This is a genomic window from Streptomyces sp. NPDC005752 (genome assembly GCF_040630715.1).
GTDB lineage: Bacteria > Actinomycetota > Actinomycetes > Streptomycetales > Streptomycetaceae > Streptomyces.
On record NZ_JBEXYB010000044.1, the window covers coordinates 1 to 57,534 of the forward strand.

Genomic DNA, 57,534 nt, shown 5'->3' on the forward strand with positions numbered 1-57,534 from the left:
TTCCGATCTCTTCCCCCGCCCTCCCGGGCGGGGGCAAGTGCGTACGACGGGCCGTAGGACCGTCGTACGCGATAGCTTGCTCCGCCAGGAGCCGTGGTGGGGTCACGCTGCTGTCCAGCGGGGGTGGCCACCGGGTCGTTGGTGTTCACCGGCTTGTCTCCGGGTCCTGCTGCTGGATTTCGCGGACGAGTTCCTCGATCCAGTCCATGGCCAGGACGGGGTGGTGCAGGGTCCAGGGCCGGTCGTGCTGTTCGCGTTGCACGATCCAGGTGGTGTCGGGGCCGGACTGGGCGCGGTGGAGGTGTCCGTGCTGGTGCAGGACGGTCAGCCAGGAGTCGACTTCGGCGGGCGTGGCCGGGTGAGTGCGCATCGGGTGCTCTCCGCTTCTGCTGTGGCGGGGTGTCTCGGAGACATGCGGAGCGGGTGACCGGCCGGGGTGACCGGCTTGGTCACCCACTCCGTGGATGTTCGGTCAGGGCCGGGAGGAGGTGACCGGCTGGCGGTGCTGCTCGCGCAGCTGGGCCATCAGCGCGGTCAGGGTGTCGCTGGACAGCGGGATCTGCTGACCTCGGATCGCCTGGGCGACCACCTTGCGGGTCAGTTTGTCCTCGGCCCTGACCGCCGACCGGGCGATCTTCAGCAGCTCCTCGGTGTCTGGGTCAGGACGCCGGTCATCAGTCGGCCGAGCGGCCCGGTCAGTGACCGGCGGCGAGGTGACCGGCGGGGCAATGACCGCCGCCGGGCTGCCCTGGCCATCACCGACCGGGGCCGCACTGTCGGGGCGGTCAGCGACCGTCCGCCCCTTGTCCGCCTGTCCCGGCAGGTCAGGGGCACGGTGGCTCCAGTTGCGGTGGTCGGTGACCGACTGGCCGCTGGTGGCCGGGGTCGAGTCTCCGGTCGCTGACCGGGTGGCGGTGTCCTCGTCGGTCGGGGACAGCGGCAGCCGGTCGGTCAGAGCGGTGACCGGCTGACCGGACTTGACCTGACCGGCCGCTGACCGCTGCTGACCGGCTCGGCCGGTCCGGGTGACCTCGATGTCACCCCGGTCGGTCTGACCGAGGTGACCGCGCTGACCGACGTTCTGCCGGTCAGTGTCCTTGACCGGGCCCCGGGCAATGAGGATGTAGAGGTGGACTGCTCCGGCCAGTGCGAGCGGGGCGATGGTGGAGAGCACCGCGACCACCGCGTCACCGAGCCGGAGGCCGGTGCCGGCGACCGTGTCCTGGTTGATGCGCACCGCGTGGAGTGCGTTGGCCCAGATGCTGGCGGCGGTGGCCGTGCCGAAGAGCGTCCAGACGTAGAGCCGGGCGCGCAGGGGTGCGTTGCGCAGGACCAGGAGGGCTCGGATGCCGTAGGCGATGAACCCGTCGATCACCAGGGGGAACAGGTAGGTAAGGAAGCCTCGGATATGGATGGCGACGGCCATCTGCTGCAGGGCGTCGTACGAGAGCGCGCATCCCGCGCCCCCGAGGGCCACGACAGCCGCGCGGTCCCACCCGGATATGTGCACCGTCTTCGGCGCGCTTGCGGTGTTCATGCCGCCGTCCCGAAGTCGTCGCGGATCAGGCGCTCGCCGCTGGTCTCGGGGGATGGGGTGTTCGTGGTGGGCTGGTTCAGGGTTCGGTTGCGCTCGGCCCGGCGGATCTCGCGGTATCGCTTTTTGGCGTGCTCCTCGGTGACCTTCAGAAGCCAGGCCAGGCGCTGCTCGCTCACCCCGTGGCGGTAGGCCGCGTACTCGACCGCGCGGCGCTCCGCATGGGTGAGGTGCACGTCGCGCCCGGCGATGGTGGCATTGACGCGGCTGTAGTCGAGGCGGCTGGCGAGCTTGTCGTGCAGCGGCCCGCGCTCCTCCTCCGTCAGGCCGCCACGGATCCCGTCGGTGTCACCCCCTTCGAGAGCGGCGTCCAGGCAGGTTCGGCGGACCGCGCACTGGCCGCACAGGGCCTTGGCGGTGGCGATCTTGGTGGTCTCGTCGGGTTCGGGGAAGAAGACTTCGGGGTCCACCGGGTTGTACTCGGTGCTCTGGCAGACGGCGTCGGCCTGCCAGGTCTGGTCGCCGAGCTGACGGTGGTGGGCGGGGCCGTTCATCGTGCTGGTCATGCGGGGTGCTCCGATCGCTCTCCGCGCGCAGGGGCGTCGGCGGAGAGGTGCGCTGGCGGTAGGTGCCCGGGGGACGGCGCTGCGAGGACGCGGTCCGGCGGGGTGGCCTGCGGTGGGTCAGGCGGCGGCGCTGTGGCGTCTGCGGTCGACGGCCTCGAACTCGACTCGGGTGGTCATCTGCGCGAGCCTGCTGGCGACGCGATCCCCGAGGTAGGAGCGCAGGTCCTTGATCGCCAGGTTGGTCGTGATCAGCGTGGGGAGTTCGTAGTTGTACCGCCGGTTGATCAGCCGGTACGTCACTTCCTCGACCCACTCGCTCGCCTTGGCCGCGCCGAGGTCGTCGATGATCAGCAGCGGGCAGCGGCTGACGGCTGCCAGCTGCCGCTCGCTGTCGACCCCGGGCCGGGGGCGGAGATCGGCGTAGAGGTCGGCAGCGGTGGTCGCGCGCCAGCGAACACCGACCCCACTCTTGACCAGCGCTCGGACTGCGCCGTACGCCTGGTGTGTCTTGCCCGCGCCGACGACCCCGGCCATCAGCAGGCTAGGTCCGGTGGTGACCTGTCGTCGGCCTCCTCGGCTGGGGGCGACGGCCGCGTCGGTGACCTTCCGGACCCACTCCAGGACCGTGGGGTGGTCGGCGACAGCCGCTTGATAGCGCGGAGGCATCCCGGCGAGCAGGGCGTCCAGCGGCGAGAAGGGCTCGGCGTCGTCCGGCAGCGCGGCATCGGCCGGGTCGATGTTGCGGGCGGCCAGGATCCTGGCCATGCGCTCCAGTGTGGCTTCGTTGCCGAGGAGCTGCGGTTCACGGTGACGGGTGTGCATCACAGCTCCTCGGCGTAGGCGGCAGACGCGTTGGCCGGGTTGGTCCACGCCTGGTGGGCGGGCACGTTAGGCCGGATTCCCGGCCGCGCCAGACCGCCGGGGCGAGCGTTCATCACCTCGTTGACCATGCTGGTCAGTACGCTCGGGTGCTTGGGGTTGGCCGTGAAATTCGCCAGCCCGGCTCGGATGTGCGTCGGTGCGATGCCCTCGTCCAGGAGCTTCTTGATGATCCGTCCGAGGTGCCCGATCACGTCGTTCGGGGGGCGCTGGTCGCACCCGGCGACGTACTCCCCGACGAGGTCCTTGGCGGAGATGCCGGCTGCGGGCGCGGTGCGCCCCGTAGGGAGAGAAGATCCAGGATCCAAGATCCTAGATCCAGGCGCCGAGCCTTCGGGCAGGCTTCGGGGAAGGTTCGGGGAGTCCTTGGGGAATGCCTCCTGACCTGGGGTTTCCGATCGGGAGCTGCCAGCGACGTCGACCAAGTGATCGGTGGCTGCCTGCCGGTCGGCCGGGGACACAATCGCGTGCCCGGAAGACGTCGAGGTGGCCTGGGCGGGCAGATCGAGGGGTCGGGGAGCGTTCGGCGAGGTCTCGGCGAGTCCTCCGGGAGTGGTGGGCGATCCCTCGGTCTGCTTGGTGCAGTTGCCCTTGCAGGGGCCGCACCGGCCGGCAGCCTGGTGCTGCGGGCACGAGGGCAGGCGGGACTGGCTCGGTTTGTCGATCTTCTGGTGCTCGGACCAGGTCACGATGTGGAGGTAGCGGCGGCCGTCGCAGCCGGTGTACCGGCAGATCAGGCCGGCGCTCGCGAGCTGGTGGAGATCGTCCTCGACGTGGACCGAGGTGTGCTCGGCGCGCAGGGGCCACAGGAGCCCAGCGATGATCGCGGCGTTGTCGCGGTGCCGTCCGTGGTCGTCAGCCTGCGTGAGGAGACCGAAGAAGGTCCGCTCGGCCTCGACGCTCACTTCGGCGAGCGACTCGGAGAAGAACGCCTCCGGCTTGATGGTGCGTATCCGGGCCATGTCAGCGGCTCCGACCGGTGGCGACCAGGTCGCTGCATGTGAGGGCGGCGCGCTGGATGTCGAAGGTGTGCGGCCGGGTCCAGTCCGCCTCCGGCCAGACCCGCAGGATCCAGCGGGCGGCGACCGTCGCCGTCGTCCGGCTCACCTCCAGGGCCTTTCCGCCCTCGTCCCGGATAGCGGCACGCGGGTGGGGCCGCGCCCGGCTCGGGTCGGTGAGGCTGACTCGGATCGTGGCCGCGCCCGGGATCATCTCTGCGAGCTGAGCAGCGAGGCGGTGCTGTCGTTGGGTATCCGGGCAGGCTGGGTTGACGCTCGGCGTGGCGAGCATGTGATACTCCGTTGTTCGTAGGAACGCGGTGCGGCGGTTCTCGTGCAAAAGCCCCGCCGCCCGCGAGATGTGGATCGGTACCCCTCGGGGTGTCGGCCCGGTGCTCGGGAGTTGGTAGCTCCCGGGCGCCGGTCTCATCCACCCCTGTGCACTCTGCGGTCTTCATGACCCGCGCGGGCTCGTCTCCTTCCCCTCCCGGCTGTTCCGTCGGCCAGTGATCTCCGCCTGTGGGCACCAGGACCATATGGCGACCCTCGGCCCAAGTCCAGCTTCTATAGACCAGCCCTCACCAGCAGCGGAACACTGCAATGGATGCTGACAACGCACAACGTACATTGCAGTTACGCCCTTCCGTCAACTGCAATGGCGAGGTACTGAACCTGACCGACCATGATCACCACTGAGGTGGATATGATGGCCGCCATGACGGAGATCTGGAGATGACCGAATCGCGCGAGCGCACCTTCTCGGAGTTGCTCGACTACCTGTTCCGAGAGGTGCACCCGAAGGGACGCGGCCCTTACACCTACGCGGAGGTCTCGCAGGGCATCCGTGACACCTCCGGCGTCACCATCTCCGCGAGCGCCATCCAGCAGCTTCGCACCGGCACCAACTCGAACCCGAAGATGCAGACCATCCGTGCCTTGGCCGGCTTCTTCGGCGTGAACCCGGGCTATTTCTTCGACGAGGAGGAGGCGGAGCGCCAGCGTGCCGAGATCCAATTGGTCGCCGCCATGCGCGACCAGGGGGTGCGCCGGGTCGCTCTGCGCGCGAACGGTCTCAGCGCTTCGAGCCTGAACATGGTGAACACCGTGATCGACCAGGCCCGAAGACTGGAAGGAATGCCCGACGAGTCGGAAGCGTCGGGACTGCTCGACGACAAGTAAGGGCTTGGCCGCACACAGAGCAGCGCGTGCCGCTCCCGTCGATCACGTCTCGGCAGGTTCAGAGCCGGTTTCCATCAGCACGATCACCCGGAGGAGGTCGCTGCGCATGGGCCGCAGGGCCATGATCCGCACGCCGACTTCTCGACCCCGATGGTGGGGAAGTCGAAGCTTGCGCAGGTCTCCGTCGGCGTGTTCGACCACCTCGCGGCGGTCCCACATCTGCCGTGCGGCCGGGGAACTCGTGAGAATGTCGCGCTCCAGCTGTCGCAGTGCTTCGTGGTCCGGATGGCGGGCGCGCTCGTAGCGGATCTGCCCTAGGTAGGAGCGAGCCCAGTCCTGCTCCCAGTTCACGAGCTGCTCGCGGGCCTCCGGACTCAGGAACGCCCACCGCATCTGATTCGCCTGGTGAGCCGCCCACGGAAACCAGTCCAGCAGCGGTTCGTTGTAGCCGATCACGTTCCAGGCGAGGTCCGTCACGAAGGCGGGATCGGGGGCCTGGCCGTCCAGAAACCGCTGCAGCACCTCGTCCATTTTCGCCGCCGCACCGGCCTCCGGAACCGCGGCGACCACCGGCGGATGGCCCACCGCCATCAGGTACAGGGCATCGCGCTCAGCGCGACTCAGCCCCAGCACCGACGAGAGTCGATCGAGAAAGTCAGCGGAGTATTTGGCCTCCATGCCCCGCTCCAGCGCCCCGTACCAGCGTTCACTCACCCCGGTCAGTCGAGCCACGTCACGCTGCGTCAGGCCCTTTGCCCTACGGCCCGGAGAGGTCAGCCCGGGGATCTCATCGGGATTCACCCTCCGCCGCCACGATTGCAGCAGCTCAGGCAGCGACTCGCCGCCACCTTCGCCACCCGCGACCCGCCCGCCCCGCACGTCCATAAGGGCGAGCCTAGGATGCGCTCACTGGGTGACATGCGCCATAGGGCGCCCAAACTCCCATCCGGGCGATCACGGTTCAGTCATTCAGCGTAGTCAGACATAACGGATAATCAAGTAATCAACTACTCAGAGTGCGAACCGCCTCGCGCCCGAATCACCGGCCTCCTACGTTTCCGGCCAACGGCGAGGAGTTGGCGACCGGGAAGGTTCACCCCCTCCGTCAGTGACCATCCGTAATCGGAACTGCCACTTCCAGGAAGCGTGAGTTCCTGCCTTCTCTTGGCATCCTCGGGGCTTCCGTTGACCCACAAGTTGACGCACCGCCGAGGCCGAAGGGGAGCACCGTGTCCTTGCCAGAAGTCGACACGCGTCGACTGCGCGCATCGTGCGAAGAGCAGATCAACCTCCTACGTCTGCCGCACCGATTCACCACCCGCCAATTGAGCGAGGCCATAGCCGAGCTTCGCGGGAAGCCCATCGTCCTGCAGCCGCTGAGCACGCTCGGCGCGGTCGATGCGCCGTGCGGAATGAGAATCGAGACCCCGGACGCCGATCTCCTCTTCTACGAGGAGGGCACGTCCGCCCACCACCAGCGGCACATCCTCACGCACGAGCTGTGCCATGTGTACTGCGACCATCCGGGAAGCGTGGAGGTCAACGCGGACACGGCTCGCTCCCTGGGGGTCAACCCGACGCTGGTGATGCGTATGTCCGGGCGGACGAATTACTCGACTGCTGACGAACGCGAGGCGGAGATGATGGCGACGGTCGTCCGCCAACGCATCTACCGCGAACGCGAGGCCCCTTCGCACCGCCCCGAGAGGGGCCCGGACAGCTGGGAAGCTCTCTTCGCCCAACCCATCAGGAGAGGCCGCTTCCGCGCATGACGAATGCTGTCTTCCTCGGGATGGCGTTGTTGCTCGCGTCGATAGCTGGCTACTGGGTGCTCGGACGCGGAACGCCCCGTCCGACCGGTACCTGGGCCATGGGCGCGCTTCTCGGCTCCTTCGCCCTGGCCTTCGCCTCCTATGCGCCGCTGTTCAGAAACGTCGCGGAGTCGATCGTGCCGCACGTCGGCCGGCTGCTGAGTAACTGCGCTTCTCTGGGTGCCGCCACAGCGGTTCTGGCCGTTTCCTTCCAGCTCAACCTCGAACCCTCCGAGGCGCGGCGGCGCATCAAGGTCCGTCTCGCCCTGCTCACCGCGTCGGTCGTCACCATGACCGCGCTGTTCGCCTACGAGCAGCTGACAGCTCGTTCTCCGCATGTCTACGCGCTCTATCTACTCCCCTACATTTCGTTCCTCGGGTTCTCCGTGGTCGACTTCCTGATGCAGGCCGTACGCCAGTCGAAGGCGACTCGGCGCGACAACATCCGGGGCGGGTTGCGGGTAGCCGCAGCAGGCTGCGTGTTCGCTCTCGTCTACGTCGTCTACAAGCTGACACGCATCGTCGGCCTCGGTCTGGGACTGGGCGACGAAACGCACGCGCAGTGCTCATCGCTCGTGACCTCGACGTGCGCCTTCAGCGTCACCTCCCCGGCACTCGCCGTCCTGCTGATCTGCCTCGGCCTCACGTGGCCCGCTGTCCTCTACCCGATCAACCAAGCCCGCCGTCGCCGCTGGGAAACCCGGTCCTTCGAGTCGCTCCGCCCCCTCTGGCAGGACCTGTCAGCCGCGATGCCGCAGATCGTCCTATCGTCGGCCGAGGACGTCGACAGCATCTCCGACGACTCCGACTTCCTGCTGCAGCGGCGCGTCATCGAGATCAGCGACGGCATCCTCGCCCTCCGGCCGTACCGGTCGCGCAGGGTGCAGGAGAGCGCGGCGTCGAACTTCCACACCGCTACCGAGCAGGGCGCCGCCGCTGTGGAGGCGGCTGTGGTTCGAGCTGCACTGGCAGACTCGAAGGCTGGCCGGTACGCGGACGAAGTCGCACCTCCGTCGGTAGACGCCGCCCGCGAGGATCTTCGGGCCGACACACAGTGGCTTCTCCTGGTGGCCGACGCCTACGCCCACGTCGGGCGTGTCGGCGTCGGCGGCCGGCCACGAACGATTGGAACCTGAAGACATGACCGACCCGACTCAGGACCCCCGCTTTCTCCAAGACCCCTACCCCACTTACGCGGCCATGCGCTCGGCATGCCCCGTACAGGCCGTCCCCAGCGGGTCCGGCGGGCGCCTCAGCTACCTGGTCACCGGATACGCCGAAGCCAGGGAAGCGCTCGCCGACGCCCGGCTCTCGAAGGACACCTCCGCGTTCTTCGCGGGCAAGGAATCAAAGCGGCGCCTCCACCCCGCAGTGGCGCACAACATGCTGTCGAGCGACCCGCCCGAGCACACCCGGCTGCGCAAGCTGGTCACCAAGGCGTTCACGACCGGGGCGGTCGCGGAACTGCGCCCGTTCATCGCCAGGGTCACCGACGACCTGCTGGACCAGTGGCCTGTCGGTGAGCCCTTCGACTTCGTGACAGGCTTGGCCGTCCCGCTACCCGTCATCGTGATCTGCGAACTGCTCGGAGTACCGGACGAAGACCGGCCCGACATCCAGCGCTGGTCCGGCGAACTGTTCGCGGCCGGACAGCCAGAGGTCATCGACGCGGCCTCGCACTCCCTGGCCGACTACATGACAGACCTCATCGCCGCCAAGCGCCGACGCCCCGGCACATCGCTCCTCGACCGCCTGATCTCGGCCCACGACGGCCACGACCGGCTCAGTGAGGAGGAACTGGTCTCCCTCGCGGTGCTCCTACTCGTGGCCGGCCACGAGACCACCACCAACTTCCTCGGCAACGCGACCCTCTCCCTGCTCCAGCACCCGGCCGAACTCGACGGCCTCCGCCAAAACCCGGACGACATCCCTACGGTGCTGGACGAGTTGCTTCGATTCGACTCCCCCGTCAGCACGGCCACCTTCCGGTACACCACGGAGGCCATCACGCTCGGCGGCACCGACATCCCGACAGGCGCACCGGTCCTGGTCGCCCTCGGAGCCGCCAACCGCGACCCAGAACGGTTCCCCTCACCGGACCAACTCGATGCGAACCGGGACGCTGCCGGCCATCTTGCCTTCGGGCACGGCATCCACCGCTGCGTCGGCGCTCCCCTGGCCAAGGCCGAGGCCGAAATCGCGCTGCGCGCGGTACTGACACGGTTCCCGGGCCTCCGGCTCGCCGTACCGCCCGACCAGCTTCAGTGGCGGCACGCCCGTCTTGTACGCGGTCTGGCCTCGCTTCCCGTCCTGAGCTAGTGCCGCGTCAGGCAACGTTTGCCTCTTCGGACGTCGACAGGTAGTCGGCCCGCACCCTGGTCCTGCCGGCTCTGCCGGGCAACCGGCGCGGGGACAACTTCACAATATGAGGAGCGGCCGACGACATAGCTGGGCCAAGGTCCGCCTCCGGGAAGACGAGGGCCCGCGCGCGCCCCGAAGGCCCCTTCGCTTCCGGTCCGTTGCGGATGTCCGTAGCGAAACCAACGGCTGTTCCGAGGGCAACCTTGTGGCCCCATGCGTGGTCATACCGGCGTGACCTCCCCCCTGATCCTGCGAGGCCGTGGCACCACGGCCCATTTCGAAGGCCGGTCCGTCCTGCTGGAGCAGAACGGCACCCACCGGCGCATTCCGGTGCGAGCGATCCAGGAGGTACGGGCGGCCGGGGCCAGGGGCGACACGGCCGAGATCGAGCTGACCAGCGCCGGGGGCGATCCCACCGTCTTCGTGGTGGCCCGGTCCTCCCCGGCGGCCGTGACGGCCTTCGTCTCGGCGGTGACCTCGGTGCTGCCCGAGCGGCGTGCCCCTCGCGACGGTATGGAGCTGGTGAGCGAGGAGACGTCTGCGGGTCCGGCGTGGCGGCTGTTCCTGACACGGCACTCCGGAGCGGTCGCGGCGGCCGTGTGCGCGGTGGTCCTCTGGGCCGCCCTCGTGGTTTACGTCGCGGCGACGGGAGAGCCGGGCCAGTGGCTCATGCCGCTCTTCGGGGCGCTGATCCTGCTTGGCGCGGGCCGCTATCTACAGCTGGCCGGCGGCATCATGCGTGACCACTGGTCCACCCGTCGTAACGGCATCACGGTCGCCGCGACCTCCGCAGGACGAAACAGCGCGCGCAAGGAGATCTGGCGGTTCACCGATGCGGAGGGCCGGGCACGCACCTACGTCGGCAGCGGGAAGATCGTCAGTCGCGACCCGCGCAGGATCGAGGTGCGCTACGACCCACGCCACCCCGACAAGCTGTACGCCCCGCAGCCGGTGCTCGTGTACGTGGTGGTCGGGGTCGTCGTGCCCCCCATGCTGGCGGGTCTCCTCGCCATGGGGCTGTGGCTCACACTCTGGCAGCTCGTCGACGTGCTCATGGGCTAACCCAGGCTGGGCCGCGAGGAGGCCCGGACCGTCGGCGGTGCGCTGGTGCCGTATCAGGCGACGTTCACCCTGTCGATGACGGCGCGTAGACGTCGGTCGTCGGCGTGGCGGTTCCGCCAGATGATGTAGCGGCGGATCATGCTGCCCTGCTCCTTGTGGCTGGCGTGGTCGGTGCCGTCGAGGGTGAAGTAGCGCAGGGCGGTGAACTGGGCCTCGATGCGGTTCAGCCAGGAGCTGTTGGTCGGGGTGTAGGCGAGCTCGACGTTGTTGGCTGCGGCCCAGTCGCCGACTCGGAAGTCCTTCTTCGTGGTCAGGTGCGGGGAGAAGTTGTCGAGCACGATCGCGATGCGGATCTTGGGCGGGTAGAGGCTGCGCAGGTAGCGGCAGAATTCCAGAAACCTGGTGCGGTTCTTCTTCGGCTTGATGTGGCCGTAGAGCTTGTCTTTGCCCAGGTCGTAGGCGGCGAACAGGTGCCTCACCCCGTGCGGGCGGGTGTAGGTCGCCCGGCGGCGGGGCCGGGGTTCCCGGTGGGGATCCTTGTGCCGTCCGCCGCGCTCGGCCCACTGCCGTCCGGGGTGGGGCTGGAGGTTGAGCGGGCCGAACTCGTCGAGGCACAAGATGACGTCGGGTTCGCCGTCGTCGGGTATGACCTCGCCGTCGGCGATCGCGTAGAGGTCGGCGTAGTCGGGGTCGCGGGAGGTCTTCCAGGTCTTTATGCGTTGAAAGGACACGCCCTCCTCGCGGAGCAGGACCCGCAGGCCCTCGTGGCTGATGTCGTCGACCACCCCCTCGGCGACCAGGAAGTCGGCCAGCTTGGCAAGGCTCCAGGTCGAGAACGGCAGGCCGTGCTCGGCCGGCTTGGACTTGGCGATCTTCTTGATCTCCCGGCGTTCCGGGAGGGTGAACGTCCTGGGCCGGCCGCCCTTGTACTTGGGGTAGAGCGCGTCGAAGCCGTCGGCGTTGAAGTTGTGGATCACGTCCCGGACCCGGTCCGGGCTGGTGAACGTCACCTCGGCGATCTTCGCCACGGGCATGCCCTGCGCGGACAGCAGCACCATCTGGGCCCGCCGCCAGGTCACCACCGAACCGGTGCCCCTGCGGATGATCCGCAGCAGGCGCCGCCCCTCGTCGTCGTCGATCTCCCAGACCCGCACACGTTCAGCCACGTGATCATTCTGGCCGCCCGATGCCGCCCGCCGCAGCAACCTGGCGACACATCACCACAGGGCGAACGTTGCCTGATGCGGCACTAGTTAGGACGTTTCTTCTGGGATCACTCCCGCAGGGGCTGGGTGTCAGTGCGGCATGTGAGAGTGCTGGGCATGACGATGCCAGAGGGCCCTGCGCGAGTGCTGCCTGAGATTGGACGCGACTTGTTCGACGTTCTCGTCATCAGGACCGACTTCAGCGACGACGAGGCGTGGAATGCGGTGGTTGGGGAGTTGCGCCGCCCGTGGGGGCCAGGCGGTGAGACTGCCGCAACAGTGCAGTTGGTCGAAGCGCCCGCTTGGTCAGGAGCAACGCCCGACGAGGTTCTTGCCGCCGTGGTGGATGAGGGCCTGATTGTCGTCTTCCTCGCTGACCGCGACACGATGAAGTCGCCGGAGCAGGCGTTGCTGGCTCTGTCGACACTCTGGGAGGACGTGAGTGGCCTCGACCCCGTCTATTACCAGGAACTCATCGAGTCGCCGGAGCCCCGTGAGTTTCGAGCCGTGCCCGCCGCGGTACACGGCGTCCAGGTTGACCTGGCGCTCGGCAACGTGGACTTCGCAGAGTACGCTGCGGCTGCTTCCGCAGAGCCTGATCAGGTACTGCGGCCCATCTGACGGCAACAGCGGTGGCCGTTTCCTCGGCAGAGGACGGGTTGGGCTCGTTCATCCCGCACCCCCTGACCGGGGCGCGAGCCGGTCAGGACTGCTCGGCGGCCACCTTCCGCAGCCAGCGGAGCGTCTGGCGCCGGTTGGCCAGCAGCACCACGTCGGCGCCGGCGCCGAACTCCTCGATCTTCGCCATCACGCGGGGTCGCATCTTGCGCCGATACGTGGCGACGTACTTGATCACGCCCCAGTGGATGCGGTTGTGCACTCCGTTGCCCTTGTGCCCGGCCCCGTGCCGGAGCTGCCGGGAGAAGATCCCGTACAGGGCCGCCACGGTCGACACGTCCATCAGGACCACCGTGTCGCAGGCTTCGAGCCGTACCTGCAGCGTCGAGTTGTAGTTGCCGTCGATCACCCACCGCGGCTGCGAGACCAGCTCGCGCTGCACGTCGGTGAACGTGTCCGTGGGCAACGCGTTCCACTCATCGTCGTAGAACGCGGCGTCCAGGTGCGTCACCGGGGCGTCGAGGATCCTGCCCAGCTCGCGGGCCACGTGGGACTTGCCACTGCCTCCGCAGCCGACGATGGCGACCTTCCTCATGGTGCTCCAGGGTAGAGAGGTTGAGGTGATCGGAGAGCCAACTCGCGGGCCGTGCTGTGTCTGGCCTCTCTCCTGCCTGTTCAGTTCGTCGCTCAGAGAGCCCCTACCGACGATGAGTGTCGCCACGCGCCCTGGCTCCCCTGGTGCTCGACGCGCGGTGCAGGGTGGGCTGCCCTGGTTGCCCAAGCGTTACACCTCAACCCTGTGCGCCAGTCCCTTCCTGCTGAGGGTGGGAGTGTTCGACGTTGGCGCGGATCACCTCGTCGCTGCCCCGCAATGCCTCTGTCATCCTTGCGAGCCAGGGCTCGGGGAGGCTGCCGCTGCCCAGCGCGCATGCACGGACGAGCCGTTGGGCCGCCTCGAGCTGGCGCGGCTCGGCGAGGCTGGTGAACCGGTGGTCAGCCAAACACTCACGGGCGGCGTAGCCGTCGGTCGCCGCGGCGGCCCGGCGGTGGAGCTCTGCAACCATCCGGTGCGCTGCGTCTTCCTGGTGCGGCTCCAGCAGGCCCAGGATCGTCAGGCCGAGGCGCGTATCGAAGACGGTCATGCCCTGGTCGGGTTGGTGCTCGACGTAGTCCTCGACCAGCGTGTCGAGGAGGGGTACGGCCGGGCCGCGAAGGGCCTTTCTGCACATCACGTCGAGGCAGCCGGTGACGGCGTTCTCCCAGCGTTCTCCGGGTGTGGTCATGGTGATGAGCGCTGCGGCGTCGGTGGGGGTGTGGCTGAGTGCGGCCAGGACGGCGACCTGGCGGCCGTCCAGCATGCGCTGCCCGATGCCCCGGTGTTCCTCGATGTGGGCCAGCGCCTCCGCCCAGCGGCTGGCCGTGGTCAGGGTGCGGGTGCCGTCGGCCAGGACTACCTTCCACAGCCAGGTGCGCACCTCGTGGCGGTCGCTGTCGGTGAGGGTGAGGTCGGCCGGGACGTGGACCCCCTCGAACTGAGCGCTGGTGCCTTTGGTGACGGCGTCGAAGAGGTGCAGCAGACGGTGGCGCCCGTCGTCGGCGGCGCCCGCGCGGATCTGGAGGCGGGCGAGGTTCACCACGGGTTCGAGGGCGCGGATCGCGGTCATGCCGGGCAGGGGGGTGGCGTGGAGGTAGGCGGCGGCGTGCTGGTGGCACATCTTCCGCGCGAGGTCGGGCAGCCCTAGGTCGGAGGCGATGAGGGCGGCCTGGTTGTAGACGGCCGAGGCGAGGCCCTGGTCAGCCTTTGCGGCTGCGGCGTCGGCGAGTTCGGCCAAGCCGTGCACGCGCCGGGGCAAGGGCAGGCACGCGGGTCGAAATCGGTAGATGAGCGGAAAGCGCTGGGCTATGGGTCCGTTCAGGTCCATGAGGTCCCCCGGGGATGAAGACGACGAGGAGCGGGGAAGGGCCGCGTGGTGCCCGCCGGCCGGTCGGCGGGCACCACGCAGGCGGATCAGCTACTGCCAGGTGACGCGGACGCGGTTCAGCGGGGTGTCGAGAACGAAGACACCGGGCTGCCCGACGGCGGGCGCGTCGAGCGGCAGGATCTCGAACGTGGCGTCCCGGCCGCGGTACTCGCGATCCCAGGCGCGGACGGCATCGGCGACCCGGGCGGCCAGCTCGTCGCCCCCGGGGCCGTGGCCGATGACACCGAACTCCCAGAGCTTGCCGCCCTCGGGGGTCTTCTCCGTGGAGGGCCGACGGGCGAGGTAGGTGACTGCGCCCTTCTCGACAGCGGCCGTGGCCGAGGGGTAGGGGTCCTCGGTGAGCACCGTGCCCTTGGCGGTCTGGGGGAAGAGCATCCGGATCAGCCCGGACGGCATGACGCAGGAGACGAACAGCTCCATCCACTCCGGGGACTCCCCGGCGCGGACCGTCATCCCCGTCCACACCTCGACGCGCGGCTGGTCAAGAACACCGGCGAGGGCATCGGCGTCGAGCGCCAGTCCGGCCGGGGCCTGGAGGCGCACGGCGCCGTCCGTGCTGAGCGGCACGGCGCGGCGGTCGTCGTCGGCGATGCCCCGGCGCAGCGGCATGAAGGTGTTCATCTCCGAGCCGACCGAATGCCACCGGCCTTCGCGCGCCACGTAGATGATGGAGCGCGAGACGCTGCCCGTGAGTCGCTGCGGGGTGACGAGTCGGCCGCCCTCGGCGAGCTGGTCGAGCCAGGCGTGGGGGATGCCGTGCGCGCCGACGGTGGCGATGATCCGGTCGTACGGGGCACCTTCGGCGTGGCCGAGGGCGCCGTCGCGCGTCAGGGCCTCGACGTTGGTGGCTCCAGCGGCGGCGAGGTGGGCTCGGGCGCCTTCGACCAGGTCGTCATCGACGTCGATGGTGGTGACGTGTCCGCTCGGGCCGACGAGGTGGCCGATCAGGGCGGCGTTGTAGCCGGTGCCGGCGCCGAGTTCGAGGATGTGCTCGCCCGGCTGGGCTTCGAGCTGGTCCAGCATGAGGGCGACGACGGCTGGCTGGGAGGCGCAGGAGATCGAGGTGCCCTCGGGGTCGTACTTCACGTTGACCGGGCTGTTGTCGTAGGCGTCGGCCAGCGAGGTGTCAGGGACGAACAGGTGCCGGGGCACGGTGCGCAGGGCGGCTTCGACCGCGGGGGTGCGGGCGTGGCCGTCGGCCTTGATCTGGTCGACCAGGGCGTTGCGGAGCTGTTCGGCGTTGGCCCCGGGGGCGGTGAGTGTGTCGGTGTTCACCGTGCTGACGCTATGGGCCGCAAAGCCTGATTCTGTTGCTGACGCGGTGTTTTCACTCGAACCCATGATTGCCTCTCGTGCGATGTTGAACAGGGTGTCCTGGTCGGCGGACGGCAGACCGGCACGGTTGGCGTGGAAGATGGCGTGGTGCGCGATGACGGCGCGCAGTCCGCGGGTCAGGTCGCCCTGGGCGGCAAGGTAGGCGAGCGTGGTGCCGACACGCTCGAAGGCGGCGACCCAGTCGCCGTGGCCGTCCAGCGGCCCGCGCTCGCGGCACAGGCTGCGGGCTTCGGTGGTCATCAGGGTCCGCATTGCCGAGGTAAGGCGCGGGGACCCGGGCGTGCCGGTACCGGGGCGCAGTGCGGAGACCTTCGCCCACACGTCGCCCTGCTCGAACCAGTCGAGACCCGAGGCACGCATCAGGCTGCTCATCAGCAGTATGGCGGTCTCGCGCCGCCCCAGGTGCCCGTCCTTGACGGGATAGGTGAGCAGGTGGCGGCTGTCCTCGTGGAAGAGGGCGTGCGCGGCTGCCATGGCGTCCGCACCGCCGAACGCCTCGGTCTCCGGCTCGTAGTTCCCGGCCGTGCAGGACTGCGCGGTGCCGTCGGCCCCCCACTCGTCCAGCAGAGTCAGCACGGTCGGTGACGGCTGGTCGGCAACGTACCGAAGGCGCCAGGGCTGCTTGTTCATGAACCACCAGCCGCTGAGCTGCCCGTCGGCCTCGGCGGCGAGCAGAACGGGGGCGAGGCGTTCCGTGACAGCCCGTCGCCCGGTGTCCCGGTCGGGGAAGGTGATGTTGTGCTGCTGCCAGCGATCGGGACACATCGAGAAGTCCTTCGGTCGGGTTCAGGCGGTGAGCAGGCAGGCGTCCCAGGCGGTGCGGGGCGGCTCCGCGCTGTCTGCGGTGGTCAGTCCCAGCGCGGTTCCGGCGGCACCGTCGAGGAGCCCGGCGCCCGCCGCGTCCTTCAGCAACAGGGCAGCGGCGTCGTCCGGGGCGGTGCCGGGCGGGACCAGCATGGTGAGAAGGGCGGGGATGATGGCGCGGAGCTGGCCGACGGTGGCCCGGTCGGCGTCGGCGGCGGCACGCGCCGCGATGTGTCAGACCGGCGAAGCCGTGGCACAGGCCGCTGTCCGTGGTGACGCGAAGCTGCACGCGGTCGCTCAGCGCGTCCAGCAGGGCGGCCTCGGCCTCGACCTGAAGGTCGCTGTCGCCGAGGGCGAGCGCGGCGAGCTGCTGTGCGCGGGCGAGGCCCGCGGTGCCGTAGCACCAGCTCGGCCGCCGTGGTGCCGCGGCCGCGGGCCGGCCGCTGCGCAGTTCCTCGCGGCTGATCCAGTACGGCCAAGCCGTGCCGCGCCCGGTGGGCGCCTTCCACTGCTCCAGCCAGGCAAGAATGGTGCGCATCGCCTGATGGTGGCCGGTGACGGTGGTGCCGTGGCGGGCGGCAAGCGCCAGCAGCGCGAGGACCGCGCCGACGCCGTGTGCCATGCCGTGGTTGGCGTGCCCACCGGGGAAGCGGTCGTCCGGCCTGCCGGACGGCCCGGTCGGTACCCACCAGCCCGGCAGGCGTTCGCCGCTGTCGGTGACCGGGTCGGTCAGGCGCACGCAGTAGTCGAGAACGGCCCGGGCCACCGGGCCCGCAGGGTCGCGGCGCAGCAGGTAGGCGCCGTACCCGCTCAAGCCCCGGATGGCGTCGAACTCGGCGAGTGCCGGAAGCTGCCCTGCTTCGATCCGGCGGTGCGCGGCGTCAAGGCGCCGCCGGGCGTCTGCCGTCACCTGCCGGTCCAGCACATCGAGGCCGCGCTGGTAGGAGTCCGGAAGCTGGTCGGCGGCGCACGCCACGGCATGGGCGAGCGCCGGGGCGCCGTAGAAGGGGTGGCTGTCCGGGCCGCTGGTGAAGGGCTCGCGGGTCGAGGCGGCCAGCCAGTCGTGGGCGCGCTGCCAGGGGGCAAGCCCGGCCGCGGCGCGTTCGATGTGCAACAGGGCGATGCCTGTCGGGCCGTAGGCGAGGTGCTGCCGGTTGGCGTCGTCAGTGGCCGCCGTCGGCGCCTGGTCGGGATGGGCGAGCCGGTCGGCGATGGCGGCGGCCACCGCGGCTGCTGTGTGGGTCACGGTCGCCTCCCGGCGCGGGCGGTGAAGGCCAGGGCGGCGGCGCGGGCCAGGTACAGGCAGACCTCTTCCTCAGGGAAGTCCACCGCGACATGCCGCACGAAGTGGACGTGCAGTACGCCGTCCACGGCGATGCCGTCGGCGTGCGGGCCGGACAGGTGCGGCCCGTACGCGGCGAGCGCAGCGGTGCGCTCGGCCCAGGCGTCCACGATCGCGGCGCCGCCGGGCGCTGACCGAAGGGCCGCCCAGTCACCGCGCGGGTCTGCCAGCCGCACGGCGTCGGTGAACTGCGAGCGCGGTACCGGGTTCGGCGAGGTCGGCTCGATGTGGTCGATCAGCCAGCGCGCGCCGGCGTCCGGGCTGCCGAGGAGGGCGGAGGCGATGGCGAAGAAGTGCGCGGCCACGAGCGTGCGCTGCGCGGGCCGGACAGGCTGGGCGAGCTGCGCCACCGTGGCCACAGAGTCCGCGCGGAACACGGTCTCGGCCGCGTCCCATGCCGGTCCGGAGCCCCACCGGCCCGTCTCGCGGTAGGAGGTGGGGTAGCGCAGGTCCGCCAGCAGCCCAGCGGTCCGCAGCTCGTCGGCCCAGGCGCTGACCGTGTGGGTGGTGTCGGCGAAGTCCTCCGGGTCCGGCAGTGCGATTCGCAGGCGGAGGTGCTGCTGGGGGTCGCGGAATCGGACGTACCACCAGCGAGGAGAGCCGAGGCGCCGCATCAGGTCGGGCACGTGCCGAGTCAGCAGGGCGTCTTGACGCCGAGGGTCGCCGTACAGGGCCACGAGGAGCACCGGGGAGGTGGCCGGGGTCTGGATCTGGGCTGGGGAGAACGTGCGGGCGGTGGTCGGCGTGGGTAGCGCAGGCCAGGCCGGAGGACGGACCGCTTTGAGGGGTACCGCGATCTCGTGGGCCCGGCCCCCGATCCAGCCGTCCGCCCCGGGCGGAGCGGCTTCCGTCAGCAGCGCCGTACCGGTGCGGTCGAGGTGTTGGCGCAGCAGGCTCCGGTGGCCGGGCTCATCGAGGTCGAGCGGCAGGCGCCGGTCGTCCTGGACGAGGTACACGTGCCGCGGCAGGCGCCGGTGCTCCCGCCAGCCGGACAGCGCCGCGTCCCAGTCCGAGCCGGGGCGGTGACGGTCGGGGAGGTCGCCGGCCTCCAGCCGCCATCGGGCCGCGACCAGCACGATGCGGCCGTACCGCAGGCGGGGGAGGAACGGCATTGCTGCGGCGGCACCCCAGTCGAACCGGGTGACCTGAGCGTTCTGCGCCCGGGACACCTCGGTGATCAACCGCGCCAGGGGCAGGGTGTGCTCGGCGAGGTTCAGCGCGTTCATGCCGCCGGCCTCGACGCGCACGCCGCGGCTCGGGGCCGCCAGGTACATCCGGCGCCCGTCGCACGCCACCGCCAGATCCGTCGGCGAGAGCACCGCGGCGTCGGGGGCTCGGTGCTCTTGCAGGCTGATCACCAGGGGCAGCACGCGCGGGGTTCGGGTGACGTGGGCGGTGTCGGGCAGCAGCGCGGGGAAGGAAAGCTGCGCCGCCACCGTGCCCTCGTCAGCCCTGGGCAGGTCAGCCAACTCCGCGCGCAGGCACTCGCGTTGTGTGGCCGGGAGGACGCCGAGGAAGCGTCCGGCGGTAACCCCGGCTCCGCGTGACACGCTGGTCAACTCCACGGTGAACCGCCCGCGGCGGACTTCGGCGAGGGTGGCCGCGTGCAGCCGGACGCCCACCTCCAAGTGGGGCGGTACCCGCGGTTCCTGCGGGCCTCGGTCCAGAGCGGCCACGATCTCGTCGGTCAGCACGACCTCGTCGCGGCCGTCGAGCGCCGCGGCCTGGGCGAGCCGGAGCAGCACATCGTCCCGCGGCGACAGGCGCCGGCGGCCTTCGCCGGTCGGCCTGCCCGGGTACCCGTCCGGGTAGCCGACGCCGCTGTCTGCGACAACTTCCATAAGCGGCACCATGGTGCCGACGCCGAACCGCTCGTAGAACCGCTGGTGGTACTCGTTCCAAGGCTCGGTTCCGTACGGGCGGGCGCAGAGACGGGTGAGGATCGTGGCGGCGCGCTCAACCTCGCGGGCGACCAGATCGGGGAGCACCACGGTGGCGTCCAGGCACAGGTCCAGGGCGAGCGGGTGACGGCGGAGGCCCGGCACCAGATCGCGCATCCGGGTTGCTACGGCGTCCCGGCCCTCTGCGGTGCCGCACTGCTCCAGCCCGGCGTGGACGGCGCGCAGCTCCCGGACGACGGGTGCCAGGAGACGAATGTCCTCGGTACGGACCCCGTCGAGCTGGGTGACGAGGTGACCGAGCGCGTCGGTCTCGGTCGCCGGCGCGTGGAGGTTGGTGATCAGCACGCGCCGCCGCACCAGGCCCGCGAGGAGCCGCTTGACGCGCTCCGGGGCCACCGCCGGGAACTCGGCCATCAGCTTCTCGGCGAGTTCCCCGATCCGGATCGGCGCGTCAGCCGCGCGGAGGATAAGCCGGACCGGCGCCGACAGCTCGACGGACACCTCGACCGCTCGCCGCTGACCGGTCGGCCCGTCGTCCTGGTAGGGAACGACGAGACTGCCGTCGCGCTCGAAGGTGGTGTTGTTGACGACGACCGACAGGAGCGGCAGCAGCTCTCCGCTTCTTTCTAACTGCTCGGTCAGCCTCCCCACCCACTCCGCACCGGCGCGGGCCACGACCAGGTGGTTCTGGCCCCAGCGGGAGTGGGGCTCGGCGTCGAAGGTGGCCGTGGTGACTCCGGCGAACAGTCCGAACGGTGTGGGCCGGTGCAGCGCGCGCAGGAGGTAGCGCGCCACCGACACTCCAACGCGGCGGACTTCGCGGGTAGAAGGGGAGTTAGCACCCTCCAGGACCTCGACTTCGGCGGCGAGAACCGGGCTGGCATGGCGGAGGGCCTGTGCGATGCCCGGGTCGTGCCAGATGCTGCGAATCCAGGCGAGGCGTCCCGTGGTGACCTCCTCCAACTCCTCGGCTCGGAAGGACCGGTCGTCGAAGTCAGGTAGGGGAAGCTGGGTCACCGACGGTCGAGCGGCTGCGCGCACCAGGGCGGTCGTGCCCGCCTTGAACGCTGGGGGTATAGCCACGTGACGTGTCCCTTCGTGCGTCTGGAGGGGCGGTCGGAGCCGACGCGCCGAGTAGCGCGACAGCACCGACCGCGGTTCATGACCTGATGGCCGGGTTCAGACGGTCAGGGTCAGTCAGTGAAGGTGACGCAGGCACCGCAGGAGCTGCCGCACCCGTCGTCGGTCAGAACGGTCAGCCCGGCCGCGTCGGACACCTCCAGGAGGGAGACGTTCAGGTCGAACCCGTCCGACTGGCCGCCGGCCGCCGGCTCCTGGACCTGGGTGGTGCTCTTGGTGACGATTCGCGTCATAACAACTCCAGGTGATTCGTTGGTGTGTAGGACAGGTGGTGCTTGCCAGCGCACTGAGGACCGTGGCGTAGCGACGGGGCTACGCCATGGGTTCAGCTTCTGGCCATCCCGGTCCGATGGTCGGGCCGGGAAGCTCTGGGGTGCCGCTCGAAGGTCCGGTCCTTTGCCCAGGACCGTCGAGCAGCCGTCTATGCGGCGGGCACAAGATCGTCCAGGCTGACGACCTCGTATTCCCGCAGTTCGCGTACGAGCTGAGAGGCGAGGAACCAGCCGATCTGGGGGTGGTTGTAGGGCAGGGGAGCGTCCGAGGCGGCGAGGGGCTGGATGCCGTCGGCGGTGTACTGGTACGGGGTGCCGATGACGCCGTAGAGCGGGAACCGCGTGGCCAGCAGGGCGACATGTCCCTTGCTCCTGAGCCGGGGGCACCGCCGGGCCGCCATCCGGGCGTGCTCCAGACACACCGGCGGCTGCGCGGTCTTCACCGGCCCGGTGTGGTCGTCGCTGTCATCGGCCGTCTCCACGAAGAGGATGCCGTCGCTGCGCTTCAGCGGGACCGTGCACACCTGGCAGCGCAGGAGCGCCATCGTAATGCGCTGGCGGAGCGGGTGCACCAGCCGCCACCTCGGACTCCCGGTGGGCTGTCCCGCGAAGCCGAGTGACATGGAGTACCGGGCCCACAGCACGCCGCGGAGATCTCGGTCGGGCCCTGCCTCGTCCTTGTACCCGAGCCGCGGGCGCCGGTCAGGACCGATGCGTACGTTCAGGTTGAGGAGGGAGTCCGCCTCTTCGTCTTCACGAGCGGTGATGTACGGAACGACCAGGTCGGCTGCGGTGATCGTCATGCCGCGCTTCCGACCGTGAGCGCGAGCGGCCGGTGGGGGGCGACGATACGGCCGTCGGGGAGGAGTTCTCCGGTGTCCTCGAAGACAAGCACTCCGTTGCACAGCAGGCTCCAGCCCTGCTCAGGGCGGGGCGCGACGGGTCGCGCGGCCTCCCTGTCGGGAGCCATGGCCGTGGGGCACGGCGGGTTGTGCGCACACATGGTACTCGTCCTCTCGGGTGGGAAGTTGGGCCCTCTTCGGCCAGCTACGGTGCCGTGGGGGAACACGGTTCGGGCACGGCCGAAGAGGGGGACTTGTGGCACCGGCCCATGAGGGCCGCTATGGCTGCTGCGCTGTAGCCGTAGAAGCGCCCCAGGGTGGTGGCAGTGCGGTCGCCCTCGAGCGTGAGTGGTCTCTCTCCCCCACTCGACAACGAAGCAGGGATCCGGGTGAGACGACCACTGCACGCGCAGGTCTCTTTAATCGCGGTCATGCCGCGCCCTGCGGGTCACCTGCAGGCACGATGCAAAGGTCGAGTCCCACCTCACGGAGCGGCAGGAATCGTGTTGCCTGGTTGGCGTATCCCTCGAACGTCAAAACGGCCCTCCGATCAGGCGGATTGGTAGACGGTGACGAGCACTGCGAACACGGTGACGACGAGGAGAACCTGAGCGCCGGCCTGTCTCCAGCCCCAGCCCTTCGCATCCATCCACCGCAACGGTCGCCTTCAAGTCGGACCGGACAGCTCCTCGGGGATCACGAGGTGAATGAATGCCTGGTACCGCTCACCCAGCTCCTTGATCACAGCGCGATACTCGTCGTCATCGGAGCTGATGTTGTGCCGGTCGAGGACGATCACGCCGTCCGCGAAGCCGCCTCGGATCAGTCGCTCGACCTCCCCCCAGCCAGGGCGCTTCCAGGGCGGCGTGTAGACGCCACAGCCGGCACCCGAGCCGGGGAGGCACGTCGTGGTCACGGGAACGGCTACGTCGTGAAACCTCGCTCCCATTGCGTAGCCACGCTGCTCAGCCTCGGTCTGGAGGGTGTTCCAGTCCTCATCCGGCCTGGCACTCCTGCTAAGCACCAAGCTGTACGCCAACACCCGGAGACGGCGATCACCGGAGCGGCGGTCGCACCTTTCGGTCGCCTCGCGACGGAACTGCTGACGGAGCCGGACGAGCTCGCCGCTGCGCGCCGGACGCTCCAGCGGGGCGGGTTTGCGGTGCCACTCCTGGGTTCGAGCAGTGTCGGTGTCCGTTCGGTCCCGGGATCCCATCAGGCTGATCCGTGGGCTGGAGACGGCGATCATGTCGCCCAGGCTTCTACGTGTCTTCATGGTTGCCTTCCCCTAGATCGAGCTCAGCCCGCGCAGGGCTCATCCGACGGTTGCGCAATGCGTTCGGTCCGACCGACCACTACGTTCGCTACTGACGTGAATCAGGTCCGTGCCAGGCGCCGTTCGGATACCGTGTGATCAGCTCGTACCGACGATGAAAGCGGTACGGAACCTCGGTGGGCAGGCCCTGGATGGAGCCTCACACGCTGGCTCCGCAGGCCCCATGGAGAGCCGCCCCTGTCGCTGACATCGACCGCGGGTGAACGGAAGTCCACGGTGGAGGAGGAAGCGTGGGGCAGCAGCCGAACGAGCTGACTCCGGACGCCGGCCCATGGCACCGCTGGGGTTACGAGCTACGCCAGTTCCGCGAAGCCCGTCTGCTGTCGCAGCAGGCTCTGGCTCGCCGGGCGTTGATCGACCGTTCACATCTCGGGCGCTTCGAGCGCGCTGAACGTCCCGTCCCGAAACATGCGGCCATCGCTCTCGACGACGTCCTCGATGCCGCCGGTGCATTGGTTCGTGGCTGGGACAGCGCGGAGCGCGAGGCCCCCCAGGACTGCTCTGTCCCGGTGTCCAGAGCCGGGACAGCGACTCATGGGGCCAGGACACGGGGTCATGGGGCCAGCGCCCCGGAGACCCTGGCCATGAACGCGGTCGTGCGGGCAGGCTCGCTTGGAGACGACACGGACACGGTCGTCGTCCCCGCCCGCATCCACGGAAGGATCCTCTTCGTGCCCGTGCCCCGCCGCGTTGTTCTCGCATCAGGGATCGCCAGCCTGGCTGCGACAGCCATGCCGGCCGCGAGGCCGGCGGCTGCCACCGAACTCGCCGACATGGGGTCTCCCTTCGAGCACTTCGCGCAACTCCGCCGGGTCATGATCCAGACCGACAACCTCATCGGCCCCCGGCACGTGTTGCCCGCCCTGCAACAACACCTCGTCTCCCTTGCCACAAGACGTCGATCCGCTCGTGGCACCGACGCCATCGAGCTTCTCGCCTTGGAGACGCGATACGAAGAGCTGGCAGGCTGGTTCGCCCAGGACATCGGCGACGAGCGCACCGCCCACGGCCACACCGCGAAAGCACTGGACGCTTCCCACATCACCGGCGACACCGATCTCACCGCGTACATCCTCGGCCGTAAGGCACAGCTCGCGGTCGACACCGGTCATCCTGCCGACGCTCTCGGCCTCGCCGCAGCCGCCCGACGCACCGCCCGACCCGGGAGCCGCCTCGAAGTCATCGCCGTTCTGCACGAGGCCCACGCGCGTGCCGTACTCGGTGAAGGCAGCGAAGCCCACAGGGCTTACGACACCGCGCTTGCTCTCCTCGGTTGCGCGGGCTCCGACGGTGTCTGGGGTTCCTGGCTCGATGCGGCGTACATCAGCACCGCCCGAGCTCGCTCCCTCGCCGTGCTCGGCGAGTATGAGCAGGCCGCGGCAGGCTTCGACAGCGCCCTCGCAATGCTCCCGTCTGCATATCGCCGGGACCGCGGTGTCTACCTAGCTCGCGCTGCACGTGCCCATGCGGGCACAGGCAACGTGACCCTCGCTGCCCGAATCGGTGGGCAGGCCGTCGGGATCGCCGCCGAGACCGGATCTGCCCGCATCTTCGGACAGCTCGACCGGCTCGACCAGGCACTGGCCCCCGCAACCGGCGAGGACGGCGTCGCCGAGTTCCGCGCCTCACTCGACCGTATCGTTCTGCATCCCGCCTGACTCACCCGCGTACACCGCCTGGAGATACCGTGCCCCGCCCGTACGTCCTGTTGTCCGCAGCTGTATCGATCGACGGTCACCTCGACACCCGCCCGGGCGAGGACCGGCTCCTGCTCTCCAACAAGGAGGACTTCGAACGCGTCGACTCCGTACGAGCCAGTGTCGACGCGATCCTTGTCGGCGCCGGCACACTCCGCGCCGACAACCCCCGCCTCCTCGTCAACTCGGCGGAACGCAGGGCGTCCCGGGTCGCCGCCGGTGAGCCGGAGTACCCGCTGAAGGTCACCATCACAGGAACGGGCAACCTTGATCCCGGCTGGAAGTTCTGGCACCACGGCGGAGACAAGCTCGTCCTGGCCGTGGGCCACGAGGCCACCGCGAAAGCTCGCGCCAACCTCGGTGACCTGGCTACCGTTCAGAGCGTGCCCGCCGAGGCCGTATGGTCGGCCGCGCTCGACATCCTCGGCGACGAATACGCCGCAAAGCGGCTCATGGTCGAAGGCGGTGGCACCGTTCACACACAGCTCCTCGAAGCAGCTCTTGCCGACGAACTCCAACTCGTCATCGCCCCGCTCTTGGTCGGCCAGTTCGATGCGGTAAGGATGCTCGGCCCCGCGAGCTACCCTGGCGGCCCCGCCGCCCGCCTCCGGCTCCTGGAGGCCCGCCAGATCGGTGACGTGGTACTCCTGAGGTACGCCCCCAAGGACACTTCGACGGAGCCCCGATGAGCACCACCCCTTCAGCCGGCGCCCCCGGCACCGGCCGCGAGCCCAACAGCGCAGACCGGAACTGGCTCGCCCTCGCCTGTGAGCTGGCCGCCCTCTGCCCACCTTCGGAGACCGCCTTCAGCGTGGGGGCGGTCATCGTCGCGGCCGACGGGACCGAACTCGCCCGCGGCTACTCCCGCGAGAACGGCCCCCACGACCACGCCGAGGAAGGCGCCCTCGCCAAGCTCCCCGCCGAGGACGCCCGGCTCGCCACCGCCACGATCTACAGCTCCCTGGAGCCCTGCGCCAGGCGCGCGTCCCGACCTCGTCCCTGCGCCCAGCTCATCCGCGACGTGGGCCTTCGCCGCGTCGTCACCGCTTGGAACGAGCCCGACACCTTCGTCGCCGACGCCGAAGGCACCGAGACCCTCGAGGACGCCGGGGTGGCTGTCGTCGCACTGCCCGAATACTCGAACGCCGCGCAGGCACCCAACCTGCACCTACTCTGACAACCCGGGGCGGGAAGGCCCGCCATAGGGAACTAATGGTGCAAGCGACGGGCTCGAGCAGCATTCCGGCGGGAACCTCTATGTTCGAAGAAAAGTCTGGCCGTGTCGCCTTCCCTCACTATCCGTTACGCACGGTAGAGAGATGCAAGGGCTTCACCTCCACCGCATAGCCCGTTCAGGTCATCAAGAAAACAGTTCATCGCGGCCGTGGTTGCCCGTCGTCCGTTTGGCCAGATCGGCAACCTCTACAGGACACGTGTCCCGCAGGGATCCTGGGCCCACCGCACAATCTTCAAACCATCCTGCGCCATACCTTCGCAAGCGTGCAGTTGGAGGCAGGCGAGTCCATCGTGAGCGTGGCGACCTGGCTGGGGTGCTCCTCCCCGAAGGTCACCCTCGACTACTACGCACACTTCATGCCTGGCGCAGGCAAGCGCGGGCTGGCCGCGATGGATACGTGGCTCGTGTGATGCAGGATCGAAAGTCCCCGAGAAGTCCCTGGCGCTGGCAAAGCCGCCGCACAGCCAACGAAAGCGCAGCTCACAGGGCTACACGCAGCGCCGACCAGTTGTACGCGCACCTGTACGCCGCTCCCCCGCTGCTCCCCCGGATGGTGGACGCGGGCCGGCTCGGCCGCAAGACCGGCTTGGGGTTCTACCTGTACGACTGAACACCCGTCCGCGGGCCCGGCGCTCACGCAAATGCTCGTCTGCTACTGCCAGTCCGACACCTGCCGGAGCGCTGTCGAGCGACTGCGCGGATGGGCCCGCCCGAAGCCCTGGGCCTTTCAGTGCCGTCGCAGCCGTCCCTGTTTGCACTGCGAACTCGCTCAGATTTCCCTCCGGCAGAGCTGAGAAGGCATGAATAGTCCCTGACGACTTAGACCCGAGAGCTACGCATATGCCCAGGTCTGATTGCCAGGCCGATAATGCTGGTCTCTGCAGGACCCGCTCAGCGGACCATTCTGTTTTCACTGCGGTCGGATCGGGTACTCAATGCCGGGGCGTGGAGCCCCGTTACGAAGTCATGAATCCTCTTTCGAGGGATGCTCGCGGAACGAGGGAGAGGATCGGCGTGTGCGTACACGAACCAGCCCGGTACTGGTGGCTGATGCGGGGTCATCGAGCCTGCGCCTGACGGTCTTCGGCGACGGTGGTCAAGTCCTTAACGAACACCACAGTGACTCTCCGCCTGGCGAGGGGGCCACCGAAGCGCTGCGGCAGTTGCTGGAGGAAGGACCGGCTTCTGCGGCTGCGGGTCACCGCATCGTCCACGGCGGATCTGAGCTGCGCAGCCACACTCTGCTGGACGACGCTGTGCGGGCCCGCTTGAACCGGGTGGCAGACCTCGCGCCATTGCACGTCCCCCAAGCACTGACCGTTCTGGACGCGGCTCGGTCTCTGTTGCCGGGAGTTCCCCACGTCGCCTGCTTCGACACCGTCTTCCACGCCGGCTTACCCGTTGCGGCACGGGAGTACGCGGTACCTTCCAGCTGGCGCGATAAGTACGGACTGCGCCGCTACGGCTTCCACGGCCTGTCCTACGCCTGGGCGCTGGCCCGCACCGCTGAGCTCCTCGGCCGCCGTCCCGAGCAACTGCACCTGGTGATGGTGCACCTTGGCGGTGGCTGCTCCGCCTGCGCGGTGCGTGATGGGCGCAGTGTCGACACGACGATGGGCTTTACGCCCTTGGAGGGTCTGGTGATGAGTCATCGCAGCGGCAGCATCGACCCTGGCGCCCTGACCTGGCTGCTCACACGGAAGAACGTGTCTGCGAACGAGATCGAGGACGCTCTGAACCACAGGTCCGGTCTGCTCGCCCTCTCCGGCACTTCGGACGACACGCGCGACCTGGTCCGCAGCCGGGCGGCAGGCGACGAGCGCGCCGCACTCGCCCTTGACGTCTTCACCCACCAGTGCCGTCGCGGCATCGCCAGCATGGCCGCATCCTTGAGCCGCCTGGACGCTCTCGTTTTCACCGGCGAGATCGGCGAGGACCAGCCTGAGGTGCGTGAAGAGGTGTGCGCCGGGCTGTCTCTGTTCGGCCTCACGGGCGGCCTGCGACCACTGGTCGCCGAACGTCCCGAAATCATCAGCGAGCCCGGCGCGCGAGTTCCCGTCGTGGTCGTCCCCACCGGAGAGGCTCAGCAGATCAACGTTGAGACCCGGGCTCTCTTGGATCACCCCTGATGCGGGCCGACGCCACCGCCACGTCGGCACCCGGATTGCACACAAAGAGCCTGACGCTTGCGGGGATTTCCGATACTTCGAAGAAGTCTGGGGATCAGGCATGACGAGAGTGCCGGTCAAACAGCGGCCACGATGTACCGGCTCTTGGGGACGTGTTGTATGAACGGTGCTCAGCCTGGGGTCGTGCCCTGCTGCCGCTTTCGCAACCAGCAGACAGCGAAGGCGTCGTGGGCAGCGGGCGAACACGCTGCTGCGCAGTCACGAGACCGGCGGGAGCGCGGGCCGGGCCTGCATCCGACGCCCGGACGCACACATCACCGTCGAAGGAGCCGGCTCCCGGGCGGGGTAATGCGCTTGCCCAGCTCTTGTACGAGGCATCAGCCGGATCCGCCCAGCACGATCTTCCACACTCGGGTCGCCACCTGGAGGTTGAGCCGGTCCTCGACGTTCGCGAGGTCGTTGCCGCTGATCTCGCGGATGCGCTGGAGTCTGTAGCGCAGCGTGCTGCGGTGGATGGCGAGGGATGCGGCCGTCTCGTCGTAGTTGCCGCCGCAGTCGAAGTACCGGGCCAAGGTCTCCGCCATGGTCGAGTTGTTTCGGGCGTCGTAGTCGAGGAGTTGCCCGAGCCACTCGTGGACGAACGCCTCCAGTTCCCGGAAATCGTTGCCAGGCCCCAGGATGCGATAGAGGCCGAGTTGGTCGAAGAACGTCGTGCCGTATCGCTTGCGGGAGTGGCGGCGCACTTCCAGGGCGCGCTGCGCCTCCTGATAGTGCTGGGGGATGTCGTTGGGGGAATCACACCGGGCGCTCACGCCGATGCTCCCGGACGGCGCCCCCGTTTCCAGGATGAGCTCCTCGTACAGCGCTCGAGCGTGCGGCCTGTCGTCAGCGAGCAGGATCACGTGATCGGCACGCCGGGTCAGCAGCGAGCGCATGCCCACGGCAGAGGCCGCCCGGCCCACGGTCTGGGCGAAGGAATCGTCCGCAGTCCGGTCCGACCACTGCACCACCACGATGTAGTGGACGCGATGCAGGTCGTGTCCGACGGCCTCGGACCTGGCGTAGGCGCTGGTCTCGTCCGTTCCTGCCAGTAGGTCGTCGGCCAGCTCGCGGTGCAGCCTCAGTTCCACTTCGGCCAGGTTGCGCAGGTGCGCCAGCTCCGGGGCGAGCGACGTGGCGGCCTGTTCCAACGCGAGCACGGTGTGCTCGTCTGCCTGGCACTGGGGATCGACCAAGGCCAACATGCCCAGAACCTCGCCATGCGGGCGGACCAGAGCGATCAGTCGGCCCTTGATCCGCGCCGGCCCGGCCTCCCGGGCGGCGGCGTTCAGCAGTGCGTTCTGGCGCGCGGGGTCCGGTTCCGGATAGGGGTCGGGCCGGCTGGGTCCTGCCCAGGACCTCAGCCGGCCGAAGCGGTCCTCGACCAGGGCGGGGAGTCCGGTCAGGTCGTGCAGTGCGCGAGTGACGGCCTCCTCGTCACCGCCCAAGGCGGCGACCTCGGCCATGAGTGCGTGTACAGCACGCCGGTACGCCAGCTCAGCCGCGACGGCGATCAGCTGCCGCTGGAGGGCTGCGCGTTCCTCCCTGAGCCGGTGCAGCTCCAGCGCCTCCTCGCGGCGGCGGCGGTATGCGAAGGCGACCGACAGCGCAGCAGCCGTGTGCCGGATGAGTGTGGCGAGCAGGGACCGCTCGGCTTCGGTGGGCCGGGTGCGGGACGTCACTACGAGGTAACCGTGCAGTCCCTCAGATCCGCGCAGACCAAGGGCTTGGCCCCAAGGACTGCCGGGGACGGCCACGGGACCGTCCTGCCCAGCGAGGTTTCGCACTCTCCGGGCCACGGTCAGGGAGTGATCCTTGCGGTTCCCCGGGCTGGGGACCATGTCACCGTCCGCTTGGATGAGGTAACCGGCCTCGGCGCTGTAAGGCCCGGCGGCGGCTATGTGGTCCATGGCCAGGCGCAGGATCTCGCTTTCGTCCGGGGTGTCGAACAGGGTGCGGGACAGCACCGTCATTTCCTGGAGGGCACGGTCGGCGGAGGCTGGTGGATGGGGTTCTCTGAGAGCGGCTGCGGGAGGCCGCCGGATGCCGTCCCCCGACAAGCTGCCCTCCCTGTCGGAGTGGCGGTTCAGATTGTCCGGCCGACTCTTGCCCATGGCACCACTTCCGGGCTGTCGGAGGGCCAGGCGAGCACTGTTGCGGCTACTGCCCGCAAGCCACCCCACGCATTATGTCCGTATTTCACTCTAGTACTCGTAGGGTGATCGGGCTCGTGCATTTCTGTCCGGCCAGGCGCAGGCGAAGAGCCACTCGGCTCGACATGCTGGGTTGCGTTCGAAGGCCTCCGCGTGTGGACGGGCAGGAGAAGCGGGAGCTATGACTGAGCAGCAATGCAGGTCGGTTGCCTTGTACGAGGCGCACTGTCCGGGCTTGTGATTGTGAACCGCCCAGGCTCGGCCCCCTCGGTCTTGCCTCTCGCGCTTGCGAGCTGATCGTGAGGGTGTTGGTCACATAGCTGTTCTGCATGCACCTGTCGTTGTGCGCTGTGCAGGTGCGGCTGCCAGGGCTGTTCATGGCCCTGCCTGACGCAGCCGACCCAGTACGACATGCAGTGACGTGCACATGGCACGCTGCGGGCCATTCGCGGAGGTCCTATCCGTAACTGAACGAAAGTGAACCGGGAATCGGCGCAGGCCGCAGCACCGGGAGGAGTTCCTCATGGCCAGGGCAGTGGGTATAGACCTGGGTACCACCAACTCGGTGATCGCCGTGTGGGAGGGCGGCGAGCCGTCCGTTGTGCCCAACACCGAGGGCAACCGGACGACGCCGTCCGTGGTGGGCTTCACCGACACCGGGGAGCGACTGGTGGGCCAGATGGCCCGGCGCCAGGCGATCCTCAACCCCAAGGGCACCATCTACTCGGCCAAGCGATTCATAGGCCGGCACTTCGACGAGATCTCCGACGAGGCGAAAGCGGTGGCGTACGACGTCGTCGAGGGCGACGGCGGGGCGGCCCGCTTCAAGGTGCGCGACAAGCTGTACGCGCCTGAGGAAATCAGCGCACAGGTGCTGCGCAAACTCGCCGACGACGCCTCCAAGCAGATGGGTGAGCGCGTGACGGAGGCGGTCATCACGGTGCCCGCCTACTTCAACGACGCCCAGCGCACCGCCACCAAGGATGCCGGTCGGATCGCGGGTCTGGAGGTGCTGCGGATCATCAACGAGCCGACTGCGGCCGCCCTCGCATACGGCATGGACAAGAAGCAGCACGAGACCGTCCTCGTCTTCGACCTGGGCGGCGGCACCTTCGACGTGAGCATTCTCGATGTCGGCGACGGCGTGGTAGAGGTGCGCTCCACCGCGGGGGACAGCCACCTGGGCGGCGACGACTTCGACCGGCGCCTGGTGGACCATCTCGCAGACGACTTCCAGAAGGAGAACGGCATCGACCTGCGGAATGACCCGCAGGCGCTGCAACGACTGTTCGAGGCGGCGGAGAAGGCCAAGACCGAGCTCAGCTCTGTGACGCAGACGCAGGTCAGCCTGCCGTTCATCACCGCCGACGCCTCGGGCCCCAAACACCTCACCGACTCCGTCATGCGGTCCACATTCGAGCAGATCACCGGCGACCTCGTGGAGCGGTGCCTGGAGCCGGTCCAGCAGGCAATGGCCGACGCCAAGGTCGGTGAGAGCGACATCGACGAGGTCATCCTCGTGGGCGGCTCCACACGCATACCCGCAGTCCAGGCACTGGTGCGCCGGCTGACCGGCGGCAAGGACCCCAATATGAGCGTCAACCCCGACGAGGTCGTGGCCCTGGGCGCCGCGATCCAGGCCGGGGTGCTCAAGGGTGAGGTCAAGGACGTCCTGCTGCTCGATGTCACGCCCCTGTCGCTTGGCCTCGAGACGCGCGGCGGAGTCATGACGAAGATCATCGAGCGGAACACCACCATCCCGGTGCGGCGAACCGAGACGTTCTCCACCGCCGAGGACAACCAGCCGGCCGTCGACGTGGTCGTCCTCCAGGGTGAGCGGGAGCGTGCTGCCGACAACCGGGTGCTCGGCCGATTCCAGCTCACCGACATCCGGCCGGCGCCGCGAGGCGAACCGCAGATCGAGGTCACCTTCGACATCGACGCCAACGGCATCCTCAACGTCAAGGCGCGCGACGGCGACACCGGCAAGGAACAGGGCATCACCATCAGCGAAAGCTCCAACCTGGACCGCGGTGAGGTCGAGCGAATGGTCCAGGAGGCCGAGCGCAACCAGGGCCAGGACCGAGAGCTCCGCGAGGCCGTCGACGCCCGCAACGAGCTCGACGCCGTCGCGTACCAGGTCGAGAAGCGCCTCGCCGAACTGGGCGACGGAGCCCCCGCGCACGAAAAGGCACGCGCCGAGATGCTCGTCTCCGATGCCCGGGCGGCGGTCAAGGAAGAGGCGGGCGTGGAGCGCGTGCGGCCACTGGCCTCCGAACTCCAACAGGTCCTCGCCGGACTGGCTGCCCAGCAGGGGCCCACCGCCACGGGAGACCCGGGTCAGGACTCCTCCACCGGCGCTCCCCCGAGTGATGGCAACGGCGACGACGACGTCATCGACGCAGAATTCGACAAGGGTTGAGGCCGCCATGCCCCGCCACCCCCAAGAACCGGACCGGGCCTCGCCGGCCGAACCGCCCCCGGAAGGTGCCGCACGCCGTCAGAGCGAAGACTCGCAGCAACCCGGCCCGCCACCCCGGCCGCAAGCGACGAACGACGGCCCGCGAACCGACGACACCGGTGCTGCGTCCGCGGTGGACCAGCACACAGCCGCGATGCAAGAACTGGAGGACCGCTGGCGGCGCGCGCTCGCCGACCTCGACAACCTGCGCAAGCGCCACGCGAGGGAACTGGAGCGGGAGCGGACGATCGAGCGTTCGCGTACGGCCGCCGCCTTCCTGCCCGTCCTGGACAACCTCGAACTCGCCCTGTCCCACGCCGACGCCGACTCAGGTGCGGTCGTGGAAGGCGTCCGGGCGGTCCGCGACCAAGCGGTGGGCGTCCTCGAACAGCTCGGCTACCCGCGGCATGCGGAGACCGGAGTGGCCTTCGACCCGGCCCACCACGAGGTGGTGAGCGTGGTCGATGACCCCGACATCGAGCCAGGCACCGTCGTGCAGGTGCTGCGCCCAGGCTACGGCGACGGCGATCGGCAGCTCAGACCAGCCGCCGTGACTGTCGCGAAGCGGGAGTGACCTGTCATGGCACGGGACTTCTACGAAGCGCTGGGAGTGTCGCGGACCGCGAGCCAGGACGAGATCCAGCAGGCATATCGCAAGCTCGCCCGCAAACACCATCCCGACGTCAACAAGGACCCGGCGGCGGAGGAACGCTTCAAGGACCTCAACGAGGCGTACAGCGTCCTGTCCGACCCGAAGACCCGGGCACGCTACGACCGCTTCGGCGAGGACTTCCGCAAGATCCCCGAAGACTTCGACGACCGGGTCGCGGCCGGAGCGGGCAGCGGATTCCGTACCCAGCGGACCGCAGGCGCCGGCGGCCCCCGAGTCCGGTACACCACCGGCTTCGGGGATGACTTCTCGGCCGAGGATGTGAACATCGAGGACCTGCTCGGGTCGCTCTTCGGTGCAGGCGCCGGCTCCGCCGGCGTACCGGGAGCCGACCAGGAGGCCGAACTGCCGCTCACCGTCGAGGAGGCGTACAAGGGCGGCCGCCGTACCGTCACACTGGCCGGGCCCACCGGGCAGCCGCGGCGCTACGAGGTCGACGTCCCGCCGGGCGTCACAGACGGGCAGCGCATCCGGCTGGCGGGAGAGGGCGGGCGGGGCAGTGGTGCCGCACCCGCGGGCGACTTGCACCTGCGGGTGCGGATCCAGTCCCATCCTCAGTTCCGGCTGGACGGCCGCGATGTCCACGTGCAGGTCCCGGTCACCCCGTGGGAGGCGGCCCTGGGTGCGACCGTGCCGGTACCCACCCCGGGCGGTGGCACAGCCAAGGTCACCGTGCCTGCCGGCTCGTCCAGCGGCCGTCGGCTGCGGCTGCGCGGAGAGGGCATGCCGAACCCGCGCGGTGCCAGCGGCGACCTGTACGCCGAACTCCGCGTCATGGTGCCACCCACACTTGGCGACCGGGAGCGTGAACTGTTCGAGGAGCTCGCCGCGACCTCCTCGTTCGACCCAAGGAGGACGCGATGAACGACCGACCCACGGGAGCGGCAGGCATCGGCCGGTCCGGTGCAGGCGCCCGCCCGGTTCAGCCGGTCACCTATGTCGCCACCGCTTCGCCGGCTGCCCGTTATGCGCTCGTTCCCGCCCCAAGACTTTCGTTGGAGGCCGTGGCCCGTCGATCGGGTCTCCATCCTGATCTGGTCCGCAGGTTCGTCGCCCTCGGGCTGGTCGACGCCGAACGCGATGCCGTCGGCCACCTGGTCTTCGACCGCGACGCCCCAGCGGTACTCGCCCGCATCCAGCGGCTGCGATCCGGGCTCTGCCTCAATTACGCATCCATCGGCCTGGTGCTCGACCTGCTCGACCGCATCAGCCTGCTCGAAACCGCCCTGCGTGGCCGCGGAACGAGGAGTGATACACCCCCATGGACATGAACCGTCTCACACAGAAATCCCAGGAAGCCCTCCAAGAGGCCCAGTCAGCGGCCGGCCGGATGGGGCAGACCGAAGTGGACGGCGAACACCTGCTGCTCGCACTCCTCGATCAGGAGAACGGTCTGATCCCACGGCTGCTACCGCAGACCGGAACCGATCCGGAGGAACTGCGCGCGGCCGTGCGCGGGGAACTCTCCCGCCGCCCGAAGGTCACCGGCCCCGGTGCGGCACCCGGCCAGGTCTTCGTCACTCAGCGCCTCGCGGGCCTGCTCGACGCCGCGGAACGCGAGGCCAAACGCCTCAAGGACGAGTACGTGTCCGTGGAGCACCTCCTGCTCGCCCTGGCTGAAGAGGGGACATCAACAGCCGCCGGACGCCTGCTCAACCAGGCAGGGATCACGAGGGACACGTTCCTGGGCGCACTCACCCAGGTCCGCGGCAATCAGCGTGTCACGTCCGCCAATCCCGAGGTGGCCTACGAAGCTCTGGAGAAGTACGGCCGCGATCTCGTCGCCGAGGCCAAGGAAGGCAGGCTCGACCCGGTCATCGGCCGGGACGCCGAGATTCGCCGCGTCACCCAGATCCTGAGCCGCAAGTCCAAGAACAACCCGGTCCTCATCGGAGACCCCGGCGTCGGCAAGACCGCCATCATCGAGGGCCTCGCCCAGCGCATCGTCCGCGGCGACGTGCCTGAGGGCCTTCGCGACAAGATCGTGTTCGCCCTCGACATGGGTTCTCTGGTCGCCGGTGCCAAATACCGAGGCGAGTTCGAGGAACGCCTCAAGGCCGTGCTCAGCGAGGTCAAGGCTGCGCAAGGCGGCATCTTGCTCTTCGTCGACGAACTGCACACCGTTGTCGGTGCGGGCGCCGCCGAAGGGGCCATGGACGCGGGGAACATGCTCAAGCCGATGCTTGCCCGCGGCGAACTCCACATGATCGGCGCCACCACCCTCGACGAGTACCGCAAACACATCGAAAAGGACGCAGCGCTCGAACGACGATTCCAGCAGGTCCTGGTCGACGAGCCCAGCCTTGAGGACGCCATCTCCATCCTGCGTGGACTGCGTGAGCGCTTGGAAGTCTTCCACGGCGTCAAGATCCAGGACACCGCGCTGGTCTCCGCCGCCACCCTCAGCCACCGCTACATCACCGATCGATTCCTGCCCGACAAGGCCATCGACCTCGTCGACGAGGCATGCGCCCGGCTGCGTACCGAGATCGACTCCATGCCTGCCGAACTCGACGAGATCACCCGCCGCGTCACCCGTCTGGAGATCGAGGAAGCAGCCCTCTCCAAGGAGACCGACCCCGCCAGCAGAACCCGCCTGGAGGAGCTGCGCAAGGAACTGGCCGACCTGCGCGGTGAGGCCGACGCCAAACACGCTCAGTGGGAGGCCGAACGGCAGGCGATCCGGCGTGTGCAGGAACTGCGCCAGGAACAGGAGCAGGTCCGCCAGGAGGCGGAGGAAGCCGAACGCGCCTACGACCTCAACCGCGCCGCCGAACTCCGATACGGCCGCCTCAGGGATTTGGAGCGCCGACTCGCAGCGGAGGAGGAGCAGCTGGCCACCAGGCAGGGGCAGAACCGGTTGCTGCGCGAGGTGGTCACAGAGGAGGAGATCGCAGACATCGTCGCTGCCTGGACCGGCATCCCGGTCGCCCGCCTGCAGGAAGGTGAACGCGACAAGCTGCTGCGCCTCGACGAGATTCTTCGCGAGCGCGTCGTCGGCCAGGACGAGGCCGTCCAGCTCGTCGCCGACGCAATCATCCGAGCCCGCTCCGGCATCCGCGACCCTCGCCGCCCCATCGGTTCCTTCATCTTCCTCGGCCCCACCGGCGTCGGAAAGACCGAGCTGACGAAGACCCTCGCCCGGGCGCTGTTCGACTCCGAGGACAACATGGTGCGCCTCGACATGAGTGAGTACCAGGAGCGGCACACCGTCAGCAGGCTCATGGGCGCACCACCCGGATACGTCGGCTACGAAGAAGGCGGCCAACTCACTGAGGCCGTGCGCCGCAAGCCGTACTCGGTTGTGCTGTTCGACGAGATCGAGAAGGCGCACAGTGACGTCTTCAACACTCTGCTGCAGATCCTCGATGACGGCCGCATCACCGATGCTCAGGGCCGCACAGTCAACTTCCGCAACACCGTGATCATCATGACGTCCAACATCGGCTCCGAGCACCTCCTCGACGGCGCCACCGCCGAGGGTGAGATCAAGCCTGACGCCCGCGCCCTGGTGATGGGCGAGCTACGCGGGCACTTCCGGCCGGAGTTCCTCAACCGCGTCGATGACATCGTGCTGTTCAAGCCGCTGGGTGAGCGGCAGATTGAACGAATCGTGGAGCTGCAGTTCGACGAACTGCGGCAGCGGCTGGCGGAGCGCCGAATTAACGTAGAACTCACCGATGCGGCCCGAGAGGTGATTTCACACCAGGGCTACGACCCGGTGTACGGGGCCCGGCCTCTGCGGCGATATATCTCCCACGAGGTCGAGACGCTGGTCGGGCGTGCCCTTCTGCGCGGCGACGTCCAAGACGGCGCGACGGTCCGCGTCGACGCCGAACACGGTGAGCTGGTGGTCACCTACGACCAGTTGGAAGAGGCCCGGGAAGCGAGGGCAGCGTGAACACCACACGGACAACGACGGTGACCTGCCCGCACTGCGGACGCGACAACCGTATTCCTGTTGCCGCCGAAGGGCGCCCCAAATGCGGAAACTGCAAGCAGCCGCTGCCCTGGGTCGTCGACGCGGGTGACGACGACTACGCCGAAGTCGCCGACAGCGCCGTCCAACCTGTCGTCGTCGACCTCTGGGCCACGTGGTGCGGTCCCTGCCGCATGGTCAGCCCCGCCCTCGAACAGGTAGCCCGCGACCTCGCCGGACGGATCAAGCTCGTCAAGGTCGACATCGACAAGAACCCGGGACTCAGTCGGCGCTTCGAGGTCCAGGCAGTGCCAACGCTACTCGTCCAGGACCAGGGTGAGACGGTCGCCCGACAGGCAGGTGCGGCACCGGCGCACGTCCTGCGTCAGTGGGTCGAACAGGCCCTGGAAGGCCGGCAGACCACTGCGGGGCGGTGAGTCACCTGGCCCGGCCACCACAGGGGCTCCAGGAAACCGCACGGTGCCGAGTTGCACGTCCGACCCCTACGCGGGCCTCATGGGGTGCGCCGAATCCCGGCCCGTCACCGTCCAGCCTCTGGTAACGAAAGGAGCCATGACATGAGTGAAACGACATTTTCCTCCTTCGATACCATGGTGGACAAAGCCAATCGGCTCCTCAGGGACATCGAGGAAGCCAACGGCTGGCCCAAGGAACGCCGGAAACAGTCGTACGCCGCTTTGCGCGCCGTCCTGCACCGGCTACGGGACCGTCTCTCCGTCGACGGGGCGGCGCACCTGGGGGCGCAGCTTCCGACTTTGATCCGCGGCGTCTACTACGACGGATGGAAGCCGTCAGAGACACCAGTGAAACTCAGTGGCGAGGAATTCTTCCAGCGCGTAAGGGACGACTTTCCCTACTCGGTCGACGGCGGCATCGAAACGGTCGTGCGCACCGTGCTGGAGGCTCTGAAGCGCTACGTCAGCGAAGGAGAGTGGGATCACCTCAGGTCCGGCCTGCCTAACTCGCTGGCCGCCGTTCTGCCGTAACCCCTGCGCTGACCGTCATGGTCTGGGCCTTCTGCGTGAGTGACTGCGACCGGACTGGAGAGCATCGCGAGGTTACTGCGAGCAACCATCCGTGAGAGGAGAACGTCATGGCCACGATTCCGGATCCGCACCTGGCCATGGTGCGGCCAGTCACACCGCGTACCCCGCAGGGCTGCGAGGAGTGCCTCAGGGAACATTCCCCATGGGTCCACCTGCGGCTCTGCCTCACCTGCGGGCACGTCGGGTGCTGCGACTCCTCACCCCTCAAACACGCCCGACGACACGCGGGCAGCGCCGAGCACCCCATCGTGCAGTCCTTCCAACCGGGAGAGGACTGGCGCTGGTGCTACGTCCACGAGGCTCTGGTCTGATGAATACTGCCCAGCACAAGAATGTTGCGGTCCGCGAGACGCCGGACCGATACGGGGCGTTTCCGCGCCTTACATCAGAACAGCTTCAGGACCTGACCGCGCACGGCGAGCGCCGCAGGACCACGGAAGGCGAGGTGCTGTACCGGGAGGGTGAGCCGTTCAGGGAGTTCCTCGCCATTCTCAGCGGGACCGTCGAGATCCTTCAGGATCACGGCGGGCCGCAAGAGCGCACCGTGGCGGCACACGGACCCGGCAGGTTCCTGGGTGAACTGGGGATGCTGGAGGGGCAGGCAGCGTTCGACACCGCCGTAGTGCGTCAGGCAGGCGAAATTCTGGCCATACCGGTGGAACGCCAACGCACCTTGATCAGCCGTGACCCCGTACTGGGCGACCTGATCCTCCGCGCTTATCTGGGCCGACGATATCTGCTCATCGGCCTCGGCGCAGGCTTCCGCATCCTGGGATCGTGCTACTCGCGGGACACGCTGCGCCTACGTGAGTTCGCTGCCCGCAACCGGCTGCCCCACCGCTGGCTGGATCTGGAGAGGGACAAGGAGGCTGAGGCGCTACTGCGTCGGTTCTCCATCCGCCCCGAGGAAACTCCGGTCGTCCTCTGGAAGGGCGAGCGGGTGCTGCGTAATCCGAGCAACGTCGAACTCGCCAGGCTCATCGGTCTGCCCGCGCCCACGGCGCAGTCCGCCCAGTGCGACGTACTAGTGGTCGGCGCGGGCCCGGCGGGACTCGCCGCAGCTGTGTACGGCGCCTCCGACGGGCTCACCACGATCTCCGTCGACGCCGTGGCCACCGGAGGCCAGGCAGGCACCTCGTCCCGCATCGAGAACTATCTCGGCTTCCCGTCGGGCATCTCCGGAGGAGAGCTCATCGAACGCGCGGTGCTCCAGGCCCACAAATTCGGTGCCCGTCTCATGGTGCCGGCCCAGGTCAACGGACTCGTCCCGCAGGACGACGACTACGTAGTCACCTTCACAGACGGATCCCAGGTCCGGGCGGGCGCCGTGGTGCTCGCCTCAGGTGTCCGGTACCGCAGGCTTGAGGTACCCGGCATCGACGGCCTGGAGGGCATCAGCGTCTACTACGCGGCGACCGTACACGAGGCCAGTCTCTGCGAGGCGGACCCCGTCGCGGTTGTCGGCGGGGGCAATTCCGCCGGACAGGCGGCGCTGTTCCTGGCCCACCACGCGTCCAGAGTCCACCTCCTCGTCCGGGGCAGCGACCTCAACGCGGACATGTCGCGTTACCTGGTGGACCAGGTGGAACGTCACCCGAAGATCGAGGTACTGCTCCATACGGAAGTGCGGGGCGCCTCCGGGAAGGACAAACTGGAGTCGCTGAGCGTCGAGGACAACGCGAATGGTGAGCGCCGTTTGCTGCGGGCCGCAGCGCTGTTCGTGTTCATCGGGGCTCGCCCGCGCACGGAGTGGCTGAGGGGCTTGCTCGCCCTGGACGAGAAGGGATTCGTCCTGACGGGGGCTGACGCCCAGGCTGTTGCCGACGCCACCCAGTGGGACTCGCTCGGCCGTGGTCCATTGCTGCTGGAGACCAGCCTTCCCGGGGTCTTCGCATCCGGCGACGTCAGGAGCGGCTCGGTCAAACGAGTTGCCTCGGCCACCGGTGAAGGTGCCATGGCGATCCGCCTCGTGCACGAGCACCGGGACAATGTCGGCAACCTGGTCCGCACCGCAGGCCCGGAGGAGCCTCGACCGGGGACGGGCCAGTCCGTGGCCTAGCACTGATTTCACACCGCGGGTTGAAGTCGCTGAATGAACCCGCAGGTACGCCGCTTGGACCCCGGCGTGGGGCCACATCTCGGCCCCATCAACGTCCCTGGCGGCAGGACGCGACGATGCGGTCACTTCCCCAGCTCACCCGTCGCGGCCACTCGTCGGCGCCGGACCGCGCGAGGCTCATCCAGGCTTTGTGGCACCGGCCGGACGGTGTGGCGAACGCGCGACGAACCACCAGACAGCGTGCTGTACGGAGTCATAGTGAATCCCGGGCCGCCCGTCTGCCGTCGCGCGACCCAGTGCCAGTGGCAGTGGCCCGGACCTCTGCCCCGCGCCACCCGTACCCCCTGGACGCTCGCGTCCCCTCCGTATTCGTCACCCGGGCAGGACTCATGTTGCCTACCGTCACTGCACGAACACCTAGACAGGTCGTGTATCGAAAATGGATCCGGGACACTCCGGACGCTCGTGTGCGAGGCTCGGTGACGGCGCCTGTCGCGCGGTTTCCGGCGCGATCAGGTATTCAGGAATGGTGAACAAGGACGCGACCGACCCGTTTGTGCACGTCCGGGGCGCCAGCGAGAACAACCTCCGGAACATCAACGTCGACGTTCCGCGGGACGCGATGGTCGCCTTCACCGGTGTCTCCGGTTCCGGCAAGTCCTCGCTCGCGTTCGGCACGCTCTACGCCGAGGCGCAGCGGCGCTACTTCGAGTCCGTAGCACCTTACGCCCGGAGGCTGTTGCAACAGGTCGGTGCGCCGCACGTGGAAGAAATCACCGGACTTCCACCGGCCGTGGCCCTGCAGCAGCGACGCGGGGCGCCCAGTTCGCGCTCGACGGTCGGCACCATCACCACGCTGTCCAATCTGCTGCGCATTCTGTACTCCCGCGCCGGAACCTATCCGCCCCGGGCCGCACGGCTGGAAGCCGAGTCGTTCTCACCCAACACCGCGGCCGGCGCCTGCCCGGAGTGCCACGGACTGGGCGTCGTCCACGACGTCGCCGAGGACCTCCTCGTCCCGGACCCCTCGCTGAGCATCCGCGAGGGAGCGATCGCCGCCTGGCCGGGCGCCTGGCAGGGCGCCAACCTGCGCAGCGTCGTGAGCGGCCTGGGGATCGACATCGGCCGACCGTGGCGCAGGCTCAGGAAGAAGGACCGGGACTGGCTGCTGTACACGGACGAGCAGCCCTCCGTGTACGTCGAGCCGGAGGAGGACCGCGTCGACTACGGCTACCAGGGCAAGTTCTGGAGCGCCCGCAAGCACGTCATGCACGTCCTTGCCGACTCCAAGAGCGAGAGGATGCGCGAACGGGCGCTCCGGTTCGTCAGGAGTGTGCCTTGCCCGGTTTGTCACGGCAGCGGGCTGCGGCCCGAGGCGCTCGCCGTGACCTTCGCCGGATGTTCCATCGCCGAGATCAACGCTATGCCGCTCACCGAGGTCGTGGCGCTGCTGCGGCCCGTCGCGGGGCGGTCCGGGGCAGACGCCACCACGTCGACGGCCCGGTCCGGGGAGACGACCGAGGTCGCGGTCCGGATCTGCGGCGATGTGGTCGCGCGGGTCGACGTACTGCTCGACCTGGGCCTCGGATATCTCAGCCTCGGGCGCCGTTCGACGACCCTGTCGCCGGGCGAGGCGCAGCGCCTGCGGATCGCCACCCAGCTGCGCTCGGGGCTGTTCGGCGTCGTCTACGTCCTCGACGAACCCTCCGCGGGCCTGCACCCGGCTGACGCGGAACCGCTGCTGGACGTGCTGGACCGCCTCAAGGCGGCGGGCAACTCGCTGTTCGTCGTGGAGCACGACATGGACGTCGTACGGCGGGCGGACTGGGTGGTCGACATCGGCCCCGGCGCGGGTGAGGGCGGCGGGCGCGTGCTGTACAGCGGCCCGGTCGCCGGTCTTGAGCGGGTGGGGAAGTCGGCAACGAGCCAGTACCTTTTCGGGCGGGCCAAGCCGCTCGAACACCGGCCGCGCACGCCGCACGGCTGGCTGCACCTGAGCGGCGTCTCCCGCCACAATCTGCACGACGTGTCCGTCGACGTACCGCTCTGTGTGCTGACGGCGGTGACGGGCGTGTCCGGTTCCGGAAAGTCGACGCTGGTGACGCAGGTGCTCGCCGAGGTCGTCCGCGCCCATCTCGGACTCGTACCCGAGGAGCCCGAGGAGGCGCAGCTGGAGGTCGATGTCCAGGACGCGTCCGGTGTCGAGTCGTTCGACCGGCTGGTCCGGGTCGACCAGCGGCCCATCGGCCGAACTCCCCGGTCCAACCTGGCCACGTACACGGGGATGTTCGACGCGGTGCGCAAGCTGTACGCGGCGACGGACGAGGCCAGGGCGCGCGGCTACTCGGCCGGGCGGTTCTCCTTCAACGTGCCCGAAGGGCGGTGCGAGACCTGCCAAGGCGAAGGATTCGTGGCGGTGGAACTGCTCTTCCTGCCTGGTACCTACGCGCCGTGCCCGACCTGCCAGGGAGCCCGGTACAACGCCGAAACGCTGGAAGTCACCTACCGTGGCAAGAACATCGCGGAAGTGCTGGGGCTGACCGTCGACGCCGCCGCCACGTTTCTGTCCGCCGTCCCGGCCGCCTCCCGCAGTCTGGAGACGTTGCGAGAGGTGGGACTGGGGTACCTGCGGCTGGGGCAGCCCGCGACGGAGCTCAGCGGTGGTGAGGCGCAACGCATCAAACTGGCCACCGAACTGCAGCGAGCCCGCCGCGGCCACGCGCTCTACCTGCTCGACGAGCCGACGGCGGGGCTGCACCCCTCGGACATCGCACTGCTGCTGCGACAGCTGCACCGGCTCGTCGACGCCGGCAACACGGTCGTCCTCGTCGAACACGACCTGGACACGGTCGTCACCGCCGACTGGGTCATCGACCTCGGACCGGGCGGCGGCGATGCCGGCGGGCGAGTCGTCGCGGCCGGCCCGCCGGCCAAGGTGGCGCGGGCCCGCCGCAGCGCCACCGCGCCCTATCTCACGGCCCGGCTCGCGGGCCCCTGACGACAGCGCGAAGGGCTGAGCACCAGTCACAGGGAGCAGGGCCCCGCACTGGGAGAACGAGGAAATCTGGCTGCGCCACCTGCACCGGCAGACGGGAGCCAGCGTGTCATCGCAGCGCCGACGCCAGCCCGGGGGCATTCTGTGGGCACTTGCGGTCGCGGGGGCGGAATGAGAGGGATCCAGTCATGCAAGCGTCGTGGCAGGGCGTTACGGTCGTGGCTCTCCTGGCGGACCCGGACGCACCGACCGAGATTGCGAAGCGCATGAGCCGGACTCTTCCTGCTCGGCTCGCCGACAAGGCCGGCCATGGGCGACGGTTCGACATCGAAGTGATCAGTGAGCCCTTCACTTCAGGGACCGAGGACCCACCCACCTTGATGCGCCGGATCATAGACCGTGGCAGTGAGGAGAATTGGGACATTGTCGTTGCCCTCACCGACCTCCCGCTGCATTCGCATGGCCGCAGGCTCGTCGCGAATATGAACCACGAGCACGGTTTGGCTTTGTTGTCGCTACCTTCGTTGGGGGGCTTCCGGCTGCAGACAAGAGCCCGCCTTGCCGTGGAAGAAGCCGTGCTTGGCTTGGCGGGCCCTCAGCCCACCGCCCCTGAGTCGCCTCCACGAAGGCAGATGCTTCCGGAGTCCGTCGACGGCCGTCTCACACCCGTTCATCTGGGCCCGGTCGATGAGGAGGAGAGCGCTGATCTCCGCTACGCCGTCAGCGGGCCGCGCGGCTATCTACGGGTTCTCTTCGGTATGGTCCGCGCCAACCGACCGTGGCGGTTGGTGCCGGGCCTTTCGAAAGCCCTGGCGGCCGCACTCGCTACGGGAGCCGTCGCCACCGTGAACTCCACCATCTGGACCCTGGCCGACTCTCTGAGCGCGCCGCGCCTCGTCATCGCCACGGTCGGGTCCGTGGCGCTCATGATCGGCTGGCTGATCGTAGACGCGAACCTGTGGCATCACTCGGCACAGGGCTCGCTGGAGGCGAGGCAAAGGGCGCGACTCTACAACGTCTCGACAGTCCTGACCGTGGGTATCGGGGTGCTCGTCTGCTATGTGAGCCTGGTGGCCATCAACTTTGTGTGGGCGCTCTTCATCCTCAACGACCAAGTGTTCGCTTCCATGACACGAGACCCGTTGAACGCGACGGACTACTGGACGTTGTCGTGGTTCGTGGCTTCGACTGCCACAGTGGGCGGCGCGCTGGGGTCAGGCCTGGAGAGCGACGAGGCGATCCGAGCAGCCGCCTACTCCAAGCGCGAACAAGAACGTCGCCACATGCTCCAGGAGGAGCACGATGGCTAGTTGCATGAAGATGCACAGGAGTCGATGGCGGACGGTGCATCACGCCCGTCTCCTTGGCGGCGGTGACGATGACGTGATGGTGCGGTCGGTGACCGGGCCGACGCAGCGCAGATCAACTGTTCGGCAGCCCATCGGCTCCTCGGCACTTGCCGGGCCTTCGGCCAGGGGCGTCCGCAGCGACAACCCCCGGTCCCAGGAACCGCGGCCGTCACCCTGCTTCTGGAGCGTGTGGGAGGCCCTCCCGCACGACGGTCGAACCAGAACCAGGCCGACGCGAGCCGGCATGGCCTCCCGGCCGGGCTCACGCCCGTGACGTGGCCGCGGGCCTTCAGAGAAGTCCTTTGGTCCGGGCTCAAAATCGAGGAGACGCGGCTGGAGCCCCTGCTCGCACTGCGCACGGCCGTCGGTGTGGCACTCGTCATCGCGGCGGCGCTATGGCTCGGCTCCCCTGCGTACGCCGCATCCGCCGCCCTCGGCGCTTTCTCCGCGGGTGGGGCCACCTTCCAGCGCACCTGGCGCCCACGCAAGGTAATCGCGCTCGGCGCGGGCGTGGGGCTGGCGCTCAGTACCCTGGTGGGCTACCTGGCGGCGGGACAACTCGCGACGTTCCTTCCGCTGCTCGCCCTGTGGACCTTTGTCGCGGGGCTGGCGTGGGCCGTCGGATCGACAGCTGGGATCGTCGCAGCAACGACGGTCGGCAGCATGCTGGTGACCATCACCCTGCCCACGAGCGTCGGACGAGCCTTGGAGCACGCCGGGATCATCGCGCTGGGCGGAGTGGTGCAGGCCGTGCTGATCTTGCTGTTTCCGATCCGTCGATGGGGGGCACATCGTGACGCGCTCGCCGACGCCCTGGCCGCCGTGGCGGACTACGCCCGCCAGCTCCGGCACGACCCAACCGCCCGGTTCGACCCGGAGCCCTTGATGACAGCCCGGGACGCGGCCGCCGTCACGCCATCACAGGCTCGCACCCGCCCCGCCGCCCTCCACGGCCCGCGAGGACTTGCCGAGCGCATTTTGCCGGCCATCGCCGCGCTCGCCGACCCGGACGTCGGCGCCCCGGCGGAGGGTCCTGGGAGGGACCGCGCGCGGGAGCTGCTCGACGGGGCCGCCGACGTGTTGGATGCAGCCGCCCGATCGATCCGGCGCGGCACCCCCGTCGAGGTACCGCATAAGACTGTGGATCTCCTGCGTGGAAACGAGGTGCTCGAGGGTCCCGCCCGGCAGGCCGCCGAGAGGCTCGCGGGACTGCTCGGTGAGGCGCTGGAGATCGCTGAGTGCGGCAACGCGCACAGAAGGATGCCCGCGCAACATGGCCCCGCGGGTACTCAGTTCCTGGTGCGACCGACCCTATTCCGGCTGATCCCGGTCACCGTGCGGGCGGTCCGTCGTGAGCTCCGCCACGACTCGCCCGTCTTCCGGCATGCCGTTCGGCTGGCGGCGGTAGCGACGCTCGGCTATCTCATCGCCGCCCGGCTACCCCTGGGCCACGGCTACTGGGCGCCCATCGCCTCAGTGATGGTGATGCGTCCGGACTTCCACCGGACGTACGCGCGTGCCGTCGCCCGTCTCGCCGGGACTCTGGTGGGGGTCGTGCTCGCCACCGGGGTGGTGCGGGGCCTGGGGCCGGACGCCCATGTGTTCGGTGCGCTGGCGGTAGTCTCGGCGGGCCTGTCGTACACCCTGGTCCGTACCGGCTACGCCTACTCCCAGTGCTTCACTGCCGCGTACGTCGTATTCCTGCTCGGCATGGGCGGCCAGGCATGGGAACAGACAGTCCCGGAGCGGATGGTACTCACACTGCTGGGCGGAGCCCTGGCAATACTGGCCTACGCGGTGTTCCCTGCGTGGGAGACGCCCCGGCTGCCGGAACGGCTTGCGGACTGGCTCGCCGCCAACGGCCGCTACGCGGCCGCAGTGCTCCGCAACTACGCCGAACCGACCAGGGAGCGCCGTGCCGACATGCGCAGTGCCCAACTGGCGAGCAGAAAAGCGCGCGCCGCCTGGCAGGAGGCATACGACCGGGCAAAGCAGGAACCGGTCCGCCCCAGGGGCCTGACTTCGCGTGAGGCGGAGGAGGCACAGGAGGCACTCGAAGGATTCGACAGGGCAGCAACGCTCATGGAGAACCGCGTCCCGCAGGACGACAACCCTTTCGCTCTCCAGGCAAAGGGGCTCGCCAAGGCCCTGGAAACGGACACGGCACAGGCGGCAGCCGACATGCTCGAGCACAGGGATCCGGACTGGGGACGCGTGGAGAACGCTCTCCAGGCGTGGAAGGGCGCCGATGCCCGGAGCCCCGGGCTACGCCGCGAGGCGGACCTGCAGAAGCGCGCCCTGGAGGCCCTTGCGACAGCCGTTAGCCGCACCCCCCTGGAGCGCGACGTCGGCTCCGTGCGCGAGGAGCAGCGGGTGCGGGAGGCCGTGGAGGCTGAAGGCGGTGGCTCAGGACCCGCGCACCGGGGTGGGTGACGTTCCGACGACGGCAAGCGTCGCGCCCTCCTGGAGAGACGACAGTCTTTGAGCCGCGAGCCAGTCACACGTGCACCGCTGTCACGACTGCGAGGCCAACTCCGTCAGGACAGGGGCTTCGATGGAGCAATCCGGCGCCAGCAGAATGGGATCACCGGACCGGCTCCCGCTTGACGCTTCGCGCTCCGCCAGGTCACACACGTGGGACTGATCGACTGGGTGTCGTTGCTTGACGTCCGCAGCTGCGTTCGGTCACGTCCTTTCGGGCGGGACATGCACTCCAGCAGGGCTCGAGCCCGCACCACACACCACCACAGGTAGGCCCGATCGCGACTGGGTGGTGAATGCAGGTTCTGTGATGAGGAGGAATTCCGTGCCTGTCTGCCTGCCGGTGTGGCCAGCCCGTCAAGGAGCGCCGACGTTGACTCGGGGGCATCCTGGGCTCACCGGCTCATCGCCGGGCAATCAACAGGAGAGGCCCAGTCGTGAGAGTGTCGCCCCAGGGCGTTACGGTCGTGGCTCTCTTGGCGGATCCGGACGCTCCGACGGAGATCGCCCACCGCGTGGCCCGGGCCCTCCCTGATCGACTCGCCGAGAAGGCGGCTCAGGGGCGACGGTTCGATGTGCAGGTGGTCAGCGAGCCTTTCACCGCGGAGACCGAGGACCTGCCCACTTTGATGCGGCGGATCGCCGACCGCAGAAGTTCCGAGAGTTGGGACATCGTCGTGGCCCTCACCGACCTTCCGCTGCATGCGCAAGGGCGCAAGCTCGCGGCGAATCTGAGTCACGAAGACGGGTCAGCGTTGTTGTCACTCCCTTCCCTGGGCGGCTTGCGGCTGCAGAGGAGGGCCCGGCGAGCCGTGGAAGAAGCCGTGCTCAGTTTGCTGGCGGATCCACAAGCTACGGGCGGCGAGGAGGCTGAGGGGCGTCCGCGAAGTAAGCCCCTGCAAGGGCCCTTTGCCAGCCGTCTCACCTCCATTCACCCGGGCCAGGTCGGTGAGCAGGAGACCGCTGATCGTCGGTACGTCGTCAGCGGACCACGCGGCTACCTGCGCCTACTGGTCGGTATGGTTCGCGCCAACCGGCCGTGGCGACTGGTACCGGGCCTGTCGAAGGCACTGGCGGCAGCACTCGCCACCGGAGCCATCGCCACCGTGAACTCCACCGTTTGGAGCCTGGCCGCGTCCCTGAGCACGCCGCGCCTCGTGATCGCCATGATCGGGTCCGTCGCCCTCATGATCGGCTGGCTGATCGTGGACGCGAACCTGTGGCATCGGCCAGCAGACGCCTCACCGGAGGAGAGAAAGAGGACGGCGCTCTACAACGCCTCAACCGTCGTGACCTTGGGTATCGGGGTGCTCGTCTGCTACGTGGGTTTGCTGGTCATCAACTTGGTGTGGGCGCTGTTCATCCTCAACGGCCAAGTGTTCTCCTCCCTGACACGAACTCCGCTGCATGCCACGGAGTACTGGACGTTGTCCTGGTTCGTCGCGTCGGTCGCCACCGTGGCCGGTGCGCTGGGATCAGGGTTGGAGAGCGATGAGGCGATCCGGGCAGCCGCCTACTCAAAGCGCGAGCAGGAACGCCGCAGTATGCTGAAGGACGACCACGATGCCTAGCCGGTGACCTGAGCCGGTGCCGGATTCCACTGCACTGCTCGGCCTGCGCACAGTCGTCTGGCGGGGTTACGGGTGTGGGTATGGGTATGGGTATGGGTATTTTGTCCCTCGCCTGGGTCTCTTCTAACGGTCCGGCCGTGGCGTCACCGTGTGGTGGGTGAGCATGGCGATCTGCAGCACAATGTGCCCCGCAGCCGGGAAATCGCGAAAACTCTTTCCTACGCTGGCCGTCAGGCCGAGCCGAGGGGCGCGGTGATCGCGGTGCCATTCGGACAGATCCCGATCACATCAGTGCGGCAGCGGCGGCGACACGATGCAGACGACTTTCGCAGGACGAGCCATGGGCCCCGGCGGGGAATCTTGGCGCGTGCCACACAAGAATCCCATTCCGGTCTGAAAGGATTCCATTCCGATCTGAGATCGTGGTGCAGTTGGTGGTTGGCAGTCTTGGCCACCGTTACATCCAGGAGGAAGCCATGACGGATCCGCGGACGGTCATCCTTCCTTGCGGGGTTGCGGTCCATGCGCTCGGTCAGGGCACCTGGGGGATCGGGGAGGATCCCCGGCGCCGCGCGGCCGAGGTGTCGGCCCTGCGCGCCGGGCTGGACCTGGGAATGACACTCGTCGACACCGCGGAGATGTACGGGGATGGCGCGGCGGAGGAAGTGGTGGCCGAGGCGGTGGCCGGACGACGGGACGAGGTCTTCTTGGTCAGCAAGGTGCTCCCCTCCCACGCGGACGCCCGTGGAGTGGCCGAGGCATGCCGGGGGAGCCTGCGCCGGCTGCGCACGGACCGGATCGACCTGTACCTGCTGCACTGGCGTGGAGCCGTGCCGCTGGAGGAGACGGTCGAGGCGTTCGAGTCCCTGGTGCGGGAAGGTGCCATCCGCTCCTGGGGTGTGAGCAACCTGGACGTGGATGATCTCGCGGACCTGCCGCCCGGAGCCAGGCCGCAGACCGACCAGGTGCTGTACAACCTCAGCCGTCGAGGGCCTGAGTACAGTCTGCTGCCCAGGTGTCGTGAACTGTCGATCCCCGTCATGGCGTACTCGCCGGTCGAGCAGGGCCGACTGCTAGACCACTGGGCACTGCGGGACGTGGCAGCCGCCCACGGGGCGACGCCCGCGCAGATCGCCCTGGCCTGGGTCCTGCGGCACGAGGACGTCATCGCGATCCCGAAGGCGTCCTCCCGCGCGCACGTCGAGGAGAACAGAACAGCTCTGGATGTGCACCTGACCGCCGAGGACCTCGCGATGCTGGACCGGGCGTTCCCACCGCCGGAGAGTAAACGGCCGCTGGAGATGCTGTGACACCCCTTCAGCGCGCCCGACCGGGCACCGCCCGAAGCCTGGGGTGGCCCGACCTCACCGGTGGCGGCAGAGGGCGTCGTACTGTTCCCGCAAAGCGCGGTTATTTTCCACAACGCCCCGGGCATCGTCGAGATCGTCCGCCAGCTGCTGGAAAGGCTGGACGATCGAGCCGGAGGACCTGGCGCGCATCTCGCCGTAACTGACCGGGCTCATCAAACGGTTCGGCGAGCACTCCACACATGAGCTGGGTATCCAGCCCGAGGCGTCCGACCCGAAGCCCGACGTGGACTTCACCCCGATGCGAGAGCAGGACCCGACGGCGGCCGGCTTCGGCCAGGCCGCGCCGAATCCGAACTTGGTCAAGCCCGGTTCGGATTCGGCGCGGCCTTGAGCGGCCTATCCAAGAAAGTCGCCGCCTGGTCCACGAATCGGAAGCCGGTCGCCCGCAGACTGCGTTTGCGCGTGAGGCGACTCCAGGTGACGGTAGACAGATCAAACGGTTCCACGGCGGCTATCAAGGCCTTCACAGCGCGTGTCTTCGAAGTCCGGTGAGGAGCTTCTACGGCGTCCAGGTCTCAAACCAGGGCTTGATGATGATCTTGGTTAGCGGCATCCCTATCGGCCCCGTCGGCCAAAGCCTCAAGCGCTAGGAGTGATGCGGGGAGCGGCGAGCAGTGTCAGACGTTCGCCGAGGCGACCGTAGCGGCGTTCTGATCATCGACAGCGCGAACCGAGCAAAGGAAGAGGGGACCCAAGATGGCAACGCAGGTCAAGAAAGCGCTTCTGGTACGCCTCGAAGCACTGCCCGGCAGGGAGGACGACGTCCGCGACTTCTTGAACCAGGGGCTGTCGATCGTCGAGGGGGAACCCAAGACCGTCAGGTGGTTCGGAATCCAGTTCGGGCCCTCATCGTTCGGGATCTTCGATGCCTTTCCCGACGACGACGGGCGCCAAGCGCATCTGGCGGGTGAGGTCGCGAAAGCGCTCGGTGAGAACACGGGTGAGCTCTTCGAGGAGCCCACGATCGAGCAGCTCGATGTCGTCGTGGAGAAGCGGCCCGCGTAGAGCACGTGCTAGCCGCGGGGCGGCGTAGAGCAGCCCAGTGGCCATAAGCCAGACCGCAGACGATCGTCATCGGTACTCCGCCGAAGTGAGCAGACGCCCGGCGGCGACAGTAGAAGAAGGCCCGCAGATCCTGGCTGGTGGCATAGGGGCGCTGGGTGCACGACAGCGTCATGTGTTCCACCGTGGGCTGCTGCGGCCCAGCGGCCACGACCGGGCGTGGTCCCTTGGTGTCCGCCAAGGGGCCGCCTCGACCTCGCCCGGAGCACCGTGCGCACTCGCCTGCGTGCGGTCTTCAAGGACGTCGAGCGCATCATCCGAGCCCATCCACCGGAGCTGTTCGCCTCCACTGCGGGCACGGCGCCGGTCAGGCGCAAGCGCAACGTCGTCGTCTGGGAGTGACCCCACCGGCCCTCTCGCTCCGTGCGGGTCCCGCCGGCCGTCGGCGTTGCGCACAAAGCTCTGAACGGGATGCAGGCGACGTTGAGGCAGACGCTGCCCCGATACCTGACCTCGACAGCGGCGGTGCGCAGGCCCAGCTGGGAGGCACGTCCGGCGGCTGTGTACCCGTCGGGCACGCCCCGGTAGGACGACTTCGAATTACGCACCCGTGGGCATCGCCTTCCGATGCGCGACGACGGTCCGACGGCCAAGTGACCGGTTGTGGTTTGGCGTGGGCCGGGCATACCTCAGCGCCTGCCAAGTTTCCGGCGCGTCACCGGCCATGCCTAGAAATTTGACCCTTTGACATGTCTTGCGGGAGTGGGACAGTGTAAGTGGTGATGTCGTTATGTGCGGCACCCCGTCCACGGTGATGCGCCCACCCGACCATGGGACGGACCAGGCCAACGTCGGCAGCTGTGCGGGTTGATCGAGCAGGACAAGGTCAAGCCGTCCTGGATCGTCTCCTAGGAGCTGTCGCTGGACCAAGCGGCCTACCAGCACTTCGGCCAGCGCGAGGACGGATGGACCAAGGCCCTCCTCCACCTCGACGACAGCTGAGCGGCGGCAGCACGGACCCGAACCGATCCCCCGCCGACCACCGGAAGGAAGCACGCACCATGACCAACGAACTGCACGGCAGGAAGGTCGCAATCCTGGCCACGGACGGCGTTGAGCGCGTCGAACTCGAAGAGCCTCTCGGCGCACTGCTGGGCGCTGGAGCGCAAGCCGAACTCCTCTCCCTCCACACCGGCGAGATCAACGCGCGCCAGATGGACATCGACCCGGCCGGAACCTTTACCGTGGATAAGAGGGTCGCTGATGCCCGCGTGGGCGACTACGAGGCACTCTTGCTGCCCGGCGGCACCATGAACCCCGACCAGCTGCGCACCGACCCCGACGCCGTCGCCTTCGTGAGGGAGTTCGTGGAGACGGGGAAGCCCGTTGCCACCATCTGCCACGGACCTTGGATTCTGGCGGAGGCTGGCGTGCTGCGCGGTCGCCGCCTCACCTCTTGGCCCAGCATTCGTACTGACCTGCGCAATGCCGGCGCCGAGGTCGTCGACGAGGAGGTCGTGATCGACCGCCAGCTGATTTCCAGCCGGAGCCCGCAGGACCTCCCTGCCTTCTGCAAGGCGATCATCGAACGCTTCGCCGCCGCACTTCAACCCGCCTGATCGGGAGGAGTCACAAGCCACCGAAATGACATCCGGCACTCCCACGGCCGAGTCCCCCGTGGATCAGCAGAGGAGATCGTCATGGCGAGCAGCAACCGCGCCGTCACCTTCCAGAACCCGAAGGACATGCGCGTCGAGTCCCTGGACTTCCCGAAGCTTCAGATGCCGAACGGGAAGAAGGCCCCGCACGGAGTCATCCTCAGGATCGTCGCCACCAACATCTGCGGGAGCGACCTGCACATCTACCGCGGGTCCTTCCCGGTGCCCCAGGGCATGGCAATGGGGCACGAGATGACCGGGGAGGTCATCGAGGTCGGCCCCGACGTCGAGTTCCTCAGTGAGGGCGACCTCGTCTCCGTCCCGTTCAACGTCGCCTGCGGCCGATGCCGCAACTGCAGGGCACGCCGGACCGACGTCTGCGAGACCACAAACCCCAAGGTGGCCTGCGCGGCGTACGGCTTCAACCTGGGCGACTGGACCGGCGGCCAGGCCGAGTACCTGTTCGTCCCGTACGCCGACTTCCAACTCCTGCGTTTCCCGGACAGGGACCAAGCCATGGCGAAGATCCGTGACCTGGCGCTGCTCTCGGACATCCTGCCCACCGCCTTCCACGGTCTCATGGAGGCCGGTGCCAAGCCGGGCTCGACCGTGTACCTCGCCGGTGCCGGCCCGGTCGGCCGCTGCGGCGCAGCAGCGGCGCGCCTCCTCGGGGCGTCCTGCATCATCGTCGGCGACTACCACCAGGACCGCCTGGAGCTGATGAAGAAGAACGGCTGCGAGACGATCGATCTGAGCCAGGACGCAGCGCTCACCGACCAGATCGAGGCCATCCTGGGCGAACCCATGGTCGACTGCGCAGTCGACTACGTCGGCACCGAGGCACACGGCATTGGCCGCGAGGCCGAGGACATGGACCCGGCCCACGCCCTCAACCAGGTAATCGACGCCACCCGCGCGGGCGGAGCCACCGGAGTCATCGGCGTCTACGGCCCCGACCCGCTCGCGAAGTCGAAGGCCGAGCAAGAGGGAACGTATCCGATCGACTTCGGCAAGGCTTGGATCAAATCGCCGCGGATAGCCGCCGGGCAGGCACCGATCATGCACTACAACCGCGAGCTGATGATGGCGATCCTGTGGGACCGCATGCCCTACTTGAGCGCCATGCTCAACACGAAGGTGATCAGCCTCGACGACGCCCCCGACGCCTACGCGACCTTCGACACGGGAGTGTCCGAAAAGTTCGTCATCGACCCCCACGGCCTCATTCCCGCCTGAGGCCCTCCCTCATCCGCCCCTGCGAACTCAAGCTTCACCGTCTCCCAGGAACTCGGCCTGGACGAAGCCCTCACCGCCTACGAGCACTTCGACGCCCGCGATGAGGGCTGGACCAGGTAGTCCTGCGCCCCTACGGACACGGCGACGGCCATACGCGGTAAGGTCCCCTGGGCCACCATCCCACCTTGCCCCCGGGCCAAACCGGCGGAGGTGCGACCGCCTGGTCAGCTCGATTCGAACCAGCGGCACCCCTCGGTCTCCACGCCGGCGGGACAAACGGTAGACGCCTCCTCCGCCAGCTTCAGGCCGTGTATTCGACAGACGGGGTCGGGCTTTGTTCATGAGTGTGGATTCTGGCTCAACTCGCGCGGTTCGAAGAGCGAGTGCCTGCTTCGGGAGTCTGATCCACCGGCCTGACCTACGAAACGCCGCAAACGGCTCCACCCAGAAGCCGACGCGCCGCCCAGATCACAGAAGTTGAGCCAGAGCCCCAGATGTGACAGCAGTTGCTGACGAAGTAGGGAGGCAACCGCCCCCAGGACGGCGGTTGGACGGTGCGAACGAGCGCGCGGTTCTCGCGCCGACGTCCCCTCCGCCACAGCCACGTCAATTGTGGGATCCCTTCAAACGAAACATCGCTCTAGACCTGGTTCCGGCCTGACTCCCTGGCAGAGCGCAGGGAGCCGGGCGGCCACAACTCATTGCCCCAGCAAGTCTGCCGCTCCAGGACTGGTCGGTGTGGGGTCGGGAGCACGCCTGGACGAATCGCGGTCAGCTGACCACGCGTCAGTAGGGTCAGCATTGGGTCAGCATTGGTCCGACTAGACCTGCGCACACACGGCGACACTTGCGCCTGACAGCCAGCCCCGGACCGTATCGCAGAGCAAACTTGCAGCAGCAAGTCACACTTAACAGTCGGGTGCGGTCCGCGCCCCCACTTCCGCAGACCTCTGGATCACTACAAAGCCCTGCTCAGCGAGTACGACCCCGCGGCTTCAAGGGCCCCGGCGGTAGCTCCGGGGCGGAGAGCCGCGCCCCCGCATACCCGTTCACATCACCAAACCTCACCCCCTTCACCCAGTCCTCGCGTGCCCTGCTGATATCGTCGTGGGATCTGGCGATGAAGTTCCACCACATGACGATCTCCTCCTCGAACGGCTCGCCACCGAGAAGCATCAGTCCGGCGTCGGATGCGGCACGCAGCGGCAGTTCGGTGCGGCCGCAGCCCAGGTAGAGCATCGACCCTGCCAGGACCGGAACACCGTCGACCTCGGCTTCGCCGGACATCGAGAGCACCGCGTACTCGAAGTCGGGGTCCAGCGGCAACCGGGCTTCGGCGCCGGCGGTCAGGGCCAGGTCCGCTCCGACGATCGGCGTGTACGCCTTGCCCGGCGATGCGGCTCCGTCGAGTTCGCCCAGGATCACGGTGGCGGTGAGGCCCGGTGCCGTGACGGCGGGCAGCGCGGTGTGGTGCTGGAAGTGCGGCTCCACATGCCGGTCCGCGTCGGGCAGTGCCACCCAGAGCTGGGCGCCGTGCAGAAACCTGGCGTGCGGCTTCGGACTCTCCTCGGAGTGGCTGATGGCCCTTCCTGACGTCATGAGGCCCAGTTCCCGCGGCCGGATCTGCTGGAGACTGCCCAGGCTGTCGCGATGCAGGACCTCCCCGTCGTGCAGCCAGCTGACCGTCTGCAGGCCCATGTGCGGGTGCGGTGGCACCTGCATGCCGGGCTCGTCGGCGATGTCGTCAGGGCCGTAGTGATCCACGAAGGCCCAGGCACCGACCATGCGCCGCCCCAGGTTCGGCAGCAGCCGGCGTACCTCGGTGGACTCTCCCAGTTGGACGCGGCGCGGGGCGAGGAGTTCACGTACCGGTTCGGCGACGACGAAGCCGCGTCCTCCGCAGACGGAGAGTGAGGCCTGGCGATCGAGATTGCTCATGGCGCACAACCTATTCCGGTACGGCCGTGGAGCGCCGGTCCCACGCCGAAAATTTAGTGGAATGTTTAACTACTTCATCGTGTTGACGCGTCCGAAGGCATCACGGCCGAGGAGGAGAAGTGGAAGACATCTACTACGAGTTCGGTACGCCCGCCGACCGCTGGGACCGCGCGCAGCTGTTCTTCGAGGCGAAGGAGTACCTGACCGCAGCCCGGATCCTCGGCGGCCTGGTGCAGGAGGCTCCGGACCTGGTGGCGCCGCGACTGCTGCTGGCTCGCGCCTACTACCACTCGGCCCGGCTGGCCAAGGCGGAGGCCGAACTGCGTGAGGTGCTGGAGCGCAACCCCGTCGAGGAATACGCGCGACTGATGCTCGGACGCACCCTGGAACGTCAGGGCCGGGACGCGGAGGCGGCCACGCATCTGCGGATGAACGACGCGATGACCGGCGCGCTCGGAACCGAGCACGCCAAGAAGTAGGAGCACGAGGAGTGACGGACGGCAGTCAGGACCCGGGGAGCGGAAGTCGTGGCACCGCTCCCCGGGCCGACTCGGCCTCGCGCCGTTACGGGGCAGCGGTTCCCGCCGCCGCGGGCCGCTCCTCGTAGGGGAGGATCTGCCGCAGCAGCCCTCGCGGGTGGCCACGCTTGCGCCACTCCCGGGGGTAGCCGATCGAGACCTCCTCGAACCGCACACCGTCATGCCAGGTCGTGCGGGGGATGTGGAGGTGACCGTAGACGACGGCGGCGACATTGAAACGGCGGTGCCAGTCGGCGGTGAGTTCCGTGCCGCACCACTGGGCGAACTCCGGGTACCACATCACGGAGGTGGGTTCCCGCAGCAGAGGCCAGTGCCCGGCGATCACGAGGGGGACATCCGGGTCGTGCTCGGCCAGACGCTTCTCGGTGAGGGCCACCCGTGCCCTGCACCAGTCGTCCCGGGTCGGGTAGGGGTCGGGGTGCAGCAGGTATTCGTCGGTGCAGACGACACCTGCCTCGTGGGCGCGGGCCAGTGACTCCTCCTTGGTCGCCGTTCCGGGGACCCTGAAGGTGTAGTCGTACAGCAGGAACACGGGCGCAACGGCGACGGGGCCGTCCGCACCCTGCCACCGGGGATAGGGATCCTCGGGCGTGGTCACGCCCAGTTCTCTGCACACCTGGACGAGGTGCTCGTACCTTGCCTGGCCACGCAGCCGCACCGGGTCCGTGTCCACGGTCCACAACTCGTGGTTCCCGGGGGTCCACACCACGTGGGCGAATCTCCCCGCGAGCAGTTCAAGCGCACGTTCGATCTCTTCCGGCTGCTCCGCCACGTCCCCTGCCACGATGAGCCAGTCC

General features: G+C 68.5%; 49 protein-coding genes and 3 pseudogenes (1 of these 52 only partly in view). 30 read left to right on the forward strand and 22 right to left on the reverse strand.

Going from position 1 to position 57,534, the window contains the following annotated elements; all coding sequences use genetic code 11:
* Positions 1-145 precede the first annotated feature (145 nt).
* The 6 genes from ABZ441_RS29035 to ABZ441_RS29060 form a co-directional block, all read right to left on the reverse strand.
* The gene (locus tag ABZ441_RS29035; protein WP_003972986.1) at positions 146-370 is read right to left on the reverse strand and encodes a hypothetical protein; all 225 of its coding nucleotides are present in this window, start codon (positions 368-370) and stop codon (positions 146-148) included.
* Between the two features lie 102 nt (positions 371-472).
* On the reverse strand, positions 473-1,537 hold the full coding sequence (locus tag ABZ441_RS29040) for a DUF2637 domain-containing protein (protein WP_358979569.1): 1,065 nt from the start codon (positions 1,535-1,537) through the stop codon (positions 473-475).
* Positions 1,534-2,100, reverse strand: coding sequence for a WhiB family transcriptional regulator (locus ABZ441_RS29045; protein ID WP_358979571.1), 567 nt, complete (start codon positions 2,098-2,100; stop codon positions 1,534-1,536). The genes ABZ441_RS29040 and ABZ441_RS29045 overlap by 4 nt, the downstream gene beginning before the upstream one ends.
* Before the next feature lie 117 nt (positions 2,101-2,217).
* Positions 2,218-2,922 (reverse strand): ATP-binding protein, encoded by a 705-nt coding sequence (locus ABZ441_RS29050; RefSeq protein ID WP_266413400.1) that lies wholly within the window; start codon positions 2,920-2,922, stop codon positions 2,218-2,220.
* A complete protein-coding gene (locus tag ABZ441_RS29055; protein WP_358979573.1) occupies positions 2,922-3,941 on the reverse strand; it encodes a hypothetical protein in 1,020 nt (339 codons plus the stop codon). Before ABZ441_RS29055 ends, ABZ441_RS29050 begins: the two co-directional genes overlap by 1 nt.
* A gap of 1 nt (position 3,942) precedes the next feature.
* A complete protein-coding gene (locus ABZ441_RS29060) occupies positions 3,943-4,269 on the reverse strand; it encodes a transcriptional regulator (RefSeq protein ID WP_358979575.1) in 327 nt (108 codons plus the stop codon).
* Positions 4,270-4,709: 440 nt separating this feature from the next.
* Here ABZ441_RS29060 and ABZ441_RS29065 point away from each other — a divergent pair, with 440 nt between their 5' ends.
* Positions 4,710-5,156 (forward strand): Secondary metabolite protein, encoded by a 447-nt coding sequence (locus tag ABZ441_RS29065; RefSeq protein WP_093798523.1) that lies wholly within the window; start codon positions 4,710-4,712, stop codon positions 5,154-5,156.
* 42 nt (positions 5,157-5,198) lie between these two features.
* On the opposite strand, the gene ABZ441_RS29070 is transcribed toward ABZ441_RS29065, so the two are convergent.
* Positions 5,199-6,041, reverse strand: coding sequence for a helix-turn-helix domain-containing protein (locus ABZ441_RS29070; protein ID WP_358979578.1), 843 nt, complete (start codon positions 6,039-6,041; stop codon positions 5,199-5,201).
* Between the two features lie 344 nt (positions 6,042-6,385).
* On the opposite strand from ABZ441_RS29070, the gene ABZ441_RS29075 reads away from it, so the two are divergent.
* The 4 genes from ABZ441_RS29075 (at position 6,386) to ABZ441_RS29090 (ending at position 10,390) form a co-directional block, all read left to right on the forward strand.
* Positions 6,386-6,928 carry a regulator component gene (locus ABZ441_RS29075; protein WP_352261347.1) on the forward strand — a complete coding sequence of 181 codons (543 nt, stop codon included), beginning with the start codon at positions 6,386-6,388 and terminating at the stop codon, positions 6,926-6,928.
* On the forward strand, positions 6,925-8,103 hold the full coding sequence (locus tag ABZ441_RS29080) for an MAB_1171c family putative transporter (protein ID WP_358979581.1): 1,179 nt from the start codon (positions 6,925-6,927) through the stop codon (positions 8,101-8,103). The genes ABZ441_RS29075 and ABZ441_RS29080 overlap by 4 nt, the downstream gene beginning before the upstream one ends.
* Before the next feature lie 4 nt (positions 8,104-8,107).
* Positions 8,108-9,286, forward strand: coding sequence for a cytochrome P450 (locus tag ABZ441_RS29085; RefSeq protein ID WP_358979583.1), 1,179 nt, complete (start codon positions 8,108-8,110; stop codon positions 9,284-9,286).
* A gap of 273 nt (positions 9,287-9,559) precedes the next feature.
* Positions 9,560-10,390, forward strand: coding sequence for a hypothetical protein (locus tag ABZ441_RS29090; RefSeq protein ID WP_358979586.1), 831 nt, complete (start codon positions 9,560-9,562; stop codon positions 10,388-10,390).
* A 53-nt stretch (positions 10,391-10,443) separates the two neighbouring features.
* Here ABZ441_RS29090 and ABZ441_RS29095 read toward each other — a convergent pair whose 3' ends face one another.
* A complete protein-coding gene (locus ABZ441_RS29095; RefSeq protein ID WP_358979588.1) occupies positions 10,444-11,556 on the reverse strand; it encodes an IS630 family transposase in 1,113 nt (370 codons plus the stop codon).
* Positions 11,557-11,712: 156 nt separating this feature from the next.
* On the opposite strand from ABZ441_RS29095, the gene ABZ441_RS29100 reads away from it, so the two are divergent.
* A complete protein-coding gene (locus tag ABZ441_RS29100) occupies positions 11,713-12,216 on the forward strand; it encodes a hypothetical protein (RefSeq protein WP_358979590.1) in 504 nt (167 codons plus the stop codon).
* An 82-nt stretch (positions 12,217-12,298) separates the two neighbouring features.
* Here ABZ441_RS29100 and ABZ441_RS29105 read toward each other — a convergent pair whose 3' ends face one another.
* From ABZ441_RS29105 to ABZ441_RS29150, 10 genes and pseudogenes are all read right to left on the reverse strand, one after another.
* Positions 12,299-12,808 (reverse strand): topology modulation protein, encoded by a 510-nt coding sequence (locus ABZ441_RS29105; RefSeq protein ID WP_352261350.1) that lies wholly within the window; start codon positions 12,806-12,808, stop codon positions 12,299-12,301.
* A 196-nt stretch (positions 12,809-13,004) separates the two neighbouring features.
* The gene (locus tag ABZ441_RS29110) at positions 13,005-14,135 is read right to left on the reverse strand and encodes a hypothetical protein (RefSeq protein WP_352261351.1); all 1,131 of its coding nucleotides are present in this window, start codon (positions 14,133-14,135) and stop codon (positions 13,005-13,007) included.
* 90 nt (positions 14,136-14,225) lie between these two features.
* Positions 14,226-16,295 carry a methyltransferase, FxLD system gene (gene fxlM, locus ABZ441_RS29115; protein WP_358979593.1) on the reverse strand — a complete coding sequence of 690 codons (2,070 nt, stop codon included), beginning with the start codon at positions 16,293-16,295 and terminating at the stop codon, positions 14,226-14,228.
* Between the two features lie 21 nt (positions 16,296-16,316).
* A pseudogene (locus ABZ441_RS29120) lies at positions 16,317-17,547 on the reverse strand (lanthionine synthetase C family protein).
* 29 nt (positions 17,548-17,576) lie between these two features.
* Complete coding sequence (locus ABZ441_RS29125; RefSeq protein WP_358979596.1) at positions 17,577-20,660, reverse strand: lantibiotic dehydratase; 3,084 nt, start codon at positions 20,658-20,660, stop codon at positions 17,577-17,579.
* A gap of 110 nt (positions 20,661-20,770) precedes the next feature.
* Positions 20,771-20,950 carry an FxLD family lanthipeptide gene (locus ABZ441_RS29130; protein ID WP_093798518.1) on the reverse strand — a complete coding sequence of 60 codons (180 nt, stop codon included), beginning with the start codon at positions 20,948-20,950 and terminating at the stop codon, positions 20,771-20,773.
* A 188-nt stretch (positions 20,951-21,138) separates the two neighbouring features.
* Positions 21,139-21,792 (reverse strand): hypothetical protein, encoded by a 654-nt coding sequence (locus ABZ441_RS29135; protein WP_358979598.1) that lies wholly within the window; start codon positions 21,790-21,792, stop codon positions 21,139-21,141.
* Positions 21,789-21,992 (reverse strand): DUF5999 family protein, encoded by a 204-nt coding sequence (locus tag ABZ441_RS29140; protein ID WP_358979600.1) that lies wholly within the window; start codon positions 21,990-21,992, stop codon positions 21,789-21,791. The genes ABZ441_RS29135 and ABZ441_RS29140 overlap by 4 nt, the downstream gene beginning before the upstream one ends.
* Before the next feature lie 44 nt (positions 21,993-22,036).
* Positions 22,037-22,264, reverse strand: a complete 228-nt coding sequence (locus ABZ441_RS29145; RefSeq protein ID WP_358979602.1) for a DUF6302 family protein — start codon at positions 22,262-22,264, stop codon at positions 22,037-22,039.
* Positions 22,265-22,498: 234 nt separating this feature from the next.
* Entirely contained in the window at positions 22,499-23,080 is a 582-nt protein-coding gene (locus ABZ441_RS29150) for a hypothetical protein (RefSeq protein ID WP_358979604.1), read from the reverse strand.
* A gap of 317 nt (positions 23,081-23,397) precedes the next feature.
* Here ABZ441_RS29150 and ABZ441_RS29155 point away from each other — a divergent pair, with 317 nt between their 5' ends.
* From ABZ441_RS29155 to ABZ441_RS29175, 5 genes and pseudogenes are all read left to right on the forward strand, one after another.
* A complete protein-coding gene (locus ABZ441_RS29155) occupies positions 23,398-24,825 on the forward strand; it encodes a helix-turn-helix transcriptional regulator (RefSeq protein WP_358979606.1) in 1,428 nt (475 codons plus the stop codon).
* Positions 24,826-24,854: 29 nt separating this feature from the next.
* Positions 24,855-26,041, forward strand: a pseudogene (locus ABZ441_RS29160) (dihydrofolate reductase family protein).
* A gap of 299 nt (positions 26,042-26,340) precedes the next feature.
* Positions 26,341-26,505: pseudogene (locus ABZ441_RS29165) on the forward strand (integrase); the annotation flags it as partial.
* A 5-nt stretch (positions 26,506-26,510) separates the two neighbouring features.
* Positions 26,511-26,711: a 3-hydroxyacyl-CoA dehydrogenase family protein gene (locus ABZ441_RS29170; protein WP_352261401.1), complete on the forward strand. Its 201-nt coding sequence runs from the start codon at positions 26,511-26,513 to the stop codon at positions 26,709-26,711.
* A gap of 406 nt (positions 26,712-27,117) precedes the next feature.
* The gene (locus ABZ441_RS29175; RefSeq protein WP_358979608.1) at positions 27,118-28,230 is read left to right on the forward strand and encodes an acetate/propionate family kinase; all 1,113 of its coding nucleotides are present in this window, start codon (positions 27,118-27,120) and stop codon (positions 28,228-28,230) included.
* Between the two features lie 377 nt (positions 28,231-28,607).
* Here the strand turns inward: ABZ441_RS29175 and ABZ441_RS29180 are convergent, their stop codons facing one another.
* On the reverse strand, positions 28,608-30,242 hold the full coding sequence (locus ABZ441_RS29180; protein WP_358979610.1) for a helix-turn-helix domain-containing protein: 1,635 nt from the start codon (positions 30,240-30,242) through the stop codon (positions 28,608-28,610).
* Between the two features lie 703 nt (positions 30,243-30,945).
* On the opposite strand from ABZ441_RS29180, the gene dnaK reads away from it, so the two are divergent.
* The 14 genes from dnaK (at position 30,946) to ABZ441_RS29250 (ending at position 50,304) form a co-directional block, all read left to right on the forward strand.
* Positions 30,946-32,844 (forward strand): molecular chaperone DnaK, encoded by a 1,899-nt coding sequence (gene dnaK, locus ABZ441_RS29185; RefSeq protein WP_352261360.1) that lies wholly within the window; start codon positions 30,946-30,948, stop codon positions 32,842-32,844.
* 7 nt (positions 32,845-32,851) lie between these two features.
* Entirely contained in the window at positions 32,852-33,457 is a 606-nt protein-coding gene (locus ABZ441_RS29190) for a nucleotide exchange factor GrpE (RefSeq protein ID WP_355771386.1), read from the forward strand.
* Positions 33,458-33,463: 6 nt separating this feature from the next.
* Entirely contained in the window at positions 33,464-34,417 is a 954-nt protein-coding gene (locus tag ABZ441_RS29195) for a J domain-containing protein (RefSeq protein ID WP_329022968.1), read from the forward strand.
* The gene (locus tag ABZ441_RS29200; protein ID WP_329022970.1) at positions 34,414-34,824 is read left to right on the forward strand and encodes a chaperone modulator CbpM; all 411 of its coding nucleotides are present in this window, start codon (positions 34,414-34,416) and stop codon (positions 34,822-34,824) included. The genes ABZ441_RS29195 and ABZ441_RS29200 overlap by 4 nt, the downstream gene beginning before the upstream one ends.
* Entirely contained in the window at positions 34,815-37,454 is a 2,640-nt protein-coding gene (clpB, locus tag ABZ441_RS29205) for an ATP-dependent chaperone ClpB (RefSeq protein ID WP_352261363.1), read from the forward strand. Before ABZ441_RS29200 ends, clpB begins: the two co-directional genes overlap by 10 nt.
* On the forward strand, positions 37,451-37,909 hold the full coding sequence (gene trxA / locus ABZ441_RS29210) for a thioredoxin (RefSeq protein ID WP_352261364.1): 459 nt from the start codon (positions 37,451-37,453) through the stop codon (positions 37,907-37,909). Before clpB ends, trxA begins: the two co-directional genes overlap by 4 nt.
* A 141-nt stretch (positions 37,910-38,050) precedes the next feature.
* The gene (locus ABZ441_RS29215) at positions 38,051-38,479 is read left to right on the forward strand and encodes a DUF2267 domain-containing protein (RefSeq protein WP_275322450.1); all 429 of its coding nucleotides are present in this window, start codon (positions 38,051-38,053) and stop codon (positions 38,477-38,479) included.
* Between the two features lie 107 nt (positions 38,480-38,586).
* Entirely contained in the window at positions 38,587-38,850 is a 264-nt protein-coding gene (locus ABZ441_RS29220; RefSeq protein WP_104783392.1) for a UBP-type zinc finger domain-containing protein, read from the forward strand.
* On the forward strand, positions 38,850-40,598 hold the full coding sequence (locus ABZ441_RS29225) for an FAD-dependent oxidoreductase (protein WP_355771375.1): 1,749 nt from the start codon (positions 38,850-38,852) through the stop codon (positions 40,596-40,598). The genes ABZ441_RS29220 and ABZ441_RS29225 overlap by 1 nt, the downstream gene beginning before the upstream one ends.
* 526 nt (positions 40,599-41,124) lie before the next feature.
* Entirely contained in the window at positions 41,125-43,596 is a 2,472-nt protein-coding gene (gene uvrA / locus ABZ441_RS29230) for an excinuclease ABC subunit UvrA (RefSeq protein ID WP_358979617.1), read from the forward strand.
* A 185-nt stretch (positions 43,597-43,781) separates the two neighbouring features.
* A complete protein-coding gene (locus ABZ441_RS29235; protein WP_358979619.1) occupies positions 43,782-44,903 on the forward strand; it encodes a hypothetical protein in 1,122 nt (373 codons plus the stop codon).
* Between the two features lie 309 nt (positions 44,904-45,212).
* A complete protein-coding gene (locus ABZ441_RS29240; protein ID WP_358979621.1) occupies positions 45,213-47,375 on the forward strand; it encodes an FUSC family protein in 2,163 nt (720 codons plus the stop codon).
* A 515-nt stretch (positions 47,376-47,890) separates the two neighbouring features.
* A complete protein-coding gene (locus ABZ441_RS29245) occupies positions 47,891-48,994 on the forward strand; it encodes a hypothetical protein (protein WP_352261369.1) in 1,104 nt (367 codons plus the stop codon).
* A 476-nt stretch (positions 48,995-49,470) separates the two neighbouring features.
* Entirely contained in the window at positions 49,471-50,304 is an 834-nt protein-coding gene (locus ABZ441_RS29250; protein ID WP_355767013.1) for an aldo/keto reductase, read from the forward strand.
* A gap of 54 nt (positions 50,305-50,358) precedes the next feature.
* Here the strand turns inward: ABZ441_RS29250 and ABZ441_RS29255 are convergent, their stop codons facing one another.
* Positions 50,359-50,667 carry a hypothetical protein gene (locus tag ABZ441_RS29255; protein ID WP_158713564.1) on the reverse strand — a complete coding sequence of 103 codons (309 nt, stop codon included), beginning with the start codon at positions 50,665-50,667 and terminating at the stop codon, positions 50,359-50,361.
* 393 nt (positions 50,668-51,060) lie between these two features.
* On the opposite strand from ABZ441_RS29255, the gene ABZ441_RS29260 reads away from it, so the two are divergent.
* From ABZ441_RS29260 to ABZ441_RS29275, 4 genes are all read left to right on the forward strand, one after another.
* Complete coding sequence (locus ABZ441_RS29260) at positions 51,061-51,369, forward strand: hypothetical protein (protein WP_037829197.1); 309 nt, start codon at positions 51,061-51,063, stop codon at positions 51,367-51,369.
* A 267-nt stretch (positions 51,370-51,636) separates the two neighbouring features.
* A complete protein-coding gene (locus ABZ441_RS29265; protein ID WP_267882646.1) occupies positions 51,637-51,768 on the forward strand; it encodes a hypothetical protein in 132 nt (43 codons plus the stop codon).
* Positions 51,769-52,427: 659 nt separating this feature from the next.
* Positions 52,428-52,985, forward strand: a complete 558-nt coding sequence (locus tag ABZ441_RS29270; protein ID WP_355767018.1) for a type 1 glutamine amidotransferase domain-containing protein — start codon at positions 52,428-52,430, stop codon at positions 52,983-52,985.
* 81 nt (positions 52,986-53,066) lie between these two features.
* Entirely contained in the window at positions 53,067-54,260 is a 1,194-nt protein-coding gene (locus ABZ441_RS29275; RefSeq protein ID WP_037829193.1) for an alcohol dehydrogenase catalytic domain-containing protein, read from the forward strand.
* Between the two features lie 972 nt (positions 54,261-55,232).
* Here the strand turns inward: ABZ441_RS29275 and ABZ441_RS29280 are convergent.
* On the reverse strand, positions 55,233-56,198 hold the full coding sequence (locus tag ABZ441_RS29280; protein ID WP_358979625.1) for a pirin family protein: 966 nt from the start codon (positions 56,196-56,198) through the stop codon (positions 55,233-55,235).
* Between the two features lie 119 nt (positions 56,199-56,317).
* Between ABZ441_RS29280 and ABZ441_RS29285 the strand changes: the two genes are divergently transcribed.
* Positions 56,318-56,677 (forward strand): tetratricopeptide repeat protein, encoded by a 360-nt coding sequence (locus tag ABZ441_RS29285; protein WP_358979627.1) that lies wholly within the window; start codon positions 56,318-56,320, stop codon positions 56,675-56,677.
* An 85-nt stretch (positions 56,678-56,762) separates the two neighbouring features.
* On the opposite strand, the gene ABZ441_RS29290 is transcribed toward ABZ441_RS29285, so the two are convergent.
* On the reverse strand, positions 56,763-57,534 hold the 3' portion of the coding sequence (locus ABZ441_RS29290; RefSeq protein ID WP_358979629.1) for a metallophosphoesterase. It continues 131 nt past the right edge of the window; only the last 772 of its 903 coding nucleotides appear in the window; the start codon falls outside the window, past its right edge; the stop codon is at positions 56,763-56,765.

Excerpts from the sequence above, each read along its gene's own strand:
- ABZ441_RS29035 (WP_003972986.1), bottom strand. The coding sequence starts at position 370 with ATGCGCACTCACCCGGCCACGCCCGCCGAAGTCGACTCCTGGCTGACC.
- ABZ441_RS29040 (WP_358979569.1), bottom strand. The coding sequence starts at position 1,537 with ATGAACACCGCAAGCGCGCCGAAGACGGTGCACATATCCGGGTGGGAC.
- ABZ441_RS29045 (WP_358979571.1), bottom strand. The coding sequence starts at position 2,100 with ATGACCAGCACGATGAACGGCCCCGCCCACCACCGTCAGCTCGGCGAC.
- ABZ441_RS29050 (WP_266413400.1), bottom strand. The coding sequence starts at position 2,922 with ATGCACACCCGTCACCGTGAACCGCAGCTCCTCGGCAACGAAGCCACA.
- ABZ441_RS29055 (WP_358979573.1), bottom strand. The coding sequence starts at position 3,941 with ATGGCCCGGATACGCACCATCAAGCCGGAGGCGTTCTTCTCCGAGTCG.
- ABZ441_RS29060 (WP_358979575.1), bottom strand. The coding sequence starts at position 4,269 with ATGCTCGCCACGCCGAGCGTCAACCCAGCCTGCCCGGATACCCAACGA.
- ABZ441_RS29065 (WP_093798523.1), top strand. The coding sequence starts at position 4,710 with ATGACCGAATCGCGCGAGCGCACCTTCTCGGAGTTGCTCGACTACCTG.
- ABZ441_RS29070 (WP_358979578.1), bottom strand. The coding sequence starts at position 6,041 with ATGGACGTGCGGGGCGGGCGGGTCGCGGGTGGCGAAGGTGGCGGCGAG.
- ABZ441_RS29080 (WP_358979581.1), top strand. The coding sequence starts at position 6,925 with ATGACGAATGCTGTCTTCCTCGGGATGGCGTTGTTGCTCGCGTCGATA.
- ABZ441_RS29085 (WP_358979583.1), top strand. The coding sequence starts at position 8,108 with ATGACCGACCCGACTCAGGACCCCCGCTTTCTCCAAGACCCCTACCCC.
- ABZ441_RS29100 (WP_358979590.1), top strand. The coding sequence starts at position 11,713 with ATGACGATGCCAGAGGGCCCTGCGCGAGTGCTGCCTGAGATTGGACGC.
- ABZ441_RS29105 (WP_352261350.1), bottom strand. The coding sequence starts at position 12,808 with ATGAGGAAGGTCGCCATCGTCGGCTGCGGAGGCAGTGGCAAGTCCCAC.
- ABZ441_RS29110 (WP_352261351.1), bottom strand. The coding sequence starts at position 14,135 with ATGGACCTGAACGGACCCATAGCCCAGCGCTTTCCGCTCATCTACCGA.
- fxlM (WP_358979593.1), bottom strand. The coding sequence starts at position 16,295 with ATGTGTCCCGATCGCTGGCAGCAGCACAACATCACCTTCCCCGACCGG.
- ABZ441_RS29130 (WP_093798518.1), bottom strand. The coding sequence starts at position 20,950 with ATGACGCGAATCGTCACCAAGAGCACCACCCAGGTCCAGGAGCCGGCG.
- ABZ441_RS29135 (WP_358979598.1), bottom strand. The coding sequence starts at position 21,792 with ATGACGATCACCGCAGCCGACCTGGTCGTTCCGTACATCACCGCTCGT.
- ABZ441_RS29140 (WP_358979600.1), bottom strand. The coding sequence starts at position 21,992 with ATGTGTGCGCACAACCCGCCGTGCCCCACGGCCATGGCTCCCGACAGG.
- ABZ441_RS29145 (WP_358979602.1), bottom strand. The coding sequence starts at position 22,264 with ATGACCGCGATTAAAGAGACCTGCGCGTGCAGTGGTCGTCTCACCCGG.
- ABZ441_RS29150 (WP_358979604.1), bottom strand. The coding sequence starts at position 23,080 with ATGATCGCCGTCTCCAGCCCACGGATCAGCCTGATGGGATCCCGGGAC.
- ABZ441_RS29170 (WP_352261401.1), top strand. The coding sequence starts at position 26,511 with ATGCAGGATCGAAAGTCCCCGAGAAGTCCCTGGCGCTGGCAAAGCCGC.
- ABZ441_RS29180 (WP_358979610.1), bottom strand. The coding sequence starts at position 30,242 with ATGACGGTGCTGTCCCGCACCCTGTTCGACACCCCGGACGAAAGCGAG.
- dnaK (WP_352261360.1), top strand. The coding sequence starts at position 30,946 with ATGGCCAGGGCAGTGGGTATAGACCTGGGTACCACCAACTCGGTGATC.
- ABZ441_RS29190 (WP_355771386.1), top strand. The coding sequence starts at position 32,852 with ATGCCCCGCCACCCCCAAGAACCGGACCGGGCCTCGCCGGCCGAACCG.
- ABZ441_RS29195 (WP_329022968.1), top strand. The coding sequence starts at position 33,464 with ATGGCACGGGACTTCTACGAAGCGCTGGGAGTGTCGCGGACCGCGAGC.
- ABZ441_RS29200 (WP_329022970.1), top strand. The coding sequence starts at position 34,414 with ATGAACGACCGACCCACGGGAGCGGCAGGCATCGGCCGGTCCGGTGCA.
- clpB (WP_352261363.1), top strand. The coding sequence starts at position 34,815 with ATGGACATGAACCGTCTCACACAGAAATCCCAGGAAGCCCTCCAAGAG.
- ABZ441_RS29215 (WP_275322450.1), top strand. The coding sequence starts at position 38,051 with ATGAGTGAAACGACATTTTCCTCCTTCGATACCATGGTGGACAAAGCC.
- ABZ441_RS29220 (WP_104783392.1), top strand. The coding sequence starts at position 38,587 with ATGGCCACGATTCCGGATCCGCACCTGGCCATGGTGCGGCCAGTCACA.
- ABZ441_RS29225 (WP_355771375.1), top strand. The coding sequence starts at position 38,850 with ATGAATACTGCCCAGCACAAGAATGTTGCGGTCCGCGAGACGCCGGAC.
- uvrA (WP_358979617.1), top strand. The coding sequence starts at position 41,125 with ATGGTGAACAAGGACGCGACCGACCCGTTTGTGCACGTCCGGGGCGCC.
- ABZ441_RS29235 (WP_358979619.1), top strand. The coding sequence starts at position 43,782 with ATGCAAGCGTCGTGGCAGGGCGTTACGGTCGTGGCTCTCCTGGCGGAC.
- ABZ441_RS29250 (WP_355767013.1), top strand. The coding sequence starts at position 49,471 with ATGACGGATCCGCGGACGGTCATCCTTCCTTGCGGGGTTGCGGTCCAT.
- ABZ441_RS29260 (WP_037829197.1), top strand. The coding sequence starts at position 51,061 with ATGGCAACGCAGGTCAAGAAAGCGCTTCTGGTACGCCTCGAAGCACTG.
- ABZ441_RS29270 (WP_355767018.1), top strand. The coding sequence starts at position 52,428 with ATGACCAACGAACTGCACGGCAGGAAGGTCGCAATCCTGGCCACGGAC.
- ABZ441_RS29275 (WP_037829193.1), top strand. The coding sequence starts at position 53,067 with ATGGCGAGCAGCAACCGCGCCGTCACCTTCCAGAACCCGAAGGACATG.
- ABZ441_RS29280 (WP_358979625.1), bottom strand. The coding sequence starts at position 56,198 with ATGAGCAATCTCGATCGCCAGGCCTCACTCTCCGTCTGCGGAGGACGC.